At 51.5% G+C, this 57,671-nt stretch carries 48 protein-coding genes, 4 tRNA genes, 2 pseudogenes and 1 riboswitch (2 of these 55 only partly in view); of the genes and pseudogenes, 19 read left to right on the top strand and 35 right to left on the bottom strand.

Annotated features, from left to right (window positions below; genetic code table 11):
* Window positions 1-247 carry the final stretch of a DUF4124 domain-containing protein gene (locus ACH50O_RS14480; protein ID WP_446808483.1) on the top strand. Its footprint begins 320 nt before the window's first position, so 247 of the gene's 567 nt are visible here — the last part of the coding sequence; its start codon lies beyond the left edge, outside the window; the stop codon is at window positions 245-247.
* A gap of 351 nt (window positions 248-598) precedes the next feature.
* Here ACH50O_RS14480 and ACH50O_RS14475 read toward each other — a convergent pair.
* From ACH50O_RS14475 to parC, 4 genes are all read right to left on the bottom strand, one after another.
* A tRNA-His gene (locus ACH50O_RS14475) sits at window positions 599-674 on the bottom strand.
* Window positions 675-695: 21 nt separating this feature from the next.
* Window positions 696-772: transfer RNA gene (locus tag ACH50O_RS14470), tRNA-Arg, on the bottom strand.
* Between the two features lie 6 nt (window positions 773-778).
* Window positions 779-855 (bottom strand) — tRNA-Pro (locus ACH50O_RS14465).
* 197 nt (window positions 856-1,052) lie between these two features.
* Complete coding sequence (parC, locus tag ACH50O_RS14460; protein ID WP_446808482.1) at window positions 1,053-3,290, bottom strand: DNA topoisomerase IV subunit A; 2,238 nt, start codon at window positions 3,288-3,290, stop codon at window positions 1,053-1,055.
* Window positions 3,291-3,513: 223 nt separating this feature from the next.
* Between parC and fnr the strand changes: the two genes are divergently transcribed.
* From fnr to ACH50O_RS14445, 3 genes and pseudogenes are all read left to right on the top strand, one after another.
* Window positions 3,514-4,254: a fumarate/nitrate reduction transcriptional regulator Fnr gene (fnr, locus tag ACH50O_RS14455; protein WP_446808481.1), complete on the top strand. Its 741-nt coding sequence runs from the start codon at window positions 3,514-3,516 to the stop codon at window positions 4,252-4,254.
* Window positions 4,255-5,011: 757 nt separating this feature from the next.
* Window positions 5,012-5,182: pseudogene (locus ACH50O_RS14450) on the top strand (hypothetical protein); the annotation flags it as partial.
* Between the two features lie 84 nt (window positions 5,183-5,266).
* Window positions 5,267-5,389, top strand: a pseudogene (locus ACH50O_RS14445) (DDE-type integrase/transposase/recombinase); the annotation flags it as partial.
* A 105-nt stretch (window positions 5,390-5,494) separates the two neighbouring features.
* Here ACH50O_RS14445 and ACH50O_RS14440 read toward each other — a convergent pair.
* The 3 genes from ACH50O_RS14440 to metG all read right to left on the bottom strand — a co-directional run bounded on the left by ACH50O_RS14440 (window position 5,495) and on the right by metG (window position 8,317).
* Window positions 5,495-5,571: transfer RNA gene (locus ACH50O_RS14440), tRNA-Arg, on the bottom strand.
* 59 nt (window positions 5,572-5,630) lie between these two features.
* Window positions 5,631-6,203: an RnfABCDGE type electron transport complex subunit B gene (locus tag ACH50O_RS14435; RefSeq protein WP_446808480.1), complete on the bottom strand. Its 573-nt coding sequence runs from the start codon at window positions 6,201-6,203 to the stop codon at window positions 5,631-5,633.
* Between the two features lie 47 nt (window positions 6,204-6,250).
* Window positions 6,251-8,317 carry a methionine--tRNA ligase gene (gene metG, locus ACH50O_RS14430; protein ID WP_446808479.1) on the bottom strand — a complete coding sequence of 689 codons (2,067 nt, stop codon included), beginning with the start codon at window positions 8,315-8,317 and terminating at the stop codon, window positions 6,251-6,253.
* Between the two features lie 265 nt (window positions 8,318-8,582).
* Between metG and ACH50O_RS14425 the strand changes: the two genes are divergently transcribed.
* The 4 genes from ACH50O_RS14425 to ACH50O_RS14410 all read left to right on the top strand — a co-directional run bounded on the left by ACH50O_RS14425 (window position 8,583) and on the right by ACH50O_RS14410 (window position 12,564).
* Entirely contained in the window at window positions 8,583-8,984 is a 402-nt protein-coding gene (locus ACH50O_RS14425) for a hypothetical protein (protein WP_446808478.1), read from the top strand.
* Window positions 8,985-9,278: 294 nt separating this feature from the next.
* Window positions 9,279-9,527, top strand: coding sequence for a hypothetical protein (locus ACH50O_RS14420; RefSeq protein WP_446808477.1), 249 nt, complete (start codon window positions 9,279-9,281; stop codon window positions 9,525-9,527).
* A gap of 434 nt (window positions 9,528-9,961) precedes the next feature.
* Entirely contained in the window at window positions 9,962-10,300 is a 339-nt protein-coding gene (locus tag ACH50O_RS14415; protein WP_446808476.1) for a hypothetical protein, read from the top strand.
* Complete coding sequence (locus tag ACH50O_RS14410) at window positions 10,297-12,564, top strand: EAL domain-containing protein (protein ID WP_446808475.1); 2,268 nt, start codon at window positions 10,297-10,299, stop codon at window positions 12,562-12,564. Before ACH50O_RS14415 ends, ACH50O_RS14410 begins: the two co-directional genes overlap by 4 nt.
* A gap of 23 nt (window positions 12,565-12,587) precedes the next feature.
* Here the strand turns inward: ACH50O_RS14410 and ACH50O_RS14405 are convergent, their stop codons facing one another.
* Complete coding sequence (locus ACH50O_RS14405; protein WP_446808474.1) at window positions 12,588-13,931, bottom strand: L,D-transpeptidase family protein; 1,344 nt, start codon at window positions 13,929-13,931, stop codon at window positions 12,588-12,590.
* A 251-nt stretch (window positions 13,932-14,182) separates the two neighbouring features.
* On the opposite strand from ACH50O_RS14405, the gene apbC reads away from it, so the two are divergent.
* The gene (apbC, locus tag ACH50O_RS14400; RefSeq protein WP_446808473.1) at window positions 14,183-15,274 is read left to right on the top strand and encodes an iron-sulfur cluster carrier protein ApbC; all 1,092 of its coding nucleotides are present in this window, start codon (window positions 14,183-14,185) and stop codon (window positions 15,272-15,274) included.
* A 43-nt stretch (window positions 15,275-15,317) separates the two neighbouring features.
* Here apbC and proB read toward each other — a convergent pair whose 3' ends face one another.
* From proB to rplU, 4 genes are all read right to left on the bottom strand, one after another.
* Window positions 15,318-16,439 (bottom strand): glutamate 5-kinase, encoded by a 1,122-nt coding sequence (gene proB, locus ACH50O_RS14395; protein ID WP_446808472.1) that lies wholly within the window; start codon window positions 16,437-16,439, stop codon window positions 15,318-15,320.
* A complete protein-coding gene (gene cgtA, locus ACH50O_RS14390) occupies window positions 16,426-17,484 on the bottom strand; it encodes an Obg family GTPase CgtA (RefSeq protein ID WP_446808471.1) in 1,059 nt (352 codons plus the stop codon). The genes proB and cgtA overlap by 14 nt, the downstream gene beginning before the upstream one ends.
* A gap of 81 nt (window positions 17,485-17,565) precedes the next feature.
* On the bottom strand, window positions 17,566-17,823 hold the full coding sequence (gene rpmA / locus ACH50O_RS14385) for a 50S ribosomal protein L27 (protein WP_205452929.1): 258 nt from the start codon (window positions 17,821-17,823) through the stop codon (window positions 17,566-17,568).
* A gap of 17 nt (window positions 17,824-17,840) precedes the next feature.
* The gene (rplU, locus tag ACH50O_RS14380) at window positions 17,841-18,152 is read right to left on the bottom strand and encodes a 50S ribosomal protein L21 (RefSeq protein WP_446812154.1); all 312 of its coding nucleotides are present in this window, start codon (window positions 18,150-18,152) and stop codon (window positions 17,841-17,843) included.
* A 205-nt stretch (window positions 18,153-18,357) separates the two neighbouring features.
* On the opposite strand from rplU, the gene ACH50O_RS14375 reads away from it, so the two are divergent.
* A complete protein-coding gene (locus ACH50O_RS14375; RefSeq protein WP_446812153.1) occupies window positions 18,358-19,362 on the top strand; it encodes a polyprenyl synthetase family protein in 1,005 nt (334 codons plus the stop codon).
* Here the strand turns inward: ACH50O_RS14375 and ACH50O_RS14370 are convergent, their stop codons facing one another.
* On the bottom strand, window positions 19,363-19,767 hold the full coding sequence (locus ACH50O_RS14370) for a hypothetical protein (RefSeq protein ID WP_446808470.1): 405 nt from the start codon (window positions 19,765-19,767) through the stop codon (window positions 19,363-19,365). It abuts the gene before it with no gap.
* Between the two features lie 4 nt (window positions 19,768-19,771).
* Entirely contained in the window at window positions 19,772-21,406 is a 1,635-nt protein-coding gene (gene recD / locus ACH50O_RS14365) for an exodeoxyribonuclease V subunit alpha (RefSeq protein WP_446808469.1), read from the bottom strand.
* A 165-nt stretch (window positions 21,407-21,571) separates the two neighbouring features.
* Window positions 21,572-21,679, top strand: a riboswitch (TPP riboswitch).
* A 32-nt stretch (window positions 21,680-21,711) separates the two neighbouring features.
* Here recD and thiC point away from each other — a divergent pair.
* From thiC to yacG, 7 genes are all read left to right on the top strand, one after another.
* Entirely contained in the window at window positions 21,712-23,580 is a 1,869-nt protein-coding gene (thiC, locus tag ACH50O_RS14360) for a phosphomethylpyrimidine synthase ThiC (RefSeq protein WP_446808468.1), read from the top strand.
* Between the two features lie 202 nt (window positions 23,581-23,782).
* Window positions 23,783-25,498 (top strand): type IV-A pilus assembly ATPase PilB, encoded by a 1,716-nt coding sequence (gene pilB, locus ACH50O_RS14355; RefSeq protein WP_446808467.1) that lies wholly within the window; start codon window positions 23,783-23,785, stop codon window positions 25,496-25,498.
* A gap of 2 nt (window positions 25,499-25,500) precedes the next feature.
* Window positions 25,501-26,718: a type II secretion system F family protein gene (locus ACH50O_RS14350; protein WP_446808466.1), complete on the top strand. Its 1,218-nt coding sequence runs from the start codon at window positions 25,501-25,503 to the stop codon at window positions 26,716-26,718.
* A 74-nt stretch (window positions 26,719-26,792) separates the two neighbouring features.
* Window positions 26,793-27,659, top strand: coding sequence for a prepilin peptidase (locus ACH50O_RS14345; RefSeq protein WP_446808465.1), 867 nt, complete (start codon window positions 26,793-26,795; stop codon window positions 27,657-27,659).
* Window positions 27,660-27,662: 3 nt separating this feature from the next.
* Window positions 27,663-28,274: a dephospho-CoA kinase gene (gene coaE / locus ACH50O_RS14340; RefSeq protein WP_446808464.1), complete on the top strand. Its 612-nt coding sequence runs from the start codon at window positions 27,663-27,665 to the stop codon at window positions 28,272-28,274.
* Window positions 28,271-29,044 carry a cell division protein ZapD gene (gene zapD / locus ACH50O_RS14335; RefSeq protein ID WP_446808463.1) on the top strand — a complete coding sequence of 258 codons (774 nt, stop codon included), beginning with the start codon at window positions 28,271-28,273 and terminating at the stop codon, window positions 29,042-29,044. The genes coaE and zapD overlap by 4 nt, the downstream gene beginning before the upstream one ends.
* A complete protein-coding gene (yacG, locus tag ACH50O_RS14330) occupies window positions 29,044-29,247 on the top strand; it encodes a DNA gyrase inhibitor YacG (protein ID WP_446808462.1) in 204 nt (67 codons plus the stop codon). Before zapD ends, yacG begins: the two co-directional genes overlap by 1 nt.
* Before the next feature lie 12 nt (window positions 29,248-29,259).
* Here the strand turns inward: yacG and ACH50O_RS14325 are convergent, their stop codons facing one another.
* From ACH50O_RS14325 to ACH50O_RS14280, 10 genes are all read right to left on the bottom strand, one after another.
* Window positions 29,260-30,204, bottom strand: a complete 945-nt coding sequence (locus ACH50O_RS14325; protein WP_446808461.1) for a Nudix family hydrolase — start codon at window positions 30,202-30,204, stop codon at window positions 29,260-29,262.
* Window positions 30,205-30,213: 9 nt separating this feature from the next.
* Window positions 30,214-31,428 (bottom strand): bifunctional glutamate N-acetyltransferase/amino-acid acetyltransferase ArgJ, encoded by a 1,215-nt coding sequence (argJ, locus tag ACH50O_RS14320; protein ID WP_446808460.1) that lies wholly within the window; start codon window positions 31,426-31,428, stop codon window positions 30,214-30,216.
* 425 nt (window positions 31,429-31,853) lie between these two features.
* Window positions 31,854-32,681: a hypothetical protein gene (locus tag ACH50O_RS14315; RefSeq protein WP_446808459.1), complete on the bottom strand. Its 828-nt coding sequence runs from the start codon at window positions 32,679-32,681 to the stop codon at window positions 31,854-31,856.
* Between the two features lie 364 nt (window positions 32,682-33,045).
* Complete coding sequence (locus ACH50O_RS14310; protein ID WP_446808458.1) at window positions 33,046-33,270, bottom strand: sulfurtransferase TusA family protein; 225 nt, start codon at window positions 33,268-33,270, stop codon at window positions 33,046-33,048.
* Window positions 33,267-34,310, bottom strand: a complete 1,044-nt coding sequence (locus ACH50O_RS14305; RefSeq protein ID WP_446808457.1) for a tRNA (5-methylaminomethyl-2-thiouridylate)-methyltransferase — start codon at window positions 34,308-34,310, stop codon at window positions 33,267-33,269. Before ACH50O_RS14305 ends, ACH50O_RS14310 begins: the two co-directional genes overlap by 4 nt.
* A 180-nt stretch (window positions 34,311-34,490) precedes the next feature.
* Window positions 34,491-36,245 (bottom strand): methyl-accepting chemotaxis protein, encoded by a 1,755-nt coding sequence (locus ACH50O_RS14300; RefSeq protein WP_446808456.1) that lies wholly within the window; start codon window positions 36,243-36,245, stop codon window positions 34,491-34,493.
* Between the two features lie 119 nt (window positions 36,246-36,364).
* Window positions 36,365-38,911, bottom strand: a complete 2,547-nt coding sequence (locus ACH50O_RS14295) for an EAL domain-containing protein (RefSeq protein WP_446808455.1) — start codon at window positions 38,909-38,911, stop codon at window positions 36,365-36,367.
* 20 nt (window positions 38,912-38,931) lie between these two features.
* Window positions 38,932-39,246, bottom strand: a complete 315-nt coding sequence (locus ACH50O_RS14290) for a hypothetical protein (RefSeq protein WP_446808454.1) — start codon at window positions 39,244-39,246, stop codon at window positions 38,932-38,934.
* A 169-nt stretch (window positions 39,247-39,415) separates the two neighbouring features.
* Complete coding sequence (locus ACH50O_RS14285; RefSeq protein WP_446808453.1) at window positions 39,416-40,048, bottom strand: response regulator; 633 nt, start codon at window positions 40,046-40,048, stop codon at window positions 39,416-39,418.
* Complete coding sequence (locus ACH50O_RS14280; protein WP_446808452.1) at window positions 40,045-42,708, bottom strand: PAS domain S-box protein; 2,664 nt, start codon at window positions 42,706-42,708, stop codon at window positions 40,045-40,047. The genes ACH50O_RS14285 and ACH50O_RS14280 overlap by 4 nt, the downstream gene beginning before the upstream one ends.
* A 170-nt stretch (window positions 42,709-42,878) precedes the next feature.
* On the opposite strand from ACH50O_RS14280, the gene ACH50O_RS14275 reads away from it, so the two are divergent.
* Window positions 42,879-44,033: a PilT/PilU family type 4a pilus ATPase gene (locus tag ACH50O_RS14275; protein WP_446808451.1), complete on the top strand. Its 1,155-nt coding sequence runs from the start codon at window positions 42,879-42,881 to the stop codon at window positions 44,031-44,033.
* Between the two features lie 6 nt (window positions 44,034-44,039).
* Here the strand turns inward: ACH50O_RS14275 and ACH50O_RS14270 are convergent, their stop codons facing one another.
* From ACH50O_RS14270 to hisC, 9 genes are all read right to left on the bottom strand, one after another.
* On the bottom strand, window positions 44,040-44,363 hold the full coding sequence (locus ACH50O_RS14270) for an NGG1p interacting factor NIF3 (protein WP_446808450.1): 324 nt from the start codon (window positions 44,361-44,363) through the stop codon (window positions 44,040-44,042).
* Between the two features lie 48 nt (window positions 44,364-44,411).
* Complete coding sequence (locus tag ACH50O_RS14265; protein WP_157200643.1) at window positions 44,412-44,561, bottom strand: hypothetical protein; 150 nt, start codon at window positions 44,559-44,561, stop codon at window positions 44,412-44,414.
* A gap of 9 nt (window positions 44,562-44,570) precedes the next feature.
* On the bottom strand, window positions 44,571-45,200 hold the full coding sequence (gene lexA, locus ACH50O_RS14260) for a transcriptional repressor LexA (RefSeq protein ID WP_446808449.1): 630 nt from the start codon (window positions 45,198-45,200) through the stop codon (window positions 44,571-44,573).
* A gap of 318 nt (window positions 45,201-45,518) precedes the next feature.
* A complete protein-coding gene (locus ACH50O_RS14255) occupies window positions 45,519-45,908 on the bottom strand; it encodes a glycine zipper family protein (RefSeq protein ID WP_446808448.1) in 390 nt (129 codons plus the stop codon).
* Window positions 45,909-46,207: 299 nt separating this feature from the next.
* Window positions 46,208-46,426 (bottom strand): hypothetical protein, encoded by a 219-nt coding sequence (locus ACH50O_RS14250; RefSeq protein ID WP_446808447.1) that lies wholly within the window; start codon window positions 46,424-46,426, stop codon window positions 46,208-46,210.
* A gap of 200 nt (window positions 46,427-46,626) precedes the next feature.
* The gene (locus tag ACH50O_RS14245) at window positions 46,627-47,346 is read right to left on the bottom strand and encodes a cytochrome c1 (RefSeq protein ID WP_446808446.1); all 720 of its coding nucleotides are present in this window, start codon (window positions 47,344-47,346) and stop codon (window positions 46,627-46,629) included.
* A 3-nt stretch (window positions 47,347-47,349) separates the two neighbouring features.
* Window positions 47,350-48,747 (bottom strand): cytochrome b, encoded by a 1,398-nt coding sequence (locus tag ACH50O_RS14240; protein ID WP_446808445.1) that lies wholly within the window; start codon window positions 48,745-48,747, stop codon window positions 47,350-47,352.
* Complete coding sequence (gene petA / locus ACH50O_RS14235; RefSeq protein WP_446808444.1) at window positions 48,744-49,343, bottom strand: ubiquinol-cytochrome c reductase iron-sulfur subunit; 600 nt, start codon at window positions 49,341-49,343, stop codon at window positions 48,744-48,746. The genes ACH50O_RS14240 and petA overlap by 4 nt, the downstream gene beginning before the upstream one ends.
* Before the next feature lie 145 nt (window positions 49,344-49,488).
* Window positions 49,489-50,523, bottom strand: coding sequence for a histidinol-phosphate transaminase (gene hisC / locus ACH50O_RS14230; RefSeq protein WP_446808443.1), 1,035 nt, complete (start codon window positions 50,521-50,523; stop codon window positions 49,489-49,491).
* 555 nt (window positions 50,524-51,078) lie between these two features.
* Between hisC and ACH50O_RS14225 the strand changes: the two genes are divergently transcribed.
* Entirely contained in the window at window positions 51,079-53,253 is a 2,175-nt protein-coding gene (locus tag ACH50O_RS14225; protein ID WP_446808442.1) for a glutamine synthetase III family protein, read from the top strand.
* A 241-nt stretch (window positions 53,254-53,494) separates the two neighbouring features.
* Here the strand turns inward: ACH50O_RS14225 and mfd are convergent, their stop codons facing one another.
* Together mfd and ACH50O_RS14215 are read right to left on the bottom strand one after the other, a co-directional pair.
* A complete protein-coding gene (mfd, locus tag ACH50O_RS14220; protein ID WP_446808441.1) occupies window positions 53,495-56,989 on the bottom strand; it encodes a transcription-repair coupling factor in 3,495 nt (1,164 codons plus the stop codon).
* A 198-nt stretch (window positions 56,990-57,187) separates the two neighbouring features.
* Window positions 57,188-57,671 carry the 3' portion of a flagellar brake protein gene (locus tag ACH50O_RS14215; RefSeq protein ID WP_446808440.1) on the bottom strand. It continues 266 nt past the right edge of the window, so only the last 484 of its 750 coding nucleotides appear in the window; its start codon lies off the right edge, out of view; it ends in the stop codon at window positions 57,188-57,190.

Here is a 57,671-nt window from a genome sequence, read left to right as displayed (position 1 = left end):
AACTCCTAAGATACTTCAACTCCGGCAAGAGATGGATCTCGCTATTGGAAAGAATGTAAGTGCTACAAGCCATGACAGTTCTACATTGAATATCTTAGGGGCTAGGCTTCATGATGAAACTGTTGCAGAAGCAAAAAAAGCTGCTAAAGGCGATAGTGCTGGCTTACTCCAAATAGACACGCAGGAGCAAAGTAATAAAATTGAAAAACTTCAAAAAGACGTTGATACTCTTCGATTCCGGAATTGATGACCTTCTAGCATGGTTGAGTAAATGAAAAATCTTACTGTCCCAAAGAGCTAGTTACATTCTAAGCTAAATCCAAAGAGAGTCAGAGATAGATCATATACCCCCCCAGATCACCAAACGTCCCCATTTCTAACCACCCCCCCTAGGGCCTGGAAATTAGGGCTTGACCACGAGTCAGTTGGATTAACTGGAAGATAGGAAAAAAATGAAGTAGAGTAAATGTGGGCAAGGCGAAATCTTGTCCTTTTATTGTCCTTTTAAACCGGACAAATAGCTAGTTTGAATGCGTAGCAGAGATAGGTATTTTTGAGGATTTTTCTTATTATCAGATTGATAAATAAGATGAAATGGTGGGGTGAACGATGGGGCTCGAACCCACGACAACCGGAATCACAATCCGGGACTCTACCAACTGAGCTACGCTCACCATAATGATGATATTTTGCGATGGCACGCTTGGCAGGACTCGAACCTGCGACCCTCGGCTTAGAAGGCCGATGCTCTATCCAGCTGAGCTACAAGCGCAAATCTTGGTCGGGGTAGAGAGATTCGAACTCCCGACATTCTGCTCCCAAAGCAGACGCGCTACCAGACTGCGCTATACCCCGAATTGACCTTCTTATTATCCCGAAGAGAACAAGCACTCCAGAAAGATGACTATGATAGAGACATTGATTGATTACGTCAATACATTTTTTAAATTCCGGTAAAAAATTAATGTATGCATGCAGTCTGTTTGTACTGAAATGTCCAGTAAACAATTGAAATTGTTGCTAAAATAATTCAGTCTTGCATGGTCGCTATTTTAACTGGCGATGCACTCCAGTCCATCCACTTTTTGAAATCCGCGTGGCAATGCGGTGCCGCGATTGGCGCGATTACCAGTGTATTGAGCAATATCCATGGCTTTTAAAGTGACAAAGCGCTTGCCTGAGATGATTTTCAATTCGCTGTTTGCCGCCAATGCGCTTACCGCGACCACCGCATCCTTGCCGGAAATCAAGTCCCCGCCAGGAATCTGAATCAGCTTATTACCCTTGCCTTTCGCCAGCTCAGGCAGATCCAAGGCCGGAAATATCAGCAACCTTCCCTGCAAAGTCGCAACCGCCAGCAAATCGTGGCCAGTTGGTATCGGCGCCGGAGTTAAAACTTTTGCGCCGGTCGGCAAGCTCAATAATGCCTTACCGGCTTTATTTTTACTTTGCAATTCTTTTAGCTGCACCCGAAAACCGTAGCCGGCGTTACTGGCAATCAAGAGCCAATCGTCCTGTTGCCCGGTAAATACATCGGTAAACAAACTGCCGGGCGGCGGGTTTAGTCGGCCGGTCAAGGGTTCACCCTGGCTACGTGCAGAAGGCAAATCGTGGGTAGTAATCGTATAAACGCGGCCGGTGGAATCCAGCACATACGCCGGTTGGGTTGTTCGGCCTTTTGCAGATGACAGATACGCATCGCCGGCGCGATAGCTCAGGCTCTCCACTTCGATGTCATACCCTTTAGCCGCCCTGATCCAGCCTTTTTGCGACAGGATAATGGTGACCGGCTCGTTGGCAATTAGCTCGGTAGTGTCCAGTGCCTGTGCGGCATCGCGGGCAACGATTGGCGAACGACGATCATCGCCGTATTTTTCCGCGTCTCGTTCGATTTCCTTGCGTATCAGGCGATTCAGCAAACGTTCGGAACCCAAGGTTTTTTCCAGTGCCTGGCGCTCTTGCTCCAACTCGTCCTGTTCGCCGCGGATTTTCATTTCCTCAAGCTTGGCCAAGTGCCGTAGCTTTAGCTCCAGGATTGCTTCCGCTTGCAAATCGCTTAAGCCGAACCGTTCCATCAATACCGGCTTGGGATGATCTTCGCGACGGATAATCGCAATCACCTCATCGATATTCAGATAGGCGATCAGCAAACCTTCCAAAATATGCAAGCGTGCCAGCACCTTATCCAAACGGTATTGCAAACGGCGGCGCACGGTTTCGGTTCTAAAACTGATCCACTCGGTCAGAATCTGCCGCAGATTTTTCACCTGCGGCTTGCCGTTCAAGCCAATCATATTCAGATTGACCCGGTAGCTTTTCTCCAGGTCGGTGGTGGCAAATAAATGCGACATCACCGCATCGACATCGATGCGCTTGGTCTTGGGAATAATTAGCAAGCGGGTGGGATTTTCGTGGTCCGATTCGTCGCGCAAATCCTCGATCATCGGCAGTTTTTTCGACAGCATTTGCGCGGCGATCTGTTCCAATAACTTGGCGCCGGATACTTGATGCGGCAATGCGGTGATCACGATATTGCCGTCTTCCAGCTCGAATTTGGCGCGCATTTTTACCGAGCCGTTACCGCTCGTGTAGAGCTTTTGAATATCGGCGGCGGAGGTGATGATTTCGGCATCGGTCGGATAATCCGGGCCTTTGATATGGGTTAACAGGCCTTCCAGCGGCGTTTCCGGTTCGTCCAACAATTGTAAACAGGCATTCGCCACTTCGCGTAAATTATGCGGCGGAATATCGGTTGCCATACCCACCGCAATACCCATGGTGCCGTTCAGTAATACATTAGGCAAGCGGGCCGGCAACAAGCTGGGCTCTTTCAAAGTGCCGTCGAAATTATCCGTCCAATCCACCGTGCCCTGGCCCAACTCGCTGAGCAGGGTTTGCGCATAGGCGGTTAGCCGAGATTCGGTGTACCGCATCGCCGCGAAGGACTTGGGATCGTCCGGCGAACCCCAGTTGCCTTGACCGTCAATTAACGGATAGCGATAAGAAAAATCCTGCGCCATTAGCACCATGGCTTCGTAGCAAGCCGAGTCGCCGTGCGGATGATATTTACCCAACACGTCACCAACCGTACGTGCCGATTTTTTGTACTTGGCCAGCGCAGTCAAGCCTAGTTCCGACATCGCATAAACGATGCGCCGCTGTACCGGCTTTAGGCCGTCGCCAATATGCGGTAATGCGCGGTCCAAAATTACATACATGGAATAATCCAGGTAGGCTTTTTCGGTGAAATCTTTTAGCGGGAGCTGTTCGAAGTTTTCCTGTACACCCATTGTTTTGCGAATAATCCTGTGTTGTAAGCCGTCGAGTCTCGACGCGATAGAGGGCGGCTAAAATACCACAGACGCATACGGAAAGCGCATCGGAAATAGGATTGCGCCGAATTGGATACTCATCTGGCCCGCAAAAACCGGGACCCGCTCAGATAAGGCTCAAGGTGTATTTTAGTAAGCTCTGTTACTATGCAAGTCATCGCGACATTTTCCAAGGCTAGACGTGACTGAAACCAACTCGACCAAGGTCACTTGCCAAACCTGCAAGCTGTCCGAATTATGCTTGCCTTGTGGTTTACAGCAGTCGGAAGTTGTGGAGCTGGCAAGCATAGTCCGCGAACGGCGGCCACTGCGGATCGACGATTTACTCTACCGGCAAGGCGATACTTGCCGCAGTTTATATGCCATCAAATCCGGCTCGTTTAGAAGCTTTATCGCCAACGCCGAAGGCGAAGAACAAACCATGGGTTTTTATTTGCCCGGCGAGTTGATGGGACTGGATTCGCTACAACATGGGCGCTTCACCTGTTGCACCGTCGCATTGGAGACAGCCTCGGTTTGCGAACTGCCATTAAGTAATTTGAACGAGTTGTGCGGCAAGATCCCCGGTCTGCATAGTCAGCTGATGCGGATTTTGGGTAAGGAAATCGCGTCGGATCACGACAAGATCATTTTGCTCGGGCATCGCTCCGCGAAGGAACGGATGGCTACTTTCTTATTGATGCTCTCGCAACGCTATGCGGCATTGGGATTTTCCAGCACGGCGTTCAATTTAACTATGAGCCGGTTACATATCGCCAATTTTCTGGGTTTGACAATCGAGACGGTCAGCCGGCAATTAGCTTACTTGAGTCAGCAAGGCATTATTTCCGTCAAGCAACGCGAGATAAAAATCCACAATCTAGCCGCGCTGAAAACCGCGGTGAATTCATGTCAAGTGTATTGCACTACAGCCTCGGGCTAAGCAGATTGATATTGCCGCTCTCGTAAGAAATGCGGCAATATCGCGTTCCCGGCTAAAGTTTTTTATTTGGCTTCTTTAGAGGAGTCAGCTTTGGGTTTGCTCGGTCCGACGCCTTGTTCGCCGCACGCGGCAAGAGTGCTTACAGCGATAACTAACAATAATACTTGGCTGATCAATTTCATTGGTTTTCCCGTTGTGACATTATTTTTATGACTCGTCTTTACCGCTAAACAGCGCATTTCAAAAGACGATGCTTTCCAAGCCTTAAGGCTTGGAAAGCATCATGACACCGATCGGGCAAAGCCATTTGACATCGATCAAACGGGCCAAAGATGGTTTAATGATCGCGGACCCTTCTAAAGGCAGACTTTATACTGACGTCAGAGGTGACGATGACAAGCGAGAAAAAACACAAGAGGCCTAAATACAGTCTGGAATTTTAGCAAGATGTCGCCAATCTGGTTCTTGAAAAGGGCTACAGCCAGAGCGACAAGCTAGTACATCATTAAGTGCCCTGGTACGCTGGGTTCGAGCGGAGAGAAAGCCGATTATCCATGGCTCGGCGACGAAAAGCCAAACTTGAGTCTAGGGGGAGTCACGAGGAATTGATGCGCTTGCGGAGGGGAAGTGAACAGTTGCGAATGGAGCGCGAGATATTAAAAAAGGCCGCCGTCTTCTTTGCGAAAGAAGCCGAATAAAATACGGGTTTATTCAGGTGCAACAGCAGACGTATCCAGTGACCGTGCTCTGTCGAGTGATGCAGGTGAGTACCAGTGCTTATTATGAGTGGTTAAAAGCCCTGCGGCACTGTGACAAAGATGAACAATGTCAAAGCGTTGCCGAAAAAGCCAGGCAGATTTTCGTCGACAATAAACAGTGCTTTGGCTCGCGTCGATTAGCGGATCGGTTGCAAAAACAAGGCTTTACCGTTGGGCGCTTTAAAACGCGGCGCATCATGCGAGAATTAAAATTGCAGGTTTGCTATCCCAACCGATTAGATCGGCAATTCCAAGTCGCTAAGCCCAATCAGGTATGGACGACTGATATTACCTATGTGTAGACCCTGCATGGCTGGCTGTATGTCTCGGTGGTGATTGATCTGTTTTCCAGTCAAGTGGTAGGCTGGGCACTTGACGGTTTCATGTGGATTAGCATAGCTAGAATAACCCCTTGTGTCACCTTTGGGTCTAGTAATAAGCTATTGAAATATGAGAATATTCAGTGAGTTGCGCTGATTTAATGGCGCGCCCGAGAGGATTCGAACCTCTGGCCTCAGCCTCCGGAGGGCTGCGCTCTATCCAGCTGAGCTACGGGCGCTTTGAGAAGAGTGCGCCATTATAAGAGTAAACGGCGTTAAAGTCATTGCCAATCCGGGATTAATCGGCGGCTTTCGCCTTGTTTAGTTTTACTAACAGTAGTTTTTGGCGATTCAGGCGTTCGATTTTTTCCGCTTCGAGCTTGGCAATGCGGCGGTTTCTGGTTTGATAACGTGCTCTGGAGCGGTCGGCATCGCTTTGGGTCCAGGCAGATGTGGCGTTTTCCATGCGGATGCAATTTACCGGGCAAGGGGCAATGCACAATTCGCAACCGGTACAGAGTTCGGCGATGACGGTATGCATATGTTTGGAAGTGCCGAGGATTGCATCGGTCGGGCAGGGTGGTAGGCATTTGGTGCAGCCGATGCAAACGGCTTCATCAATCACCGCTAACAAACGCGAACGCTCGCTACCGAATGCCGGATTTAAAGGTTTGGCGGGTACATTTAGCAGTGCCGCCAGTTGCTGGATACCGTGCTCGCCACCCGGCGGACATTGGTTGATGTCCGCCAGACCTTCACTAATCGCTTCGGCATACGGCTTGCACCCCTGGTAACCGCATTTACGGCACTGGGTTTGCGGTAGTATCGCGTCGATTTGTTCGCTCAGAGGCCTGTCGTTGTCTGACGTCATTGTTCCGTCTGTCGTCTTGTCCCGTCGTTAGCAATTAGCAGTCGGCGCTATTTGACCCGCATGCCGGCTTGAGCCCCTTGGTCGGGCGATAATACCCATATGTCCTTGCCGCCCGGGCCGGCCGCCAATACCATGCCTTCCGAGGTGCCGAAGCGCATTTTGCGCGGCTTTAGATTGGCGACGACGACGGTCAGTTTGCCTTCCAAGTCTTCCGGGGCGTAGGCGGATTTGATGCCGGCGAAGATGTTGCGGGTTTCGCCGCCTAGATCCACCGTCAATTGTAGGAGTTTTTCCGCGCCTTCCACGGATTCGGCCTTGACGATACGGGCGATGCGTAAGTCTATTTTGGCGAAGTCTTCGATTTCGATAGCTTCGGCAATGGGCTCGGATACCGACTTTGCAATTAATTCCGGTTTGCTAGCTGTGGTGGCAGGCTTGGCTGTTTTAGCGGTTACAGGTGGCGTTTTCTCCAGGTTTTCCTTGGAGGCCTCCACAATCGCCGCAATTTTGTCCGGCTCAACCCTGGTCATCAGCGGTGTGAAGGTATTGATTTTATGATTCAGCAATGGCTCTGCCGCCTCCGGCCAACTTTGTGCGGGAATGTTCAGGAACCTCTCGGCATTGCTTGCCAAGGCTGGAATGACCGGGCGCAGATAAGCGACCAGCATCCGAAACAGATTCACGCCCATGCTGCACACCGCGTGCAACTCGGCGTCCTGGCCTTCTTCCTTGGCGATCAGCCAGGGTTTCTTCTCGTCGATATACTGATTGGCCTTGTCAGCCAGCGCCATGATTTCGCGCATGGCTTTGCCGAATTCGCGGTTTTCGTAAAGGTTGGCGATAGTCGAGTTGGCGTCCACGAATTGCTGGAATAGCGCCGGTTCGGCGCATTCGGCGGAAAGCATGCCGTCGAAACGTTTGGCAATAAAACCGCTGCAACGGCTGGCGATGTTGACTACCTTGCCGACTAGGTCGGAGTTGACCCGTTGGCTGAAATCATCGAAGTTTAAATCAATGTCGTCCACGCCGGCGCTGAGTTTGGCGGCGAAGTAATAGCGCAAATATTCCGGATTCAGATGGTCCAGATAGGTGCGAGCCTTGATGAAAGTGCCGCGCGATTTCGACATTTTCTCGCCGTTTACCGTCAGAAAGCCGTGAGCGAAGATCGCGCTGGGCGTGCGAAAATTCGCGCCATGCAGCATGGCCGGCCAGAACAAGGCGTGGAAATAGATGATATCCTTGCCGATGAAGTGGTACAGCTCGGCATTGCTGTCTTTTTGCCAGAAGCTGTCGAAGTCCAGGCTCTGGCGGTCGCAGAAATGCTTGAAGCTAGCCATGTAACCGATAGGCGCATCCAGCCAGACGTAAAAATACTTGCCCGGCGCATCGGGGATCTCAAAACCGAAATACGGCGCGTCGCGGGAGATGTCCCATTGTTGCAAGCCGTTTTCCAACCATTCCGCCATCTTGTTACTGACTTCAGGTTGCAAGTGGCCGGCGGTGGTCCATTCGCGCAGCATCTCGGCGAAATGGCCCAGTTCGAAAAAGTAATGCTCGGAGTCTTTTTCAATGGGCCGTTCGCCGGAAATAGCGGAAACGGCATTTTTCAGTTCGGTGGGCGAATAGGTGGCACCGCAGGCTTCACAGCTGTCGCCGTATTGGTCTGCTGCACCACATTTTGGGCATTCGCCCTTGATGAAACGGTCTGGCAGGAACATGTTTTTGATCGGATCGTAAGCCTGGGTGATGCTGCGTTGGCTGATATGGCCGCCGTCGCGCAGGCGTTTGTAGATCAGCGCGGAGAATTCCTTGTTTTCCGGGGAATGGGTGCTGTGGTACTGATCGAAGGCTACGCCGAATTCCTCGAAATCGGCGCGATGCTGTTTTTCCACATCAGCAATCAGTTGTTCCGGGGTAATACCTTCCTTGTCGGCGCGCAGCATGATCGGAGTGCCGTGGGTGTCGTCGGCGCAGACGTAATAGCAATTGTGCCCGCGTTGTTTCTGGAACCGCACCCAGATGTCGGTTTGAATGTATTCGACGAGGTGGCCTAAATGAATAGGGCCGTTGGCATACGGTAAGGCGCTGGTAACAAGGATTTTTCGGTTAGACATGGGGTTAAAACAGCCTGGGAAAATGAGGGCGGATTATGGCATAAATCGCCTGGGGTTTCATGGTTTGGGCGACGGCTTGCCGATTGCTTGCCACGAGAGATGTATGGCGGCGAGGGGTGTTTCGTATCTTTGGTAATAGAGAGCAGTAAGGTACAATCCCGACGAAGCCTCCAGCTTAAGTGCTACGCCTTCCGGCAAGGCATACTAAGTCAGCTTGGCCTTACCCATTTTTGAACCACTTAAACTTATAAGAAGAGGTAACATCATGAGAAAAACGTTGTTTCTGGTCATCGCGATGCTGGCTTCCGGTACTGCCGTGGCCGCTACCGACCATTATTTGTTGCGCGACGGCAATCATGTGCAGCATTTGAAGGTCACGACCTTAGGTAAAGAAATAAACGCCACGGTGGATGTGGATTTCGAACCTAATCCTGACGAAGCCGGCAAGCATGCCTGTTCCGCCACGGTATCCGATGAAGCTAAAAGCGTCGGCGAGAACGAATTAGTATTGAAAAAACACATTGAGGGTGAAGCGCGCTCGTGTTTGGTCAAAATCAAATTGACGCCGAATGGCGCCAAATTAGAGCAATCGGAAGAATGTAATTACTTCGCGGCCGGTATCTGCAGTTTCTCCAGCAATGGTAAGGAACTGGTGAAAATCAAGTAAATCCCTTGGCGCAATAGCTTCGGCTTATTGCGCCGTTTTCATCCTGCTTTTTCATAAGGATTTGTCGATTTACCGCTTCTTTGTTTGAGTCAATGGAGGCTAGCGTATTTAATCAGTCTTTTTCTTGGTTGAAACACTAAAATTGTGTGATATGACGCACTGTAGAGACATATTGCCGCGCGGCAATCGGCCACATTTTAAACGTTAGCTTTCTTTGCTAGATTATCGCCAGCTCATGCGGATGTCATGAGTTTTAATCGCCCCCTCGATAATCTATAAACCAAGGAGTTTTCCATGAAAAAAGCACATATTATTATAGTTTCCGCTGCGCTTGCCGCGTTAGGTTCAACCGCTGCGTTGAACGTTACGAATGCCAATGAAACCGCTGGCGAGGAAGTGAAGACCGTCGCCTGGTATGTCGCGAATATCCCGGATGCTCGCGCCCAAAACCAAGCTTGCCACGATAATCCCAGCATTCAGGCTAGCGCCAATTGCGCAAATTCCTTGCACGCGTTGGAAATCACCTTTAAAGGCGGTAATTAACAAGCACTGAGGTCGGGCATTTACGTAACGAATCTATCTGCTGGGAAAACTTGCCTGCTTAGGCTTGGTGGTTGTAAGCAGATGTTTTTCACAAGTTTTTGCCCAGTCAAGCTGTTTGTTTTGGCGGATAATCTCGCTTGTTCAGCGAGTGGATAATCTCCCCCCCTCGATTATCCGAACAGCGTTTAGCGCTTATCCAGCTACTTGGATATTGCCCGAATACGCCGGCAAATCTAATACGAATCCCGTCGTTCCGGACTTTACAGTCGCTGAAGCGTAAAGCTTTAGCGACTATTCTCGAGTCACGGCATTTGACAGCCGCGGCATATAGCGAATGTTGCTTTTTGCACTTTCGTTTCTACTGAAATAATTCCGAAAATTGAAAATCTGCTAAATTAACCCCTTTATTTGTCAGAAAATTCGATTGCGAAACCATGTACAAAGCCAGCCAGAATCAAATTCACATTTCTGCCAATTTAGGCGAATACGCGATTCCTCCGTTAAAAGATATGCTGGTATTGGGTAAGGAGTCGCCGATCGGTTGTATAGCGATGCGACGAGCCATCGAGTTGCTGGTAAAGGCGCCTTTCGAGCATATTGAATTCGACGATGATGTGATCAGCGATATTTTGGTTAGGCAAAGCCTGCTGAAACGCATTAGTAAAGAAGCGTTGATCGACTTTGTGTTGATTCAGGTAAAACCGTTGATGAGTGCGGATGAGATACTGCATGCGGAAATGGATATATCCGTTCAGTTGAATACCAAGTTATGAAGCAGTTGACGGTTGGCGATTGTTTATGGCCGCATATCAAGCGGGTCAAGGAAGAAGATCGCCCACATAACGTTGAATGCAATATCGTTTTTGCCGTTTTTCGGGAGTCACCGGCGGCGGATTTTTGCGGCTTGGTTACTGATCACGACATATCCAAGCATCCGAATTGGATTTTTGCCGATTTAGTGGGGCATCGGCCATTGTTTAGTATTTCGCCGGGATTCGGCGTCCGCAAGGCGTTAAGCCTGATGGATCAAAATTGCTTGGAAGCCTTGGCGGTACTCAGCCGAGGGCAGTTAATCGGCGTGGTTACCCGGCAGAGTATTTTGGAAGCGCTGCTCAACCGGGAGCGGCAACTACTGAAGGAGACGTTGCGATTAAAAAACGCTGCGGAAACGAATCACGAACAAACCGTAGTATGGGTCGGACGTTTGGCGGCTTTGAACGATGCGGCGCGCAGTTTATTGGGTGTTTTGGCACATACATCGATCGAAACCGAGTTGTTGCAAGCGGGTATCGATGCGCTTTGTAATCTATTGGGAGCCCGTTTCGGCGCTATCGGTATCGTCGACAATACGGGGGCGCTGTCGGAATTCATTTACGCCGGCATTAGCGAAGAACAGGCGCAGCTGATAGGCCGATTACCGGACGGACACGGTTTGTTGGGCGTTGTGATTGAGGAAAACGTCTCTTTACGGCTCGCTGATATGAGCAAGGACCCGCGTAGTGCCGGTTTTCCGGTGCACCATCCGGTGATGCGGACCTTATTGGCCGTGCCCATTTCCCATCAAGGCCGCGTGTACGGACGCATTTATCTCAGCGATAAGCACAGTGGCGAACCGTTTACGAAGAATGACGAAGAGTTGGCATTGAGTTTTGCGCATTCGTTATCTCTGGTAATCGACAACGCCCGCGAGATCGAGGAGGTGAAGCGTGCGAGACAACGTCTGGATTATATTGCCCATTTCGATGCGCTCACCGAGTTGCCGAATCGCACCTTACTGACCGATAGAGCCTTGCAGTTCATTACGCAAGCTCAGCGCAAGAACGAAAGCATCGCGTTTCTATTTCTCGATCTGGATAATTTCAAGGCGATCAACGATACCTTTGGGCACGCTGTCGGCGACGAATTGTTAAGAGTTGTCGCCAAGCGAATATCCTCCTGCTTGCGGGAGGGCGACACGCCGTCCAGGATGGGGGGAGACGAGTTTATCGTGATGCTGCCCAATATCGGCGATAGCCTGGATGCTGCCAAAGTCGCCATCAAAATTTTACGCGCCTTGAACGAACCATTGCAGGTCCAGCAGCAGCTGATTTATTCCCGCGCCAGTATCGGCATCAGCATCTACCCGGATAATTCGCTTTCGTTCGATGAATTACTGGCTCAGGCCGATTCCGCTTTGTATCACGCCAAAAAGCTCGGCAAAAACAACTATCAGTTTTTCACGCCGGAAATGAATAGTGCCGCGCAGAGTTACTTGATGTTGGAACATCATTTACGGCAGGCATTGGAGTTGGATGAACTGGTATTGCATTACCAGCCTCAGGTGCGAATCGATAGCGGCTGTATCATCGGTATGGAAGCTTTGGTGCGTTGGCACAACCACGCCTTGGGCTTGGTCATGCCGGACCAATTTATCGGTTTGGCGGAAGAAACCGGGCTGATCGTACCTATCGGCGCCTGGGTGTTACGGACCGCTTGTGAACAAGCGCGAATTTGGCAATTAGCCGGTATGCCGGTCCGGGTAGCGGTTAATCTGTCGGGTCGGCAATTTCACCGCTTCCAGGATCAGCGCCAATTGTTGGATGTGGTGTTGGATGTGCTGAAAGAAACCGGGCTTTCTCCGGAATTGTTGGAATTGGAAATCACGGAAAGTATCATGATGCATAAGCTCGATACGACGCTGGACACGCTCAATCAAATAAAGCAGCTGGGTGTGCGGATTTCGGTGGACGATTTTGGTACCGGTTATTCTTCGCTGAGTTATCTAAAGCGTTTTCCGCTGGATACTTTGAAAATTGATAAATCCTTTGTGAAGGATATCTGCACCGATGCCAACGACAGGGCCATTGTTTCCGCGATTTCGGCGATGGCTGGACAGCTTAAATTAGAGCTGGTGGCGGAAGGTGTCGAGGATCAGAACCAGCTCGATTTCTTAGGTGGGCAGCAGTGTAATTACGGGCAAGGATATTATTTCAGCAAACCGGTGCCGGCCGAACAGGCGTCCGTCCTGCTGAAACAATCGGTATTGCAGAATCAGTAAGCTCAGGCTTGGCCGGGCGGCACTCAGTTTCTCGACGCCTGTTTCGGATCAATGGCTTTAACGTCCATGTCGAAATTCAACTTGATGCGTTGCGCTACGGTTTTTGCCTCTTTTTTGTTTTTAAACGGACCGGCCACTACTTGGAAGCTGCCGCCTTTGGCAATTTTACGGGCCGGAATAGGCGGACCTTGGTGATTAAGCATTGCGGCAAGCTTTTGCGCATCGTTTTCGTTTTCGAAACTGGCCGCCAAAACCGACCAGTCGCTGTCGCTTAATTCGTTGATGACAGGTTGGCCGTAGAAGCGTTCCGGGTGGGCAAGCGGTATTGCATTGGCAATCAATTCCGGTAAATCGGGGCTTTCTTTCGATACCGGCGTCGGCACGCCGTCGGCGCGTTGCAGGATGCGTTCGACTTTATCCCAGTCCACCGTGGCCTGTTTCTCGGTGGCAAGCTGCTGCAGTTTTTTGCGAATGTCTTTTTGTAATTGTTTTTGCTGCTTTTCCCATTTTTCCAGTGGCTGATGCGCTTCTAAATAGAGCGTGTCTGCCTGCCATGCTGCCATATAGGGTTGGTGGATGATGCGGACCGGCGTGCCGACGTCGACTTTGTTAAACAGGACTTCTATATCTTCCGGATATAACTGCACGCAACCGTGGCTAACTTGCAAGCCAATGCCGTAGGGTTTATTGGTGCCGTGAATCAGGTACCCGCTAAAGCCGAGCGGCATTGCGTAGCTGCCCAGCGGATTATCGGGGCCGGCATGAATGACTTTAGGTAACGGATCGCCGAGAGCTTGGTGTTCGCGATGAATCGATTCCGGCACCGTCCAGTCCGGATTGGCCTTTTTCGCCACGATCTGAGTTTGCCCTAGCGGCGTGTTCCAGCCTTGGCGGCCGATGCCGACCGGATAGGTGAGCAAGGTGTTGGCTTGGTTTTTCGGGTAATAAAACATCCGCATATTGGCCAGATTCAACACGATGCCTTTGCGCGGCGCGTCCGGCAATACAAAGCTGAGTGGCAGTAATACGGTTTGGTCGGCGGGCAGTATCCAAGGATCGAGATTGGCGTTGGCAAGAGTGATGTCGTTGTAACCCAGGCCGTAATGCCGGGCAATGTCGGACAAGGTATCGTTTTCGCGACTGGTGATGCTTGCCAGTTCTCCGACCATGCCTTGCTCGCCGTCTAGATTAAATTCGTGGCTGGCTATATGTTCGGCTTTGGAGTTCCAGACGATTTGTTCAGGTTGAGGGTTAGAAAAAATTGGCAGGCTCTGACAGCCGCTTAGTAAGATGCTAAGCATGGCGACAAGCAACACGAGAGGTGTTGGCGAAACGGCGCGATTTTGGATGACGGCTGAGATGAGCATGATGGGCGCGGACGGTGACTGAGCTGAATGGTTGACGTTAAGCGATCCAAATTAAAATCAGATTAAGTCTGGATTAAGTCTGAATTAAGAATTATATATTGATACGGCTTATTAAGTTATTACGATAAAGCATTATTATGAAAGAGAAAACTATTTTTTGAGCGTTGCGCTGTTTTAATGGCATCCTGTTAAGGTGCTATCATATTCACACTATTTTACTTGGTTATTATTTCCCTATTTCGGAGTTCCGCATGGCGAGCATTGACAAAACGGTTGTCGAAAATTTACTCAAACACTTTATCGATCCGAATGTAGAAACCGATTTGGTTTCGGCAAAATCCGTCAAAAAAATCAATGTGGATGGCAACGATGTTAGCGTCGTTATCGAGTTGGGTTATCCGGCAAAAAGCTATGTCGAGGAATTGGAGGCGGCAGTTAAAGAGCGTTTGCAAACTTTGCCCGGTGTTGGCAAGTTGGAAGTGGCGGTAAGCTTCAATATCGTTTCGCATTCGGTACAAAAGGCATTGAAGCCGTTGCCGAATGTGAAAAACATCATTGCGGTAGCCTCCGGCAAGGGCGGGGTAGGCAAATCCACGACTTCGGTGAATTTAGCTTTGGCGTTGGCGGCGGAAGGGGCCAATGTCGGTATTCTGGACGCAGATATTTACGGACCTAGCATACCGACCATGCTTGGACTGTCAGGCAAGCCCGACAGCCCGGACGGCAAAAGCATGTTGCCGAAAATCTCGTTTGGCGTGCAGACCATTTCGATCGGTTATTTGATCGACCCGGATCAACCGATGATCTGGCGTGGACCAATGGTCACAGGTGCGTTGCAGCAGTTGCTTAATCAAACTCAATGGCATGACGTGGATTACCTGATCATCGACCTGCCGCCCGGCACCGGCGATATTCAGCTGACGCTGGCGCAACAGATTCCGGTCAGCGGCGCTGTGATCGTTACCACGCCGCAGGATATTGCGCTGATCGATGCGCAACGTGGCTTGGGAATGTTCGAAAAAGTCAATGTGCCGATATTGGGGCTAGTGGAAAACATGAGTATCCATATTTGCAGCAATTGCGGACACGAAGAGGCGATATTTGGTCAAGGCGGTGGCGTGGCGATGGCGAGCAAAAATAAGCTGGATTTGTTAGGCTCTTTGCCGTTGGATATTAAGATCCGCGAGTATGCCGATAGCGGCAGGCCTACAGTGGTGGCCGATCCGGACGGTCGGCCGGCGCAAATCTACAAGGCGATTGCACGGAAGATGGCGGCCAAGTTGGCGATGCGTGCCAGGGATTATAGCGGTCGCTTTCCAAATATTGTTATCCAGAATACCTGAGCCTGATAGCAGCCGACTTGGCTGATCGCCAAGTCGGTAGACCTTAGACTAGCACTAGGTTATCGCGATGAATAAGTTCGTCTTCGTCGGCATATCCCAGCAAAGCTTCGAACTCGCTGCTGGGTTTTCCGGCAATTTTGCCGGCGTCTTCGGAGCCGTAATTAATTAAACCTCGGGCGATTTCGTTACCTTGCAAATCCAGGCAAGACACCAAATCGCCGCGTTTAAACGGGCCTTGCACGGCCTTTACGCCGACTGCCAGCAGGCTTTTGCCGGCGTCTTTCAGAATTTTAACTGCGCCATCGTCCAATACCACACTGCCTTTCAGCTGTAATTGCCCGGCCAACCATTGTTTGCGGGCGACCAGTGGTGCGATGTTCGGAATCAAATAAGTGCCTAAGTCATTGCCGTCGAATACTGCCGGGATGACGTTGTCGATTTTGCCGGATACGATCACTGTGGCGGCTCCCGAACGCGCGGCAAGGCGAGCGGCGCGGACTTTGGTGTACATGCCGCCACGCCCCAAGCCGCTGATGCTGCCGCCCGCCACTTCGTCAAGCAGGCTTTCGTTGACGCTGATCTCGGATATCAGCTTGGCATTGGGATTGAGGCTGGGATTGGCGTCGAACAAGCCGGTTTGGTCGGTAAGAATGATCAGCAAATCGGCTTCCACCAGGTTGGCGACCAAAGCGCCGAGAGTGTCGTTGTCGCCGAAGCGGATTTCTTCAGTGGCGACCGCATCGTTCTCATTAATCACCGGCACGACACCGAAATCGAGCAGTGTCAGCAAAGTGCTGCGGGCGTTCAGGTAACGCTGGCGATCGGAAAGATCGTCATGAGTTAGTAGAACTTGCGCGGCCAGCAGGTCGTGCAGTTGGAATTCATCTTCAAATCGTCTGACCAGGCCCATTTGTCCGACCGAGGCGGCGGCTTGCAATTCATGCAGAGTTTTGGGGCGGGTTTTTAGCTTTAAACGGGACATGCCTTCCGCGACGGATCCGGATGATACCAATACGACATCGACACCTTGGCGTTTGAGGGCGGCCATTTGTGTCACCCAGCCGGCAATCGCTTGTTTGTTAAGGCCGCGTCCGCCGTCGGTCAACAGTGAGCTGCCGATTTTGACGACAACACGCTGGGCTTGAGAAAACTCAGAACGGCTCACTGGATGGCTCCTGCGTTTGTAGCTCCCGTTGGGTTTTTTGCTGGTCGAGGAAATCCATGATGGCGTACATCAAAGCCTGGGTACCTTGATTTTTTAATGCGGAAATCAGGAATACCGGGCCGGTCCAGCCGAGTTCGTCGACGATGGCTTGGCAGTGTTGTTCGACTTCATCGTCGGGTACGTTGTCGATCTTATTCAGTACTAACCAGCGTGGCTTGCCAGACAGGTCGTCGCTCCATTTCTCCACTTCGTGGATGATTTTACGGGCCGCGCTGACTGGGGTTTCGTCACTTTCGTAGGGGGCGATGTCGACGATATGCAGCAACAAGCCGGTTCTGGACAGATGTTTTAAAAACTGCAAGCCAAGCCCCGCGCCTTCTGCCGCGCCTTCGATGACGCCCGGAATATCGGCAATTACAAAGCTGCGCAGATCGTCAACTCTAACGACGCCCAAGTTGGGGTGTAAGGTGGTGAAAGGGTAATCCGCAACTTTCGGACGCGCGGACGAGACGGTGCGAATCAGGCTGGATTTGCCGGCGTTGGGCATGCCCAGTAAGCCAACATCGGCGATAACCATTAATTCCAGGCGTAACATGCGGTGTTCGCCGGCGGAGCCTTTGCTTGTTTGTTGCGGTGCGCGATTGACGCTGCTCTTGAAGCGGGTGTTACCGAGGCCGTGGAAGCCGCCCTTGGCAACCAATAATTGTTGGCCGGGTTTGGTCAGATCGCCGATTTTTTCGCCGGTGTCGGCTTCGTAAACGATGGTGCCGGGTGGCACCGGTACGAAACAATCGTCGCCTTTTTTGCCGGTGCAGTCGCGACTGCCGCCGTTTTGTCCGCGTTGGGCGCGATGTACCGAGTGATAGCGAAAATCCACCAGCGTGTTGACGTTTTCGGTGGCTACCAGATAAACGCTGCCGCCGTCGCCGCCGTCGCCGCCGTCCGGGCCGCCCAAGGGGATATATTTTTCGCGGCGAAATGAGGCCTTGCCATTGCCGCCGTCGCCTGCTTCTACGCGGATTTCCGCTTCGTCAACAAATCTCATAATCTACCGGTATAAACAAAAAAGCCCCGCTAAAAACGAGGCTTTTCTTTTCAGTTGTGCCAGTCAGCACAGCCAAGAAATTTACGCTGCTGCGATGCTGACGTATTTACGGTTTTTAGGGCCTTTTTCTTCGAAAACCACTTTGCCGTCGATTGTCGCGAACAGGGTATGGTCTTTGCCGATGCCGACATTGGTGCCGGGGTGAAACTGGGTGCCGCGTTGGCGAACCAGAATGTTGCCCGCTTTAACCACTTGACCGCCGAAACGTTTTACGCCCAGGCGCTGTGCTTGAGAATCGCGACCGTTACGAGTACTACCGCCTGCCTTCTTATGAGCCATTTTCTATCCTCGTTATATTATGCAGAAATGCCAGTGATTTGGACTTCTGTGTAGTATTGACGATGCCCCTGTTGTTTCATGTGGTGCTTACGTCTTCTGAATTTGATGATTCTGATTTTTTTGTGTCTGCCTTGAGAAACTACGGTTGCAGTCACTTTGCCGCCTTCGACAAACGGCTGACCTACTTTTACAGAGTCACCTGATTGAACCATCAGCACTTTGTCGAACTCTACGCTGTCGCCTGCGCCCAACTCAAGTTTTTCTATTTTTAAGGTAGTACCCTCTGCGACCCGATACTGTTTACCACCTGTTTGAATTACCGCATACATCAGCGTAAGCTCCATCAAGCATAATCTGTTAAAAGTGAACAGAGGATTATATTTTTAAAATTGAATGTAGTCAATCTTAAATTCGGATTGGAAACAATCGACCAATAAGCGATTGCAGGAAGTACTCTTGACACTATCCGGTATTATTCATAGCATGATCGGTTATTTACGTTATACGCTACCGGGCGACAAGTTCACAACATTCATGATAGCTAAAGTTTTAACGCCAGCTTCAGTCACTATAGACTTTGATTCGATCAAAAATTTAACCAGCGCGGAAACTCAAGCTGTTGATCGGTTAATTCTTGACGAACTCAGTTCCGATGTTGTGCTGATTAACCAAATTGGTCATTACATTATTGGCAATGGCGGTAAAAGGCTGCGGCCGATGTTGCTGTTGTTGGCTGCAAAAGCCCTTGGCAAAGTTGATGATCATCATCTTATTTTGGCTGCTGTAATTGAATTTATTCATACAGCAACATTGCTGCACGACGATGTGGTAGACGAATCCGCTTTACGGCGCGGTAAGGAATCCGCGAATGCGGTCTGGGGCAATGCCGCCAGTGTGTTGGTCGGTGATTACCTGTATTCCAGTGCTTTTGAAATGATGGTACGGACCGACAATATGCGGGTAATGGCAATTATGTCCAAAACCACGACGGCAATCGCCGAAGGCGAGGTACTGCAGTTATTGAATTGCAATAATCCGGAAACCAGCGAGGATAAGTATTTGGAGGTGATTGCCCGTAAAACCGCAATACTATTCAGTACGGCTACCCGCTTGGCGGCGGTCATTTCCGCAACCGATGCGGCGACGGAAGAGGCTTTGGCTGTTTATGGGCAGCAGCTAGGTGTGGCATTTCAATTAATCGATGATGCTCTGGATTACAAAGCCAATAGCGCAGAACTCGGTAAAAACCTTGGCGACGATTTGGCGGAAGGTAAGCCGACCCTGCCGTTGATTTACGCCATTCAGCACGGTAGCGAGCAGCAAGCCAAAATTGTCGTCGATGCGATTAGGCAGGGTTCGCGCGAGGCTTTTAACGAGGTATATGAGGTGGTAAAAGCCACCAATGCCATTGAATATACCGAACAATGCGCAGACCGTGCAGCGGCCCAGGCAATAGCCGCCTTACAGTGTCTGCCCGACTCGGAATACAAACAGGCGCTTGAAGAACTGGCGCGTTTCTCGGTGCAGCGCAGTCATTAATTATTCTTCATCCGGCAAAGCAGTCAATTGCTGTAAAGATTCCAGTAGCGGCGTGTAAAGTTTTTCGATTTTTTCCAGTATCTGCTGTAAAAAATCGCCTGTTTCGCTATTTTCCTGGTCGGGTTGGACGGCAAATAGACGTTGTTCCAGCGCGCTAATGGCGTCATTGTCGATTAATTCGTCCAAAGCGGCCAAGGCTTTCGAATCTGCCAGTCCGGCGCTATATTCCGCTTTCTTTAAATCCGTCAGTTCGTTGTTCAATGAAGCTATGTTTTCTTGTACGCTTCGAGCCAAATCGTAAATGTTTTTCAGCAAGCTCAGGTCGCTGGTCAGTATGGCCAGTTGATTTGCCGATTTTTCTATATCGGCTATTAGCTGTTTGCCGCGTTTCTTTATGGAAGCCATTCTGTTACTCCTTGCTCGATGCTATCAATTTGCCGGCTAAGCCGCTGTCGCGCGATACCTTTTGATTAACGGTTGCGGTAAATACCGCTTGATTGGCAGCTATGGCGATTGTTGTTCTGGCGCGGGTGATGCCGGTGTAAATTAGTTCTTTGCTAAGTACCGGATTAACTTTATCGGGCAGCATAAGCAGCACATTTTCGAATTCCGATCCTTGGCTTTTGTGGATAGTCATTGCGAATACTGTTTCACAGGCAGGTAGCCTGCCCGGCCGCAGTTTTTTGACGCCGTCGGCGCCGCGCGAAAAAAATACCCGTAATTGGCCGTCGCTTTCCGCATCGCCCAGGCACAGGCCTATATCGCCGTTGTAGAGTTGTAGGCCGCTATGGTTGGCGCTAATCATGACGGGGCGGCCTTCGTACCAAGCGTTGCCGGATTTGATCTTGTTGCGTTTTATCAACGTTTGCTCGACGCGGTGGTTGATGTCGGCCACCGAATGCGGGCCGCGTTGATTGGCGCACAGTACTTGGAAGCGGTTAAAGGCGGTGAATATGCTCGAAAAATCGGCGCCACCGGCTACCAAGCCTAAATACGCCAAATAGTTTTCGACGATAAATTCGATCGGCTCCTCCGTAAGCAGATGAGCTGGTCGGCTGCGATCTTGTAATAATTGCCAAGCTCGTTCGGCTTGCTGCTGGTTGACGGCGTCGGCCAATGTTTTAATTTGCCCGTGAAACCGATGTGACTTTTGCAGTTCGATAGTCTGTTCCGGTAAGCCGCCGCACAAATCCGCTAATACCGACCCTGATTCGACCGATGCCAGCTGGTCTTTGTCTCCTAGCAAAATTAGCCGCGAGCCGGGCTTTAGTGCATCTACCAGCTTGCTCATCAAGGCCAGATCGACCATTGAGGTTTCGTCGATGACCGTTACGTCATAGGGCAATGGGCTGTCGGCATTATGTTTGAAATACGGTGAAGGCGGCATGGCGCCGAGCAAGCGGTGTAGTGTGGCGGCCTTTTCCGGTATTTGGGCTTTCAACTTCGCAGAGCAGGGTAAGTGCATTTTGTTGCCGGCTATCGATTCCTGTAGACGCATTGCGGCTTTGCCGGTGGGAGCCGTCAGAGCGATGTGTAAGGGTTGCTCTGTTGTTTCCAGCAGTAAGGCAAGTATCTTCAGAACTGTAGTCGTTTTGCCCGTGCCGGGACCGCCGCTAATAATGGTTAATGCTTGGCTGGCCGCGCATTTTGCGGCCTGTCTCTGCCAATCGATTTCGTCGTCTTCGCTTGGGAAATAGTGGTTTAGCGTGTTTTCCAAATTCGCAACGCAAAAACTTCTCCGAGACAAGGCTTTGAGTTGTTCGGACAGGCGTTGTTCGTACTGCCAATAACGGTGTAAATACAGGCGCCCGGCCTCGACGATGAGTGGCGTGACTTGGTTGTGGGAAGCAAAACCCGATGCCATTAACAGGTCTTGGTCGTCGTTCGAAACCGAAATACAGCTGTGACCCGAGGCTTGCCGAGAGGATAATTGCCGCAACAATTCTTCGAAGCGGTTTTTTTGTAGGCCGCGAAGAGGGCTGCGATCGCTCAGGAAATGGGCAAATCCTAGATCCAACTGGCTGAATTGCAGTGGTTCGTTCATTGGCAAGCGGTGTGTTCGAAGTGGAGATAGTTGCCTAATGATAACAATAGCCGGAGCAATAGGCGGCAAGCTTATAAAACCTATTGTTTTATAAGCTTTTTATGGGCAAAGGTCTAGGCGCCGCGCTTGCAATTGGCTCGATTATCATTTAACTTAGCAAGTCACCTGAAAGGCTAGGGGTGCTTTCCGCTGTATGCAAGCCCGGAAAGCTGAGAAAAACCCTTCGAACCTGAACCGGTTAACACCGGCGTAGGAAAGCCCTATCTTCCCTGCGCTTGCGATTTATTGAGATTTTGGAGATAAGCATGAGCGCTGTCCGCAACGAAATTACTACCGATACCGGTAGTAGCGTAAGAATAGATTCCTATCCCGCTTCCGAGAAAATTTATATCCAGGGCAGTCGCGTGGATATTCAAGTGCCGATGCGTAAAATCAGCATGTCCGATACCCCGGCCCACTTTGGCACCGAAAAAAACCCGCCTATTTTTGTTTACGATACCTCCGGCGTTTACACCGATCCGAATGTGGATGTGAACTTGCACAAAGGTTTGGGCTCGATACGCGGCAACTGGATAGCGGAGCGCGGCGACACCGAGTTATTGAGTGGCCCGACTTCAAAATATGGTCACGAGCGCTTGCACGATCCAAAAACCGCGCACTTGCGTTTCGAACTGACGCGCAATCCGCGCCGTGCCAAATCCGGCCATAACGTCAGCCAGATGCACTATGCTCGTAAAGGCATTATTACTCCGGAAATGGAATATATCGCCATCCGCGAAAACCAAAACCTGGAGGCCATGCGCGACCGTTACCAAGGTCAGCATCCCGGCTTTTCCTATGGTGCCAATATTCAATCCTTCATTACCCCGGAATTTGTCCGTTCCGAAGTCGCCCGTGGCCGCGCGATTATTCCCGCCAACATTAACCATCCCGAGTTGGAGCCGATGATCATCGGCCGCAATTTCCTGGTTAAAATCAACGGTAACCTGGGTAATTCTGCAGTGACTTCTTCCATCGAAGAAGAAGTCGAAAAAATGCTGTGGGGCATCCGCTGGGGGGCCGACACCATCATGGACTTGTCCACCGGCAAAAACATCCATGAAACCCGCGAATGGATCTTGCGGAACTCGCCGGTACCGATCGGCACCGTGCCGATTTACCAAGCGTTGGAAAAAGTGGACGGTAAAGCCGAAGAGTTGACCTGGGAAATTTTCCGCGACACGTTGATCGAGCAAGCCGAGCAGGGCGTGGATTACTTCACCATCCATGCCGGCGTGCGCTTACATCACGTGCCATTAACCGCCAAACGCCTGACCGGTATCGTCTCGCGCGGCGGATCAATCATGGCCAAATGGTGTTTGGCTCATCACACCGAAAGTTTCCTCTACACCAACTTTGAGGAAATCTGCGAAATCATGAAGGCCTATGATGTGTCGTTCTCGCTGGGCGACGGTTTACGTCCGGGTTCGATTTACGATGCCAACGACGCCGCGCAATTCGGTGAATTGGAAACCTTGGGTGAGTTGACTCAAGTCGCCTGGAAACACGATGTACAAACCATGATCGAAGGCCCCGGCCACGTGCCGCTGCAAATGATCAAGGTCAACATGGATAAGCAATTGGAAGATTGCTTCGAAGCGCCGTTCTACACCTTGGGGCCTCTGACCACCGATATCGCGCCCGGTTACGACCATATTACCTCGGCGATTGGTGCTGCCAACATCGGTTGGTACGGTTGCGCGATGCTCTGCTACGTCACCCAAAAAGAACATTTGGGCCTGCCGAACAAGCAAGATGTGCGCGAAGGCATTGTGACTTACAAGATCGCCGCGCATGCTGCTGATCTAGCTAAAGGTCATCCCGGCGCGCAGATTCGCGACAACGCCATGTCCAAGGCCCGTTTCGAGTTTCGTTGGGAAGATCAATTCAACATCGCGCTGGACCCCGAGAAAGCCCGTTCCTTCCACGATGAAACCTTGCCGAAAGATTCGGCAAAAGTCGCGCATTTTTGCTCGATGTGCGGCCCGCATTTCTGCTCGATGAAAATCACCCAGGATGTGCGTAACTATGCCGAGCAAAAAGGTCTGGAAGAAGCGGAAGCCTTGAAAATCGGCATGGAAGAAAAATCCAAGCAGTTCCTGGAAGAAGGCGCTGCGATTTATCACGAAGTCTGATTCCTCTAATCTCTTTCTACATCGGCGCGGTCCTCGCGCCGATGGTCGTCCAGTGTCCGTCCGGTTCAAGCAAGTTGGCCGACGGCATGTCTATTCCTTCATGTTAAGGTCTTGTGCATGGGGCGATGAGTTTGGATAAAATCCTTACTTCATCTATAGTTGCAGAACATAGTTGCAGTAAAACCAATCCAGACTTTTTTTCATGGCGACAGCACCTTCTAACATCCATTTCAGCGGCTTGGTCAAATGCCTGATTCAAAAAGGTTTGTTGACCGAAGAATCGGCGGTAACCTGTTTGCAGGAGGCACAAAAACGTAAGCAGGCTTTCATTAGTTATCTGGTAGAGCATAAATACGCCGACAGCAAAACCGTCGCTACACTGGCTTCGGCAGAGTTTGGCGTGCCTTTTTTCGATCTGGATGCGATCGACCCCTCGTTTTTGCCGATCAAATTGGTCAGCGAAAAATTAATACGGCAGCATCACGCTTTGCCCTTGTTCAAACGCGGTAACCGCTTGTTCGTGGCGACAGCGGATCCCACTAATTTTCAGGCGCTGGACGAGATCAAATTCCATACTCGTCACAATACCGAAAATATCCTGGTTGAAGAAGACAAGCTGATCAAAATGATAGACACGGCGCTGGAAGCCGCCGATACGTCGATGAAGGATTTGCTGGACGACGATCTGGATAACATCGATATCTCCGCCGGCGACGACAGCAAGCCTGCTGACGAAGTCGTCGGCTCGGATGTTGACGATGCGCCTATCGTCCGTTTTGTAAATAAAATACTACTGGATTCGATCAAACGCGGGGTGTCGGACATACATTTGGAACCCTTCGAGAAGAAATTCCGTATCCGTTTTCGAGCCGACGGTATCTTGTCGGAGGTAGCCAGCCCGCCGGTAGGTATTGCGAACCGGATTATTTCCCGGTTGAAGGTTATGTCGAAGATGGATATTGCCGAGCGGCGGGTGCCGCAGGACGGCCGGATCAAGATGCAAATATCCAAGAACCGGGCTATCGATTTTCGGGTTAACACCTGCCCGACGCTGTTCGGCGAAAAAGTGGTGATGCGGATTCTCGATCCGACCAGCGCCCAGATCGGTATCGAGAAACTCGGCTTTGAACCCGAACAGCAAAAAAACTTTTTGGAGGCGATTCATAAGCCTTACGGTATGGTGCTGGTCACCGGGCCGACCGGTAGCGGTAAAACCGTGTCGCTTTACACCGGCTTGAATATTCTCAATAGCATCGAGACCAATATTTCCACCGCCGAAGATCCGGTGGAGATCACCGTGGAAGGCATCAATCAGGTCAACGTTAATCCCAAGGCTGGTCTGACCTTTGCCGAGGCACTACGGGCGTTTTTGCGGCAAGATCCGGACATCATCATGGTCGGCGAGATTCGCGACCTAGAGACCGCCAGTATTGCGGTTAAGGCTGCGCAAACCGGACACATGGTGTTATCCACACTGCACACCAACGATGCGCCGCAAACCATTAACCGTCTGGTGCAGATGGGTATCGAACCGTTCAATATTGTTTCGGCGGTAGTTTTGATTATGGCGCAGCGGCTAGCGCGGCGTCTGTGTGAGCATTGCAAGCAGGAAGTCGATTATCCGGAAAGTGCCTTGTTGTCGGCCGGGTTTAAGCAGGAAGAAATCGGTACATTTAAAGTCTACGGCCCTGTCGGTTGCGAACATTGCAACAACGGTTATAAGGGACGGGTCGGCATTTATCAGGTGATGCCGATTACCGAAAAAATGCGGGCGCTGATTTTGAACGGCGGCAACTCGATGCAAATGGCGGAATTGTCCAAGAGCGAAGGGATCAACGATTTAAGAATGTCGGGGCTGTTAAAGATCAAGCAAGGCATTACCTCGCTGCAAGAAATTGACCGGGTGACCAAGGAATAAATATGGCAAAGCAAGAAGAGCAAATCGAGTTCAATTGGGATGGTTTCGATAGGCAAAACAAAAAAACCAAAGGCACCATCAGTGCCAAGAGCGAGGTGATTGCCCGTGCCGAATTGCGGCGGATGGGGATTCGGGTAATCGGTATCAAGGCCAAGTCCAAGCCGCTGTTCAGTCCGCGGGTACAGAAAATTACCCCGGGCGATATCGCTGTGTTTGCCAGGCAGCTGGCAACGATGTTGGCTGCCGGCGTACCCTTGGTGCAATCTTTCGACATTATCGGCAAGGGACATGACAATGCCAGTATGTCGGAGTTATTGCTGTCGATTAAGTCCGACGTTGAAGGCGGCGATACCCTGGCGCAAGCTTTAAATAGAAAACCGCTGTATTTCGATGCCTTGTTCTGCAATCTGGTCGAGGCAGGTGAACATGCCGGTGTATTGGAAACTTTGCTGGACAAGATTGCTACTTATAAAGAAAAAACCGAGTCGATTAAAAAGAAAGTTAAAAAAGCCTTGACCTACCCGATTGCTGTGTTGGTCGTGGCCTTTATCGTGACTGCGATTTTGCTGATTTTCGTGGTGCCGGTGTTCGAGGACTTGTTCAAAGGCTTCGGTGCCGATTTGCCCGCGTTTACTCAGTTTGTCATAGAGCTGTCCGCGTGGGTGCAGGAATGGTGGTGGGCGGTTATCGGCGTGATCGTTGTGGTCGCTTATGTATTTACGTATTTTAAAAAACGCTCCAAGGCATTTAATCATTTTCTGGACAAGACTTTGCTGAAAATCCCGGTAGTGGGGATGATTCTGGAGAAGTCGGCCATTGCCCGTTTTGCCCGGACCCTTTCCACCATGTCGGCAGCCGGTGTGCCCTTGGTCGAGGCTTTGGTGTCGGTAGCCGGTGCCTGCGGCAATATTTTGTTCTACGAAGCGGTGATGAAGGTGCGGGACGACGTCTCCACCGGTCAGCAATTGAAGTTTGCGTTGGAGACTACCGGCATGTTTCCGAATATGGTGGTACAGATGGTGGCGATCGGCGAGGAGTCTGGTTCTATAGACGCGATGCTGGATAAAGTCGCCGATTTTTACGAAGAAGAGGTCGATAACCTGGTCGATAACTTGAGCAGTTTGATGGAGCCTATCATCATGGTGATCTTGGGTATCCTGGTTGGCGGTTTGATCGTCGCCATGTATCTGCCAATCTTCAAGCTGGGCGCGGCTATTTAGTTTTTGCTATTCCACCTTGCTCGATATCGCTGATACGAGCAAGGTGGCCAGATTACAAACATCCTCTCTCCCTCATGGTTTTTGCCACTCTACAACAATATCCGCTCTTCCTGATCGGCGTCGTTTGCATACTGGGCCTGTTGGTCGGCAGCTTTCTAAACGTGGTAATTTATCGTTTGCCGGTGATGATGCAGGCCGATTGGCGTCGAGAATGCCAAGAATATCTGCAGCTGCCGCTGGACGAAGCTGTTGCGGAACTTAACCTGATGTTACCGGCCTCGCATTGCCCGTCTTGCAAAACCGAAATCAAAGCCTATCAAAATATTCCGGTAATCAGTTATCTACTGTTGGGCGGCAAATGCGGACATTGCGGTGTGAGAATCGCCGTCCGTTACCCGCTTATCGAAGCGTTTACCGGGCTGTGTTCCGCTGTCGTCGCTTGGCATTTCGGTTACGGTTGGGCTTTGGCGTTTGCGTTGCCGCTGACTTGGAGTTTGATCGCGCTGAGCTTTATCGACATTGACCAGCAGTTGTTGCCGGATTCGATCACTCTGCCGATGTTGTGGCTGGGTCTGTTACTGAGTCTGTTCGATATTTACACTAATAGTCATGACGCCATTATTGGTGCGATTGCCGGCTATTTGAGCCTGTGGAGCGTTTACCAGTTGTTCAAATTGCTGACCGGCAAGGAAGGTATGGGTTATGGCGATTTCAAGCTCCTTGCGCTGTTCGGCGCCTGGTTGGGCTGGCAATGTTTGCCGCTGATTATTCTATTGTCATCGCTGGTGGGAGCAGTCGTCGGTATTGCGATGATCGTGTTCGGCAAGCGCGATGCTGGCAAACCGATACCATTCGGGCCGTATCTGGCCATGGCCGGCTGGCTGGCTATGTTGTTCGGAACGGAGCTGAATGCCTTATATCTGCACACTGCCGGCCTGTAGGCGATGCTGAAGATAGGTCTGACGGGCGGCATAGGCAGCGGTAAATCCACGGTCTGCCGGTTGTTTGCCGAATTTGGCGTGCCCATCGTCGATGCGGATCTGATTGCCAGGCAGTTAGTCGAGCCGGGGCAGCCGGCCTTATCGCTGATCGTAGCGTCGTTCGGCCAGCAGATGCTTAATCAGGACGGTAGCTTGAATCGAGCCAGGCTGCGCGACGCGGTATTTGCCGATGCGGATAAAAAGCGCGACTTGGACGGCATCATGCATCCTTTGGTCTACGCTCGAATCGCGGCGGATGTTAGCGCTCTATCTGCCGACTATTGCATTATTGCCGTGCCGTTGTTGCTGGAGTCGAAAAATGCCTACGCGGTGGACCGGGTTTTGTTGATCGATTGCCCGGTGGACGCGCAAATAGAGCGGGTCATCGCTCGCGACAAGCTGACTGGCCAGCAAGTACAAGCCATCATCGACAGTCAGATGTCCAGGCAAGAGCGGTTAAGCAAAGCGGACGATGTCATCGACAATATCGCCGGCCCCGAGCAACTTGCAGAACAGGTTAAAAGACTGCACAATTCCTACATTTTATTAGCCACCGTCAGGACACAATCGGCTTGAATACACAAACTATCTACGAATTCCCTCTCAATGAACGAATTCGGGTGTTTATGCGCTTGGAGCAACTCTTTCAACAGCTCAGTCACTTCATGTTGGGCGCTTCGGTTTTCGATAAACGCGCCGCCATTTCGGTTTTACTCGACATCCTGATGATCTTCAGTCGCAGCGACTTGAAATCCGAGTTGATCAAGGAGCTGGACAGGCATACCAAAGTACTGAATCAGCTGGCGCATACACATGGCGTCGACGACGAAAAGCTACAAGAAATTCTCGCCGAACTGAATCAGGCCAGCCGCAGTCTGTATAGCGCCAACGGCAAAATCGGCATCAGCGTGATGGAAAGCGACTTGTTTCAAAGTATTTCGCAGCGTAATTCCATCCCTGGCGGCAGCTGTTCCTTCGATTTGCCGGCTTTTCATTACTGGCTGGAGCAAAACGAAGCCGAGCAGCAAAAAGATCTGGAACGCTGGACTCAGCCATTCGTGGATATACGGGTAGCGATCGATTTGATCTTGGGCTTTATTCGGCAAAGCAGCATGCCGACGCAAGAAATCGCCAAGGCCGGGTTTTTTCAATTAGCGCTGGACAATAAAAATCATCCGGTGCAATTGCTAAGGGTCGGGCTGGCTGCCGACATGGCGTGCTTTGCCGAGATTAGCGGCGGCAAACACAGATTCAGCATTCGTTTTATGAACCCGTCTGTCGATGAAAACCGGCCCAGCCAGACGCTCGACGATGTGGAGTTTTCCTTAACCCGCTGCATGTTCTGATGACCGCGAACACCCCGCCTATGGTGGCATGCCCCACTTGTCGCAAGCCGGTAGCCTGGATAGCCGCCGAAGCATTCAAGCCGTTCTGTTCCGAACGCTGCAAACTGATCGATTTAGGCGATTGGGCGACCGAAGCCCATAAAATCCCTGGTCCGCCGCTGCTTGACGAAGACGAGGAAAGTTCGGATTTTGAATCCTACTAAGTCATTTTTTGGCTAATCTGCCACTAAAAACGTGCTGATGCCGGCTATGCCTTGCGCGCCGGCGGCAAGTGCTCTATCCAGGTCGTGCCTGCCTAAACCGCCTAGGGCGAACACCGGTAAATTGATTTGCTCGAGCAATTCGGCGAAGGTTCGCCAGCCTAGTGGCGTAGCGTCCAGATGCGATGCGGTCGGTTGAACGGGGGCTAAAACCGCAAAGTCCAGGCCTAGCGTTTCCGCTTGTTTTAGTTCATCAAGGTTATGACAAGACGCCGCCACCCAACTATAGCCGTTTGGCCTTTCATTACACGTGAGTAAGGCGCAGCTGCTGAGGTGCAGGCCTTGCGCATTAGCGGTGTCGACAGGCAAATCGGCGTTGACCAGCAAACTAACCTGTTGCTGCCGGCAAAGTTGAGAAACTTGCTCGAATAGGTTTTGCAAATCGGCAATCGGTAAAGACTTGACGCGAAATTGCACTAGTTTGATGTCGGCCGCTAAAATTCGTCGGCAATTGTCCAATGCTTCGGCAACGCTGCGGCCTTCCAGGATAGCGTAATAATGCGGGAGTTGCGCGGCGGCGATGATGGGTACATTGGCAACCGGGAAACTGAATTCCCGCAGTTGCTCAACCTTAACCCAGCGCATCTCCTGGCCTTCGCAGCCCCTGGCCTGACCGGTAAATGCCGTGACATTCCAGACATCCAGTAACACATGCCTGTCGCCGTAATCGTGGTTGATTTTGATTAGCGGTGTCGCGGTTTGTACCTGAATGCCGACTTCTTCCGCCAATTCGCGGGCCAGAGCCTGCTGCACCGGTTCGCCGGCTTCCAGTTTGCCTCCGGGAAACTCCCATAAGCCGCCTTGATGCGCGTGTTTGGCGCGTTGGGTAATCAAAATCCTACCGTCGCCGTCGCGAATAACGCCGACTGCGACATGCAGCGGCAGGCTGTTGTTTGTCATGCTTAGGTTTTAAGTGCGGTATTCGGCGTTGATTTTCACATAATCGTAGGAAAAATCGCAAGTCAGCACTTCCTCGCTGGCTGCGCCGCGTCCCAGTCTGACCGTGACAACGATTTCCTCCTGATTCATCACGCGCTGACCATCCTGTTCGGTGTACGAGCGAGCGCGGCCGCCGTTTTCGACTATGCACACCGTACCCAGATAAATTTCGATTTTATCCAGATCCATGTTTTCAACCCCGGCCCGGCCGACAGCAGCCAGAATCCGGCCCCAGTTGGGGTCGCTGGCGAAGAATGCGGTTTTCACCAAGGGCGAATGGGCAATGGTTTTGGCGATTTGTACCGCCTCGGCGCTATCGCGCGCCTGTTCGACGATGATGCGCATCAGCTTGGTAGCGCCTTCGCCGTCACGAATAATCAGTTCCGCCAGGCGTTTGCAGACCGCCATAACAGCAGAAGAGAAGGCCGCATACTCCGCACTGCCGGCCAAAATTTCCGGAGCCGAGCTACTGCCGCTGGCCAACAACACGCAGGCGTCGTTAGTCGAGGTATCGCCATCCACGGTGATGCGGTTAAACGATTTCTCCGCCGCCGCGGATAGGCATTCTTGTAACAGAGATTGTTCGATTGTGGCGTCGGTGGCGACAAAGCCCAGCATCGTGGCCATATTGGGCTGGATCATGCCGGCGCCCTTGGAAATGCCGGTAATCGCCACCGGATGGCCGGCGATGTCGATGACCACGGAAGCGCCCTTGGGGAAGGTATCGGTGGTCATAATCGCGCGGGCGGCTTGGTCCCAATGGCTCTCCGCCAAGTTAGAGACTGCTGCGGGGAGTGCCGCCGAAAGCTTTTCCACGGGCAGAGGTTCGCCGATGACGCCGGTCGAGAACGGCAAAACCTGTTGCGCCAAGGCTTCGACTTCGCCGGCCAAATTGGCGCAGCAGGCAAATGCGTCTTGCAGGCCTTGCTTGCCGGTGCCGGCATTGGCGTTACCGGAATTGACCAGCAACCAACGCGGATTTTGCGATAAATGCGCTTTGGCGATATGCACCGGCGCCGCGCAAAACGCATTTTGGGTAAACACTGCCGCGCAACTGCCGCCGTCCGCCATTTCGATCACTAAAATATCGTCGCGGACGGTTTGCTTGATGCCGGCGTTACAGGTGCCGAGTTTGATGCCGTTTACGGCATGCATGGTGGGGAAGTCGATTTGTCCTACTGCCATTGTTGTAACCTGTTAATTTGTGTCGCTACCGCGACGGCTTATTTTAATGTCGGGTCTCGGCCCGACAGCCGAGATACTTTTCTTTGCTTGTCCAAAGAAAAGTATCCAAAAGAAAAGACACCCGGATACCGCTTATTCCCTGCGCTCCTCGCTTTTGAACAGGGTTGCCGAAAGGGGCTTCCTGCCCCTTCGGCAACGCGCCGCATCCCTGCGGCGCCCCTTACGGGCTATTCCGTTCAAAAGCTCCGGTGCTTGGCGTGGCATACGGGACAAAACCATCCCGTAATTTTGCAAGTAATTCACGCCCCAAAGCCTTTTATTTAACCTTCGTAGGGTGCATTAGCGATAGCGTAATGCACCGAATCATCGAAGGCCAACATGCGGCGCAATACGGCTTCGCCTATTGACGCCCTTCGGATTGCACCTTACCGCGTTGAGTGATCACAATCTGCACCGTGTGGACTATTATTTGAGCCGGGTCGGCGTAGACGGCACATGTCCGCATGGAGTGCAGAAAAATCTTCGTTCTGTCCAAGCGCATATTGCACAAAAGCAAAAATCGCTTTTCCTTCTCTATCTGCCATTTCTTCGGCTGTCTCACCATTTTGCCCGTATCGCCAGACCATCCATAGAGCCCCAAGATCGCCATCGATTCGGATAACTGCACTATGATATTGATCGTCGTCTCCGCCGTACACCATAGCTTCGCAGACCATTACTGCCTCGCCCGGTTTTTGTGGCAAAGGTAGGCGCGGTTTGCCATCGTCGCGGCAATTAATCGTGCCACGTGTATTTCCGACCTGCAAACGGCGCAGATTTACTAACTGGAATCGATTGGCGGGAAGAGCCTGTTGTGTGGCTGCCCAAGGATTGTCACACACAGACCTCGCCCATTCGCGGGTTAACAGCGGACATACTCGTTTATAGTCAGTATCACCGTCATTCCATCCATATGTTTTCACAACCACCGAGAGACTATCAAGTTCCAATGGTTTATTTGGGGCAGCCGAATCATGCAGAAAGTGGCCTAACGCTTCTTGAGTTCGTTCGCTGTCGCCCTTCCGGTTCAAAGAAAATGATAGCTTTTGGTAGGGGTAATCATCTGAGGCAACGAATGGAAGAACCAGGGCGTGCTGCGCCACAGAGACGTGAATGTCAGTTGAAAGCAATTCCGTATCGATCGACGAATAATTATCCTCTCCGCATGAGGCGAGGATAACTGCAAAACTGGATAAGAGAAGTGCTCGGGTCATGCCGCCCAACAAGTTATTAAATGGTTTCTGTATATCATCTCATTTTCGAAAGTGAACCGTTTCCTGTTGTCAGGATGGTTTCCCTCCCGCATGCCGCGCCGAGCACCGGAGCTTTTGGCGGGAATAGCCCGCAGGGGTGCGGCATGGATGCCGCACATCGACAGAGGGGCAGGAAGCCCCTTCTGTCGATCCCCGTCGAAAGCTTCGGAGCGCAGGATCAAAGCGGCATCCGGGTGACGTTTCTTTTGGTGACTTTTCTTTGGCCAAACAAAGAAAAGTCACTCGGCTGTCGGTCCGAGAACCGACATCTAAAAACCGTCGCGACAGCGACTCAAATACTCAACCAATCGAAACAGCAAACAACTTACCCCACTTCCAAAACAATCACATATTCGCCATTCTCGGACCGAGTCTCCAACACCTGATGCCCATTAATCCGACACCAAGCCGGAATATCCTGCATCACCCCCGGATCGGTGCATTCCACCGTCAACACGTCACCGCTTTGCAGAGTTTTGACTTTATCCTGAGTGCGGATTACTGGCAATGGGCAGAGCAAGCGGCGGGCGTTCAAAGCATGCGCACTCATACGAACCACTCCTCCGGAATTTCGTCGGCGAGCAAAGGCTTCACAAACACATTGCGTTCTGCGCCGTCTCGGTCGCGGATAGTGACTTCCACTTGATCGGCTTCGCGGCCTTGGCCGTAGCGCGCGGTAATCTGCGCGGCCTGAATCAGGTCGTCTTCGCTGGGCGTGCCGTCGATCAAGGCCAGTGGGCCGCGATGGCTGGCGCAATTCATGCTCACAAACTCTTTTTTGTAGCCGCTCATGAAGCGGGCTTCGCCGTCTTCGCGGGCCACGATGACTTTAAAATGCGCTTTCGGGCGAATGTGTCTGCCCACTTTCAGTAGCATGACATCGTCCAGATCGTAATCGCGTTCGCCGCGCGCTTTCCATAAATCCACTAGCTTTAATGAATAGGCTTCATCAGTGAGAAAGCAGCAGCCGCCCGCCGGTTGGGCGTAATCGGCAAAACCGTATTCCTTAGCCAGTGTCATTTGCGGTTTGCGGGAACGGCCGCTGAAACCGAACAGTTTTTCACGGTTGATCCAGCCTTCGCGTTCCGGCAGGGTGGCTGGCAGGTTTTGCGCGGATAAAGGGCGTACCAATAAATCGTCGGCACCTGATTCGGCGGCGACAATGGGCATGGTTTGCTTGCGTTGCGACATGGGCCTTTGGCCGACCACTTCGCCGGTGATGATGAAATCGAAACCGTTTTCCGCCATCCACTGCTTGGCCTTGTTGACCATGAAAATCTTGCAGTCCAGGCAGGGGTTGAGGTTGGCGCCGTAACCGTGCTTGGGATTGAGCAGCACGTTCTTATATTCCTCAATAACGTCGATAATGTGCAGTTTGATGCCTAATTGTTCGGCAACCCATAACGAATTATTGCGTTTGACCTTATCGGCGTCTTGCTTGCGTATTGCGTGGGTGTGGCCTTCCACGCAAAAGCCGGTGAAAAAATTGATGCCCTCGACGTGGATCCCTTGTTCCAAGATGGCTTTGCTGGCCAGCATGGAATCCAGGCCGCCGGAAATCAGCGCCACGGCTTTTCTTTGTTGACTCATAAAACGATGTCTGTCAGGAAAAACCGAGCATTATACTGCGGATTGCGTTGAGATGCGGTAACCAGTCTGGTCGGCCGCCGAAAAAATCGGCTAGAAACAGTGGCTTGATAACCTTTGGGTTTCCAAGCACCGTGTTTTTAGGTGCTTGGAAACCGCCGCTTTTAGCTTAACGAAAGTGTCTTAAGTTTTAAAATGGCCGACCGTCGAACGCAGTTCGTTGGCGAGATCGAGTAACTCGCGGCAGGCGTCGGCGGTATTTTTGGCTCCGATGGCGGTTTCTTCGGAAACACGACTGATATTGCTGACATTGCGGTTAATCTCGTCCGCTACCGCCGTTTGTTCTTCCGCCGCGGTGGCGATCTGATTATTCATATCGCTGATGGTATAAATCCTCTCGCTGATCGCATTGATCGAACCACCGGCCGAAGCGGCTTGCTCTACGCTGGATGCGGCCCGTTTTCTGCCGTTTTCCATCACCGACACAGCTTGTTTGGCACGGCCTTGCAGTCTTTCTATGGTTTGCCTGATTTCCAGCGTCGAGTTTTGCGTGCGGCTGGCCAGAGTTCTGACTTCATCCGCCACCACCGCAAAGCCGCGGCCTTGTTCGCCGGCGCGTGCCGCTTCGATCGCCGCGTTTAAGGCCAGTAAATTGGTTTGTTCGGCGATACTTTGAATCACGCTTAAGACTTCGCCGATACTGTTGCTGTCGTTTTCCAGGTCGTGAATGACATTGGCGGCGTTTTCCACTTCCAAAGCCAGTTCGTTGATTCCGCCGACCGCTTGCGTGACGATATTTTTCCCTAATGCGGCTTCCCGATCCGCCGTTTCCGCCGCCTCCGAGGCCTTGACCGCGTTTTTCGCTACCTCTTGCACCGTTGAGGTCATTTGTTTCATCGCATTGGCCACCAGTGTGGTTTCCTGTTGCTGGCGTTCCACGCCATGCTGGGTGGATTGGGTGATGGTTGCCAGTTTATCGGATGCCTGCGCCAGTCTGCCGCTGGTGATGCTGATTTCTTCAACTGTTTTGGCGATCTTTTTGACGAAGGCGTTAAAGCTGGAAGCTACCCAGGCAAATTCGGACTTGCCGGATGCACTGAGCCTGGCGCGCAAATTGCCGTCGCCGCTGCAAATGGCTTGCAGGTTTAGTGCTAAAGCGGTTAATGGGCCGATGATGATTTTACTCATGACCATATAACCGGTGACGCCGATGATGATTAATGTCAGACCCAGAAATCCAATGGCGTAGAACAGGGTTTGTTTTAGTTCGCTAAACGCGGTACTAAAGGGGGTGATAATCTCGAAGGCGCCGTGCAGGTCACCGGCACGGCGATTTTCCATGGGATAACCGAGCAGATCCTGGCCTTTGCTGTTACCCCATAGTGCTTGGGAGGTGCTAGGGTCGCCGTGGCAAAGTTCGCATTGCTTAACCATTTTTACCGGTCTGAAATAACGAATTTCCTGTTTTTCTTCGTCGACAACGCTGTATTCGCTTAGAGAGGGGTCTTTTTTGAAGTTGTCCAGTACCTGCTGTTCCAGTTGGTCCGGCATGTTTCTGGGCGGGTTGCGTGGGTTTAACGAAGGTGCTTTAAAACGAAAACCGCCTTCTTTGGCTTTGGCTTCGATCACGTCCCAGGCGTTTGCGGTGGGGACGGTCGCGATAATCAGGGCACGGCTGTTGGCTGGATCTTTATCGTGTACCAGTTGCCTGAGTTGGTCGGGAGAGTAAAGACCGCTTTCCCATTTTTTGGTTACATTGTCGCGGATCGATTCGGAAAGCAGCAGCAATTGTCGGGAAGACTCTATCTTGCGATCGACTAGTTTTTGTTTTTCGGCGTTGGCAAAAATCAATAATAAAGCCAAGCCCAGGAATGTGAGTATACCCATGGTAATGGCTACCACTTTTACCCCAACCGAATGCCAGTTCATCAAAAGCATAAAAATCTCCCCCTGTTATAGTTATAAGTATTATTAAACTGGCGGGCGGACAATTGTTCATGCGCGCGTCGCTACCAGCCAGGCACTGAAAAATCGGCTGTTATTTGAGGCTCGTCCGGCTATGCGTCGGTATGAGCGCCATGTAGCGCTATCCCTTTGCGCTTGGCGGCGATATGTCTTTCGAATTCCGGTGCGGGCATGGGTCTACCAAATAGGTAACCTTGAAAGGCGTCGCAACCTATACGTTCCAGACAAATGCGTTGGTCTTGAGTTTCCACACCCTCCGCGATCACATTCAATCCCAGATTGTGGCCCATGCCGATAATGGTTTGGGCAATGACCGCATCGTTCGGGTCGACGATAATGTCGCGCACAAAACTTTGGTCGATTTTTAACTGGCTCAGCGGTAGTTTTTTCAGGTAATTCAACGACGAATAGCCGGTGCCGAAATCGTCCATCGAAAAGCGTACGCCGTACATTTTTAAGGTCTGCATTTTTTCGATGGCGTCGGCAACATTGTGCAGCACCATGCTTTCGGTCAGTTCCAGCTTGAGTTTTGCCGGGTTGATGCCTGTGTTTTTTACAATCCGGCAAATCTGCTCGACAAAGTCGGGTTGGCGAAATTGTCTGGCGCTGACATTGACGGCAATTTGTAGGTTTTGAGCGAGCCGGTGGTTTTCCCAGGCCTTGAGTTGCTCGCATGCAGTTTGCAGCACCCATTCGCCGATAGGGAGAATCAATCCGGATTCCTCGGCCAGCGGGATAAACTCAGCCGGCGAAATCATGCCTCTTTGCGGATGCTGCCAACGTAGTAAGGCTTCCGCGCCGAATATATTGCCGTTTTTATCCACCTGCGCCTGATAATGCAGGCTCAACTGATCTTGAGATTGCGCATGGCGCAAATCGAATTCCAGAAGTACCCGCGATTCCAGCAAGGCCTGCATCTGCGGATCGAAGAAGCGCAGGGTGTTGCGGCCGGCATCCTTGGCTTGATATAAAGCCGCATCGGCCCGGCGGAGTGTGTCGTCGAAGGAGTTGTTGTGCTCGTCGAATATGCCGATACCGATACTGATGGAGCCGATATGTTCCTTGCCGTTCAGCGGAATGCTGGTGTTGACGGTGTCTAGAATTTTTTGCGCGACTTCTTCGGCATTATTCGTGGCCATGTTCAGCGTCGCGCCGAGGTTTTCCAGCAGCACGATAAATTCATCGCCGCCCAGCCGCGCCACGGTATCGCCCTGGCGGACGCAGGCCTTCAGGCGTAGGGCGATCTCGATCAGCAGCTGGTCGCCGACTTGATGGCCCTGAGTATCGTTAATGGTTTTGAAATTGTCGACGTCGATCATCAGCACCGCACCGTATAGGTGATCGCAACGGCTGTTATTCAAGGCTTGGTGCAGCCGGTCTTGCAACAGACGGCGATTGGGCAGATCGGTCAACGGGTCGTAGTAAGCGAGACGATGAATAGCCGCTTGCGCTTCTTTATGCTTGCTGATGTCGGTAAAGGCTGCGACATAATTGCTGGTGCGGCCGTCCGCGCCGGTCACCACGCTGATGGTCAGCCATTTCGGGTAGATGTCGCCGTTTTTACGTCTATCCCATACTTCGCCTTGCCAGAATTTTTCTCTTAGTAGCGTCGCCCACATCTCTCGATAAAATCCAGGGCCATGGCGGCCCGATTTTAAAATCGAGGGAGGTTTACCGATCACTTCCTCCGGGAGGTAGCCTGTCAGCCGGGTAAAGGCATTGTTGACGCGCAGGATGAGATTGTTCTCATCGGTAATCATAATGCCTTCCTGCGATTCGATAGCCTTCTCCGCTATGCGTAATTGGCTTTCCGCCCAACGAATATTACTGATGTCCCGGCTAATAATCACCATGCCTTTACGTTGGCCGTTTTCCCGGTAAATCGGCGTCTTGCGTACTTCGATTTCGATCAGATGTCCCTCGTCGTTTAGGACGCGGTCTTCAATCATCATCAAATGTCCCGCCTGCCACACCGTTTCTTCGTCCGAGAACAATTGCATATGCTTATCCAACTGCTCGGGTTGTTGGTTGGCTAATTCCAGGAACGTTTTGCCCTGCCAGTCCAAATTGTTAATTCTAAAAAGGTGTTGCGCATGTTCGTTGGCAAACAGCAGCCGGCCGTCGCCATCCTTGAACAGTATCGCATCGGGGATGGCCTCGATCAGACTGATCAGTTGTTGACTAAGCGCTTTGAGTTTGCTTTCGCTGGCTTGTAAATCCTGCTGTACCCGATTGCGGACGTCGATCTCGGCTTGCAATTGTCGGTTGCTGGGCAGTTTCAGCGCGTGCGGCAACATTCTGACCAGTAAGGCCGCGGCCGCAACGGAGATTACCGCGGTTAAGGCTTTAATGCCGGCATCCAGCCAATACAGCGGTTGCCAGATCAGGAGGATGGAGGTGAGATGGGTAGTTCCGCACGCCAGGATAAAAGCGCTGAACATCAGGTAAATGTGGCGGAACTTCAAGTCTTTGCGCTGTACCACGAAATAAGCCAGGATGATGGCAATGGCGGAATAGGCGAGGGTAATTAATGCTTCGGAAATGACATACGACCAGAGTAGGCCGGGCGTCCATTTCAGACAGAAGCCATGCGGCATCAAGCCGCCGCTACTGAAAAAATCGAAGAAGGGTATCTTCATGCCAATTTTTCCGGTAACGCTTATGCGGTATTTAACGGCGGGCGATTTTTGCGATCCCGACAATCCTTGGTCAAGATAGGGCTATTTTGTATTAAACAATCCGCGTTAGCGTCTCCGTGTAAATGCGATTTTAAGCCTGCCGTTAGCCTGCCGTGGATCGCGGACAGCGTCGTTTCGTAGCCAGCAAATCCGGCGATGCGTTCGAGATTACTATTGGCGTGGGCGTTTCCTTCTGCACGGGTGGTGTATGACAGCGGCAATTCGCGACATTTGGCGATATCCAGTGTGCCGCGAACGTTCGCGGTAAACAATTCGCCTTTAATTAAAGCCTGCATAGCTGAACACCCAATACATTCGAATTTCGATTTCCGCATCTTATGCAAATGCGGAGAGCCTGCATATCAGACTATCCGAAATAAAAAGTAGGAACGCTCACAGTTTTAGTGAAAAGTAAGATTATTTATGGTTTTATGTAAGTAAATGCTTATGTGTGAAAGCCGGCATCTACATATTCAAGTTGTGCGCGTCATAGTAACGTATCAATTCGGCGTTATTGCTAATTTGCAATTTTTCGAATAGCCGGGATTTGTAAGTGCTGACGGTCTTGTTACTAATCGATAGTTCGCGGCCGATGTCGTTAAGGCTCTTGCCTTTGGCAAGCAGTTGTAATATTTGAAATTCTCGCTCGGAAAGTTTTTCGTGCGGCTTGATTTGCACCGAGCCCTCAAATTCGAACACTATTTTTTCGGCAAGTCTGGGGTCTATGAAGCGTCCGCCGTCGGCAACTTTGCGAATGGCCACCAGTAAGGTTTCGGGATCGTTGTCCTTTGTAAGATAGCCGTTTGCACCGGCTTTCAGCGCGCGCGAAACTATTTGTAGCTCGTTATGCATACTCAAAACCAGAATGGGTAATTCCGGGTATTGCGCCCGGATATACGTAATCATCTCCACTCCGCCGAGATCGGGCATCGTCAAATCCAGCAATACCAAATCCGCGCTATTTTCACGCAGAAAATCGATTAATTGCTGGCTGCTATCGGCTTCGCCCGCCACCGCGATGTCTTGCGAGAGAGTGAATAGCTGTTTGAGCCCGCCACGTACAATGGCGTGGTCGTCGGCTATGAGTAGTCGGATCATAGTACTTGTCTTGTGGGGTTAACGGGGATTCGCACCTGAATTGAAGTACCGTTGCCCGGTGCGCTGGAAATATTTGTCTCTCCGCCCAACATCAGGGAACGTTCTCTTATGCCTATTAGGCCAAATGATTTAGTCTTTTTTGCCGCCGAAGTGTCAAAGCCTCGGCCATTATCGTAAATTTCCAAGCAATATTGATCTTTATCCAAGGTTATCGAAATTCTTACCTTACTGGCGTCGGCATGCCGAAGCACGTTGGTCAGCGATTCTTGGGCTATACGAAATATAACGATCGCAGATTCTTCGTCCATATTGAAATCTTCCTCGGGGTAGTGAAGATTGCATTCAATACCGGATTGTTCCGAAAATTTTCTTACTAACCATTCTAAGGCTGGTACCACGCCCATTTCTATTGCCGAAGGGCGCAATGAGGTCGCGACATCGCGAGTAACCTGAATAGTTTGATCGAGTAACTCCATGATGTCGCGTATTGTTTCCGACAACTCTTGGTTATTGACCGCGAATTTAATGCGCAATAGCGAAATCTCCATGCGTAGCGCGGTCAGCATCTGTCCGAGTTCGTCATGCACTTCGCGGGCCATGCGTTTACGTTCTTCTTCCCGGGCTTGTTCTCGGCGGGCCGCCAATTGCCGCAACTGTAGGCGGGAGGATTCTAGATCTTTTTCAATCTCCTTAAGTTCGGTAATGTCTTGAGAAGTACCTATGCCGCGCACACAGCTGCCGTCTGCGGCAAATTCCAGTTCGGCCCGCTCCCGTAACCATTTCACTTTGCCGTTTGCGATAATCCGATGTTGAATGTCGTAGGGTTTGCCATGCATGGCCGCTTGCCAAGCATTTTCGACGAATATTCGGTCGGCTGGATGAACGCAGTTCATAAAATGTTCGTAACTTATTGCCGTACCTAAGGGTATGCCGAAAATCCGATAATTCTCATCCGACCATTTCAGAATATTCTCTTCAATGTTCAACGACCAACTGCCTAAATGTGCTTGCGCTTGGGCGTGAGCTAGATGGGCTTCACTTTCGCGCAGCGCGTTTTCGATCAACTTGAAATTAGTGACGTCGATATTGACGCCGACGATTTTTTTGGGGCCGCCGAGAGAGGTGCCGGCAATAATCGCCGATGCCTGAATGAAGCGCAAGGCGCCGTCGTTTTGGCGGCGGATTCTAAATTCCCAGTGCTCTTCCTGCTGGTCTCGAAGCAATTTGCGGAGTGTGGCTTCGGCGCGGGGCAAGTCTTCGGGAAGGACCAATTCCGCCCAGATGCGGTAACTGATAGGCGTCCCGGGCGGTATGCCGAAAATCTGGTACATCCGCTCGTCCCAATCGACTTGATCGGTATCAACGTCCCATTCACCCACGCCTATTGCCGAGGCTTTGGTGGCAAGACGCAAGCGTTCGCTGTAGTTACGCAATTGTTCTTCAGCTGCACGCTGTTCGGTTATATCTCTAGCCAAGCCGGTGGTGCCCAGTACTTCGCCGTTATCACCGATTACCGGTGACTTTATGGTTTCGGTCCAGATTTCCCGCCCGCCATCAAATGCGCGCTCGGTCAGAGAGAGTTGTTTTCGGCTCTGCATCACCTCTTGGTCGACGGCCCGGTAGTGTGCCGCCAATTCTTTGGGCCAGATTTCGAAATCGGTGATGCCGCTTAAATCGTACAGATCGGCAATGCCGACGGCTTGCAACCAATGTTTGTTAGCTTGCAAATAGCGGCCGTCCCGGTCTTTCATCCAGGCCAGGAAGGGTAGGTTATTGTATATGGCTCGCAGGCTTGCTTCCGATTCGCTGATGCGTTTTTGTGCGCATTTCAATTCGCTGATATCGGTAACCAACACAAAGAAACCTTTTACTTGCCCTTCGGCGGTATCAGGTAAATAACAGGCCTGTGTATAGCGTTCTTTACCTGAAAAATCGATGATGGTGCGCTCGAAATATTGAGGCTGCCCTTTCAGTACTGCCTGTATATAGGGCAAGTTAAGCGCATAGAGATCTTCGCCAATGACTTCCCGAATATGTTTGCCGAACAGTTGCTCCGAAGTAAACCCGAACCATTCTTCGTAGGCTCGGTTGCCAAATTTATTGATAAGATTTTTGTCCCAATAGCCAATCATCGCAGGCATATGGTTAATTACCGAACGCAGATTCTGTTGACTTTCGATAATTGCCGCTTCTTTTTCCTGTAGCAGATTTTCCGAAATTTGCTCACTACGGCACTGCAGTTCGTTCTCCAGATTTTTTTGCCCGGAAATATCGGAAAATACGGCAAGCCATGCCGGAATTTTGTCGTGCCGGTTAGATAAGGGGCGGCCAGACACCTTTACCGGAATGCCTGTGCCGTCGGGACGTTTGACATACAATTCGATTGCAGGGCGAGGTTCAGGTAATGTCGATTTAAAAAACGGCAATTCGCTGAGCGAACAAGCACTTATCCGATCAGCGAAAAACAGGCTGCATGATTCATCCGATAAAATGGTCGCCGGTCGTTCGACGCCATACATCGATAGCACGGCTGGATTGGCGTAAAGCACAGTGCATTCTGCGTCGAAAGCCACGACAGCATCGTCGATGCTGTCGAGAATCTCATACAGCAGGGCTGCTTCATGTTCAAGATTGGTTAAATTGAGTCGGTTGTTGGTCATCTAGCAGCTTTGGAAGCTCGGTCGAAGCGGGCAAGGATAAACGAGCGCCGGCTTTTCCGGGTAAAGAAAGTTGCTGAAATTGGATGCCGATCTCGCGAATTGTGTTTTGTCTTCACTTGTCGGCGGATTGACCTACACTTTTGGCATCTATCAATTCGAGATTTACCGGTATGGAATTTAAAGATTATTTGAAAATCCTGGTTCAACACGATGGTTCGGACCTCTATCTGACGGTAGGTGCGCCGCCTGCCGCCAAGTTTCAAGGCACATTAAAACCGCTGGAAAACGTTAAGCTCAGCCGCGAACGTATCAAGGACATCGCCGACGGCATCATGGATGCCGAACAACGTGCCGCGTTTGAACATATTCCGGAAATGAACCTGGCGATCACCGAAGAAGGGATAGGGAGATTTCGGGTAAACATTTTTAAACAGCGCAATTGTTACGCGCTGGTGATACGCAATATCAAGGTGGATATTCCCAGTGCCGACGCATTGGGCCTGCCGCAGATCCTGAAAGATAAAATCATGGAAAAGCGGGGGCTGATTTTATTTGTCGGCGGCACCGGTTCCGGAAAATCGACTTCTCTGGCGGCCTTGATAGACTACCGTAACAGTAACTCGTCCGGTCATATCATCACCATTGAGGACCCGATAGAATTCGTGCATCCGCATAAAAAATCACTGGTCAATCAACGCGAAGTCGGAGTAGATACCCTCAGCTATGAAGATGCGTTGAAGAACACGCTACGTCAGGCGCCGGATGTGATTTTGATCGGTGAAATCCGCAGTCAGGAGACGATGGAGCATGCCTTGGCTTTCGCCGAAACCGGACACTTGTGCCTGTCAACGCTGCATGCGAATAACGCCAATCAGGCTTTGGATCGCATTATCAATTTCTTCCCGGAAGAGCGCCGGCCGCAACTATTGATGGATTTGTCGTTAAACCTGCAAGCGTTCATATCGCAGCGCCTGGTGCCGACCGTCGAAGGCAAGCGGGTCGCAGCAATCGAAATTTTGCTTGGCACAAAATTGGTGAGTGATTTGATCCATAAAGGCGATATTCACGCGATTAAGGAAGCGATGGAAAAATCCGAGAATATCGGCATGCAGACTTTCGACAGCCATTTGTTAAGGCTATACAAAGGCGGCGTCATTTCCTTGGACGAGGCTTTGCGCAATTCCGATTCGCCGAACAATCTTAAATTGAAAATCAATTTAAGTGAAGGTTTGGGATCGGCAACCAAACAGTCCAGTTCGCTTACCGGTAGTCTTGCCTTGGAAGAAATCAGCAAGAAAGAAGGCGAAGGCGATGAGGGACACTAACCGGTTTTAGGGTAACTCGGCAGCGGTGAGTATTTTATAGACCTCGTAAGCAGGCTGCTGGTAAGGATGGCAGGCCAATAGAGTTTGCACCACGGGTTTAATTAAATCATCCGCGCAGATCATTTCTATCTTGTATTCCGCGACTTGCTGCGTGTCGCCAATAGTACCCAGATAAGGCTCGCTACCGGCGAGTGGGCGGAATTGCCCTTCTCCCAGCACTTGCCAGGCGCAATTGTCGTAATGGCCGAACCGTCCCGCGCCTTGCTCAAACAAGGCTTGCTTTACCTGTTCCGCATGGCTGGCCGGCACATAAAAACTCAATTTATACATCGAGTTATGTGCCGGTCGTGCATGCACAAACAATGTCCGATGCTAGCATCAGCCGGTAGCCAATAAAAACACTCCCCACAACACCACGACCAGCGTAATTTCCTCGATCATGTTGATGGCGGCTTGTCGGTCCGCTCTGCTCAGCATGGCTGTTTGGTTGGCTTTTTGATCGCGCATATGAACGGATTGATGAAGCATAATCTCCTCCTAATGGTGGTTGGTATAGCTACGCATTTGCCCGACTAATACGCCTTGAATTTCCACTTGTTCGGGCCGGTAACGCATGGCCTGCATCGAGGAATTGGCGGGAATCAGTAAGGTTTCGTGTGGGTACTGCTCAATAAATTTTAATGTGGCTTCGGCTTTATCGACCAAGGCGACGACGATTTCACCGTTACGGGCATGACTACGTTGTTCTATGATCACCCAGTCGCCGTCGAAAATGCCTTCCTCCTGCATGGATTCGCCTTTTACCTTCAACACATAACAGGGGTTGTCGGTTTTCAATTCTTCAGGCACTGTCATATAGGAAATATTTTCGATCGCTTCGATCGGGCGGCCTGCCGCAATGTAACCGACAAAAGGCAACACGCTGGATACCTGGGCTTTGTTGATTAGAGATTTAGCATGTTCGGTCAGACGAATACCGCGCTGCTTGCGTTCCGGCGCTTCGATCAAATTGGCTTCGATCAGAGCCTTGATCTGGCTGTGCAATGAACCGCGCGATTTCAATCCCATTGCGGCGCATAATTCTTCCAGCGTCGGCGGATGGCTGAAATGATCCTGATTCTGCAGCAGGAAGTCGAAAATTTCTTGTTGTTTACGGGTAAGCGTCATGTTTGTTCTGTGTTTGTTTTTAAAAATAATACAATGAAAACAAATTAAGAACAAATGTTTTTTTGGTGTTTGGTGAAAATTGTAGCGGCTAAAATTGTGGGAAATTTACGTTGTAATTGATGCTCGCGGCGCTGGCGCTGTTGTTTCAGATACGCAGTCTTGACGGCCGCTTAAAGGCGGAAAGCGCGGGGGATTTGCTGTCTGGCGTTTCGTAGGCATTGGGCGCGTGGATCAGTGCTGATCGCACGCGCCTTGGAAGTTTCGATTATTTCGGGAAAAGCCGATAAGCCAAAAATGGCGGCGTTTTAAAGGGGCGCTTTAGTTGACCAGCGTGTGGCCGCGCTGACGCATGCATGTTTTGAAAGCGCGTTTAAAGTCCTCGTTGGCTTGATAGCCTTCCCACAATCCGGCAGGAATCGCCAAAATAGCGCCGCCCGCAGCACCTGTTGCAGCGCTGCCGGCTATCGCGCCAACAGCGGCACCGCCGGCGGCACCGGTTACAGCGCCAACGCCCGCACCCATGCCGATTTCCTTGGTGATGTCCGATGCTTGCTCGGCCAGTGCCTTACACTCCACCATATCGCGCTGAGTGGTATCCGGATGTTCGTCCAAACGAGGATCGACTATCGGACGCCAGCCGCTCATGGATGCGCACCCAGTGGTTAATGCGAAAAGTATCAGCATCGTTGATAAATATGTTTTTTTCATGTTTTCTCCAAAAAGAAGCTTATTTAAAAAGCGAAATAAAATTTATTGTCGCCCCTGAAAGCCCTATCTATTGATTTCTCCGCTGGCGGGAGCCGAGGAAAATCAAAAGACTGCGCCTGGATTTCGCCGGGGTGTTTGAGTTGCTCTTATGTTAGGTAAGGTGTTTAAAAGTTCCCGGCGGTTGTACAATTTTTATCGCCAACACTACCGAAAGTGTCATGCGGATAATAATGGTTACCCGCTTTAAATATTTGCTTTCAGTTTGCTTTCGTTGGGAGCTTTTATCAGCCAGGGCATGATCAATCAGTTTGCGGTCGGGCATTTTGAAAAGAACCAGCTTTAATAAGGTTGGGGGTGTTGCTGCGTTGCGGTTTGTACCATTCCTTAAAATCTATCGGCAATTCAAGTAGAGGGGCCGTTATGCAAAACCTCAGAATGCCATCCAGCGCGACATAAGTACTGCCGCCGAATCCCCTGGCATTGAAGTCTTGATCCATCGCAGTATTCGAGTCGTTCATAATTACTCCACAGTTATTCACGTGCGGAAAATTCTATATAGAGTCACTTAAAATCTACTTAAGCTTTGATTAGGATCGGGTTAAAAGCGGCTGTTTCGGAGCTTGCTTTAAAAGAGGGTAGATTCAAATAACTTCAGACATAAAAAAAACCGGTATCGCTCCTGGCGATACCGGTTTTGCTTTACTAGTTTTAGTCAAGCTTAGTGCACGTCTTTCCAGTACTCTTTTTTCAACAGATAGGCAAGTGCGATAAACATCAGGATAAAAAACAACACGTATTTACCCATTTGCTGTCTTTCCAGTTGCACCGGTTCGCCGACGTAGACCAGAAAGTTGACCAGGTCGTTGACCATTTTGTCGAACTCTTTCGGTGACATTTGGCCCGGTTGGTCCAGTTTCAGATCGGTGATGACATCGTGGCCTTCGACTTTCTGCACGACTGCCGACTGACTACCTTGCAGTTGCCAGAACACATTCGGCATGCCCACATCCGGAAATACGGAATTGTTCACGCCCAGCGGTTTGCTTGGGTCGGTGTAGAAGCTTCTTAGGTAGCTATACAGCCAGTCGGCGCCGCGCGAACGGGCAATCAGCGACAAATCGGGTGGCGTGGTGCCAAACCATTTTTCCGCGTCGTGCGCATTCATTGCCGAATGCATCTGATCGTAAATGCCGGCGCCCAACGGCGCCACATTTTTCAAAATTTCGGCTTCGTCCAGTTTCAAATCCAGTGCGATGCGTTTATAGCGTATATGTTTGGCGGAGTGGCAACCCAGGCAGTAGGTAACGTAGTACTTAGCGCCACGCTCCATGGAGATGGTATCGGTCAGGTCGATGTCAGCGCTATCCAGTTTCACGCCGGAACTGGCCAGTACGTTAAAAGGCAGCAAAAATAAAAGAGTGTAGAGTATTTTTTTCATGGCTTAATCCAGGCTCTTTTTCAGGTTTTTTGCGAAACGAAACAACACGGCTACGATGCCGGACCAGTTCGGCCTTTTTTTGGCGATGGTGCCGCCTAGGTTATCGGGGACTTGATGCACTTCGACGACTTCATCAGCCAAGGCCAACAAGCCGGGAATCCGGTCTTCCAGCGTGGGCTGATCCGTCAAACGATCAGGCAAGGGTTTAGTTTTTTCCCAACGGGTATACAGCGGCATCAATAGGAAAAAGCCGAAGTAAACCGCGGTTAAAATCCGGGCAACGGTGGTTGCTCCCGGCGTGGCGGGTTGCGTACCCAGATAGCCCAAGCCAATGAAGCTGATTACGAACAGCAACAGCGCTTTTTTAAACATGCCGCCGCGATAGCGGATGGATTTCACCGGGCTGCGGTCCAGCCAAGGCAGCATAAACAGCACGACAATTGCGCCGCCCATGGCGATGACACCGGCGAATTTATCCGGCACCGCGCGCAAAATCGCGTAGAACGGGGTGAAATACCAGACCGGGGCAATATGTTCCGGGGTTTTCAAGGGGTCAGCCGGAATGAAATTGGCGTGCTCCAGGAAATAGCCGCCCAATTCCGGCATGTAAAAGATTACCGTAGCGAAGAAGAACATGAATACGCCAACGCCGACGATGTCTTTAACGGTGTAGTAAGGATGGAAAGGGATGCCGTCCAGCGGGTGACCTTTCCAATTCAGGTTTTCCTTGATTTCGATGCCGTCCGGGTTGTTGGAACCGACTTCGTGCAACGCGACGATGTGCAGGAATACCAGAATCAACAGTACCAAAGGCACGGCAATAACGTGAAACGCAAAGAAGCGGTTCAGTGTGGCGTCGGAGACGACGTAGTCGCCGCGTACCCACAGGGATAATTCGTCGCCGACCACGGGAATCGCGCTGAACAGCGAGATGATCACCTGCGCGCCCCAGTAAGACATTTGGCCCCAAGGCAGCAAATAACCCATAAAGGCTTCCGCCATCAGGCAGACGAAGATCAGCATGCCGAAGATCCAGATCAGTTCGCGCGGTTGCTTGAAGGAGCCGTACATCAAACCGCGGAACATGTGCAGATATACCACGATGAAAAAAGCCGAGGCGCCGGTGGAGTGCATGTAACGCACTAGCCAGCCCCAGTTCACGTCGCGCATGATGTATTCGACCGAGTCGAAAGCCAGTTTGGCATCGGGTTTGTAGTTCATGGTCAGCAGAATGCCGGTGATGAACTGATTAACCAGCACGAATAAGGCTAATGAGCCGAAAAAGTACCAGATGTTGAAGTTTTTAGGCGCGTAGTAATGCGCCATGTGTTCATTCCACAAATCGGAGAGTGGAAAGCGCTCCAGCAGCCAGTCGCTGCATTGATTCATTTTTTGCTTCATGCTTTGTTTGCCTCGCTGTCTTCACCGACGACAATTAAATTGTCTGTTACATACCGGTAAGGCGGAATTTCAAGATTGGTGGGGGCGGGAACGCCACGATACACACGACCGGCCAGATCGAACCAGGAGCCGTGGCATGGGCAAAAGAAACCGCCTTTCCAGTCCGGGCCCAAATCGTTAGGGGCAATTTCCGGGCGAAACGTGGGCGAGCAGCCCAAATGCGTACACAAACCGACCGCGACAAAAATCTCAGGTTTGATCGAGCGCAAAGGATTTTTACTGCTGTCGGGTTGCAGGGATTCGTTGGAGACCGGGTCCGCCAGCTTGCTGTCCAGCGTAACCAACGTCGATAAGACTTCCGGCGTTCGATTCAATACCCAGACAGGTTTGCCGCGCCAAGCGACCCTGATCAACTGGCCGGGCTCCATCTTGCTGATATCGACATCGACGGGCGCGCCCGCTGCCATGGCTTTGGCGCTGGGCTGCATTTGGGAGAGAAAGGGCACGGCTAAATAACCCGCACCCACTGCACCAACCACCGACAGTGCCGAGGTCAGAAACTGGCGTTTGGAATGATCGACGCCTTCGTGGTTCATAAGTAACACTCCTGATGATGTGATGTATTTCGCGATACACCAATTATTATAATTTCAGGCAAATATACCCTACTGTCCTTGATAATTGAAATTGTTCTTGCGACAGCGCAACACAAGGCTTGCAGGCATTTGCCGATACTGCGGTTTAGCACTTTAATGCATGTGTCAGCGCTTTCAGAAAGGCTTGATTTTCTTCCGGTTTGCCTATCGTCACGCGCAGACAATTGACCAGCAAGCCAGCTTGCGGCGATAAATTCTTGATCAACACCCCTTGCGACTTTAGCGAGGCAAATACCTCGTTGGCCGGTGTATTCAAGGTGCGGAATAAAATGAAGTTGGCGGCGCTGGGATAGGCCAGAATCTCCGGCATCGTCTGTAAGGCTTGTAGTACCTTGCCGCGTTCTTCCCTTAGCGTCCGGGTTTGTTGCCATAAAAAATCGCCGTGATCCAGCGCAAAGCCGACCGTAAGTTGGGTCAGGCTATTGATATTGTAGGGCAAGCGGACTTTGTGCAGCTGATCCAGCACAGCCGCTGCGCCGGCCAAAAAACCCAGGCGTAAGCCAGCCAGGCCCAGCTTGGACACTGTGCGCATTACCAGCAGGTTTGGATAATGTTCCAGTTGCTCGATAAAGCTGGCGTCGGCGAATGGGGCATAGGCTTCGTCGACCACTACCAATCCCGGTGCGATGGCGAGTATTTCCTTGATGGCTTCGGCATCGAACAAGTTACCGGTTGGGTTGTTCGGATAGGCCAGGAAAATCAATGCCGGCTGTGTTTGCGCTATCGCCAGACGCATCGCCGGCATATCCAATTCAAAATTGTCGGCCAGCAGGCTGACTCCTCGATACGCTAAGCCCAAACTCAGTGCGACTTGCTTATACATCACAAACCCCGGTTCTGGCGCCAGCACAGTGGAACCGGAGGTTAAGGCCATCATCAGAATTTGGATGATTTCGTCGGAACCGTTGCCTAACAATAAGGACGCTGTATCCGGAATAGCGTTAGCGCGGCGCAAACTGGCAGCCAATTCCTTTGCTTCCGGATCCGGGTAGCGATTGATCGGGCAGCTTTTTAGACTTTCCAGCCAGTCTTGCTGAATCTCTTCCGGCCAGTTATAGGGGTTTTCCATGGCGTCGAGTTTAATCAAATTGGCGGCGTCGGCCACGTGGTAAGCCGACATGGCAAGTACTTCTGGCCGGAAAAGGGTTTCGAGCGGTTGGGTTGGCATGTAGTCAAACTCTGCGGAATTGGAACAAGCGGCATGTGTTGCAATGCCCTAGTAAACTCGGGCGGCCGCGAGGACAAAAATTCGGCGGATTTTAACAAAGCGGAGGACGAACGCATAACCTTGAAAACCAGCCATCTTGCGTCCCCGTTGACGCGAATCGCACGCGGCGGTGCGGACGATACGGCGCGGGGATAATAACACCGCTTGCTGAGGGAGGCAAAGAGATTAGCGGGTAGGGCTTGTTGACTAATGGAGTTTGAATATTTGCCTGCCGCCGCCCTCTCCAAGACATTAACTTTCGCGCACTAAATTTGTGCCGCATTTTCATCGTAGTGCACTAATAAAATCCACGATCCTTTTCTTCGTTCCGTGCCGACTGTTTAGCAAACTTCCGCTACATCCCATAATCCCTGGATTTTAGCCAATGTCGAGATTAATCAAGCTTACTGGATTGATTATTGCTGACGAATGATGGAATGACATTCATCCTCAAACCAAGGCTAAGCTATGACTGGAAATACCGCGCGCGTGCAAGCTGTTCAAACCATCACCAATCGCCAACCGATGCCCGCTAAAATGCCGGCATCGTTGGCCAGTTTATGGGCTAGCGATGTCTTTACTCTGAGTAAGATGAAGGAATGCTTACCGAAAGAAGTTTTTAAATCCTTAAAGAAAACCATCGAAGCCAGCGCTGAGTTGGACGTTTCTATCGCCGATGTTGTTGCGTTGGCGATGAAAGACTGGGCGCTCTCAAAAGGGGCTTTGTATTACGCCCACGTTTTTTATCCGTTGACAAATGCCACCGCCGAAAAGCACGACGGTTTTATTTCCGTGCAAAGCGATGGCTCTGTCATCTCCGAGTTCAGCGGCAAAGTGCTGGTACAAGGTGAACCGGACGGCTCGTCGTTCCCGAATGGCGGCATTCGCTCCACCTTCGAAGCCCGCGGCTACACCGCCTGGGATGTGACCAGCCCGGCCTATATTATGACGACGGACAACGGCGCAACGCTGTGCATTCCTACCGTGTTTATTTCCTGGACCGGCGAAGCGCTGGATAAGAAAACGCCTTTATTGCGCGCGAATGCCGCAATGAATAAGGCGGCTCAGCGCTTGTTATCGCTGCTCGGTCACACCGAGATCGCCCCGGTGAATTCCAGTTGCGGAGCCGAGCAAGAATATTTTTTGGTCGATGCCAATTTCGTCAGCAATCGCCCTGATTTGTTGCTGGCGGGGCGTACGCTTTTCGGTGCCGCGGCGGCTAAAGGGCAGCAGTTTGACGATCACTATTTCGGCGCGATACCGGAACGTGTCCAGGTTTACATGCAGGATGTGGAAGAGCAGCTGTATCGTTTAGGTATACCGGCCAAGACCCGTCATAACGAAGTGGCTCCCGGACAATTTGAGATCGCGCCGTTTTTTGAATCAGCCAACGTTGCCACCGACCATCAACAGTTATTGATGACCGTGTTGAGAAACACCGCCAAAAAACATGGTTTGGTTTGTCTGCTGCACGAAAAGCCTTTTAAAGGCATTAACGGCTCCGGTAAACATGTGAACTGGTCTGTCGGCAATGCCACCCAAGGCAATTTGCTTGATCCAGGCCATACGCCGCATTCAAATACCCAGTTCCTGCTGTTTTGCGGTGCCGTGATTCGCGGCGTGCATAAATACGGTCCGTTGCTACGTGCGGCGATCGCTACCGCCAGTAACGATCACAGATTGGGAGCGAATGAAGCCCCTCCGGCGATTATGTCGGTGTATTTGGGGACGCAACTGGATAACGTGTTCGAACAAATTAGTAATGGCGAGATCACTGGTTCCTTAAACGCCGGCGTGATGGATTTGGGCATCAATACCTTGCCGGTGTTCAATAAAGATGCTGGCGATAGAAATAGGACCTCGCCGTTTGCCTTTACCGGCAACCGCTTTGAATTCCGCGCCGTAGGCTCTGGCCAATCGGTCGCCGGCCCGCTAGTCACTATGAACACCATGTTGGCGGATTCGCTAGACTGGGTTGCGGATAGCCTGGAAAGCCAGTTGGCCAAGGGCCTTGATCTGGATGCGGCCATTCTGAAAACGCTGAAGGAATTAATCGACGCCCACGGTGCGGTGGTATTCGGCGGCAACGGTTATTCAGCGGAATGGCACAAAATGGCGGTTGAGGAACGCGGCCTGCGCAATTTAAAAACCGCCGCGGATGCGTTGCCGGTGTTGAAGGAGCCGGAGGTGCAAGCTTTGTTTGAAAAACTCGGGGTATTGTCGCCCGTCGAACTTGCCAGCCGATTTGAAATTTACTCGGAGCAGTATGTGCTCGCCATTGAGGTGGAAGCCAAATTAGTAATCAGCATGGCAAAAACCGGTATTTATCCGGCTGCCGTGAAATACTTGTCGGATCTTTCCTCCTCTTTAAGCTCGCTTAAAAGCAATGGTGTGGAACTGGGAAATGAGCGCCTGGTTTTAATTGCCGGGCTATTATCTTCTATGACCATGACCACCGATAAACTCAGTGCCGCGCTTGCCAAACATGATTTTGCAACGGTGGAAGAACACATGCAGTTCTGCGCAAATACTATCCGGCCACTGATGGATGAGGTTCGGCAGTATGCCGACGGGCTGGAAGGGGAAATTGCCGACGAATTGTGGCCGTATCCGACTTATCAGGAGATGTTGTTTATTAAATAACACTCGTCTGTCGTCGCAGAAAAGTTGAATTGATGTTTGTGGAGGGATTGAAGTAGCACAAATGCTTTTGTGCTACTTCGAGCTGTTGGTGTTTGCAGTAATGTGATTTATTTGGTCCGTGCGGAGGAGGGAAGCATTTTCGCTTCACTAATAGCTTTTTATCGGCATAGGCGCATAAATTGGATATAACATCTTGCAATGGTTTATCCGGGAATCGCCCGGGATATTGATATGCCAATCGTCATTTTTTGGACCCCAAGCGCCCCAACAACTTCTCCAAAAACACCACCTTATCCTCCATATCCTGAAATGTCTGGGTAAAGCGTAATTTATCCGCGCCGTCGAATTTATACACCTGCGACTGGCTTTGGACCATCAGGATCAACTCGCCGGTATCGATTTGCGGGGTGGCGGTAAAGACGATGCGGCCGCCGGTGGCGTGGGCTTCGATTTTGCGGATGCCCAGATGCGCGGCTTGTTGTTTCAGTTCAGTGATCGCGAACAAGGCTTTGACTTGATCCGGCAATAAGCCGAAGCGGTCGATCATTTCGATCTTTAACTTGCGCAAATCGTCTTCGGTTTCGGCGCTGGCGATGCGTTTGTAAAGCACCAGACGGGCGTGGATGTCCGGCAAGTAGTCTTCCGGAATCAACGCGGCGATTTGTAAATCCACTTCCGGGCCGGTATCCAGCGGTGCGTCCAGTTCCGGTTGTTTGCCGGATTTCAAGGCCTTGACTGCGCGTTCCAGTAACTCGGTGTACAAGGTGAAGCCGATTTCTTGAATCTGACCGCTTTGTTCGTCGCCCAGCAACTCGCCGGCGCCGCGGATTTCCATGTCGTGCGAGGACAGCATGAAGCCGGCGCCCAATTCGCCTGAGGTCTCGAAGGCTTCCAGGCGTTTGATCGCGTCCTTGGTCATCAAGGATTTCGGCGGCACGATGCAGTAGGCATAAGCGCGGTGATGCGAACGCCCGACCCGGCCGCGCAATTGGTGCAGCTGGGCCAGACCCAACTTGTCGGCGCGGTTGATGACGATGGTATTGGCGCTGGGAATGTCGATGCCGCTTTCGATAATGGTGGTGGCAATCAGCACGTTGAAACGCTGGTGATAAAAATCCAGCATGATTTGCTCTAGCTCGCGCTCGGCCATTTGGCCGTGGGCGATCTGAATCCGCGCTTCCGGCACCAATTCGCCCAGTTCGCGCATCATTTTCTCCATGCTTTTCACGTCGTTGTGCAGGAAAAACACCTGGCCGCCGCGTTTGATCTCGCGCTGGCAGGCTTCCTGCACTTGCGAGTCTATCCATTCGGTGACGAAGGTTTTGATGGCGTGGCGGTTCGGCGGCGGGGTGGCGATGATGGAAATATCGCGAAGGCCGGCCATAGCCATGTTCAAGGTGCGCGGAATCGGCGTCGCGGTCAGCGTCAGCAAATCCAGCTCGTGGCGCAGCTTTTTGAAATGCTCTTTTTGCGTGACGCCAAAGCGGTGTTCCTCGTCGATGATCACCAGGCCCAAGGCTTTGTATTTCATCTCCTTGGACAATAATTTGTGAGTGCCGATGACGATGTCGACCTTGCCGTCGGCCAAGTCGTCGGCGATGGCTTTTTGCTGTTTGGGGGTGACGAAGCGCGAGGTGACTTCGATACGCACCGGCCAGTCGGCGAAGCGGTCGCGGAAGTTTTGATAATGCTGCTGAGCCAGTAGGGTGGTCGGCACCAGCACCGCGACCTGTTTGCCGCTTTGCACTGCGACAAAGGCCGCGCGCATCGCCACTTCAGTTTTGCCGAAACCGACGTCGCCGCAGACCACCCGATCCATGGGCTGGGTGGCGGCCATGTCTTGCAGGATGGCGTCGATGGCGCTGAGCTGATCCGGGGTTTCCTCGAACGGGAAGGCGGCGGCAAAGGCGTTGTAATCGCTGTTATCGATGTTAAAGGCAAAGCCTTCGCGGGCGGCACGTTTGGCGTGGATGTCCAGCAGTTCGGCGGCCACGTCGCGGGCGCGCTCCATGGCTTTTTTCTTGGCTTTGCTCCATTGGTCGGTGCCTAAACGATGCAGCGGAGCATTTTCGGCGCTGACGCCGCTGTAACGGCCGATCATGTGCAAGGACGATACAGGCACATAAATCTTGTCGTTATTGGCGTATTCCAGCATCAAAAACTCGGCGTCGATGCCGCCGACGTTGAGAATCTGCAAACCCAGATAGCGGCCGACACCGTGTTCCTGATGAACTACGGGCGAGCCAATGCTCAGCTCGTCGAGATTGTTGAAAATGTTTTCCAGCGCCCGCGCCGCCGACTTTTGCCGACGCCGTCGTTGCTGGGCTTTTTCGCCGCTGAGCTGGCTTTCGGTGATGATGGCCAGAGGCGACAATCGTTCCAGACGATTTGCCGCACTTCCACCATCCATGGCGGTCATTGTTCTTTCCAACCAAAGCCCATGATCCATCGGCGCGACGACGATGCACGGCGAGTGATCGGTTTGTAAAAACTCCGGCCAGCTTTGCACTTGTTTAGCGGCGAGTTTGACGCTTTTTAGTTTGTCGATCAGGCCTTCGCGATGGCCGGCGGTTTCGGCGACGAACAGGATCTTGCCGGCAAAGCCTTCGATGAATTGGCGCAACCGTTGGGCGGGTTCTTTTAAACGGCTATCGATAGCGACATCAGGCAGCAGTTTGCAGTCAAACGCGTGGGCGGTTTCTGCTTGGTTGTCCAGTACTACGCGGCTGAAACTATCGGTGTGCTGTTGAATTTCCTCAGCCGATAAAAATAGGCGGGTTGGCGGCAATAAGGGCCGGTCGGTATCGTATTTGCGTTGTTGATAGCGTTCATCCGCTTCGCTGTAAAAACGCTGGGCGTTTGCGGCAAATTGTGCCGGCAGCACAAACAAGGCAGTTTTCGGCAAATAGGCAAACAGCGATTCGGTGCGTTCGACGAATAGCGGTAAATAGTATTCGATGCCGGCCGGGGCGATTTGCTTGGAAACATCCAGATACAGATTGTTCTTGGGGGAGGCGTCCGGGAATTGCTCGCGGAAGGCCTGGCGGAAGCGTTTGATGGCTTCGTCGGTAAACGGGAATTCGCGGGCCGGGAAAAGCTCGACTTTCTGCATCTTGTCTTGCGACATTTGCGTATCGGGGTCAAAGCTGCGGATCGATTCCACATCGTCGTCGAACAATTCGATGCGGTAGGGCTGTTTGGAACCCATGGGGAATAGGTCCAGGATGGAGCCGCGCACCGCGAATTCGCCGTGCAGATAAACTTGCGACACGCATTGATAACCCACGGCTTCCAATTTGGCGCGGGTGACTTCCAGGCTAAGCGTGCCGCCGACTTCGATGGCAAAGCTGTGGGCCAGAATATGCTCGCGCGGCGCTAGGCGGTGCATCAAGGTTGCGACCGACAAAATCAGCGCGCCGCGTTTGGTGTCGGGTAGCAGCGCCAGGGTGCGCAAGCGTTCGGAGATGATTTCCGGCAACGGCGAGAAGACGTCGTAGGCCAGGGTTTCCCAATCCGGAAAATGCAGAATCGGCAGGCTGTTGTCTAAGAAAAATGCCAGTTCATGTTCCAGGCGCAATGCGGTTTGCGTGTCCGGCGTGACGATGACCAGTAGGCGCTTTTCCTGGGTAATTGCTTGGGCCAGCGTCAGCGAGTCGCCGCAGCCGCTCAGGCCGCTCCAGAATACCGTGGAGGGGTGCTGCGGCAATGCTGCCGCGGGTATTGGCGGTAAGGACATGTTGATGGCGTTGGATTTCAGAAGGCGGACATTATACGCGCGAAGTTTGGGCTTGCAGCGAGCCTTGGCGAGCTATCTACCGGCACCGCGCAAGAATCTTCGCTCAGTTTTTGGTGTGCAACTTGGTTGTTGCGGTTTCGCCGGTTAGCGCGCTAGCCTCCGACTCATGCCTTGAGTAAGGAGGTCGGCGCGGGGCGGTTAGACATTGAGGTTTTTCTGTTGCAGTTCTATCTCTTGCATGTAACGCTGAATATTGTTTTCGAATACCTGCGGCACGTGGGTGAACCTGCAACCGATACGTTGTTGGTAGGTGGTGGCGCTGGCTCTGATGTTGCTGATGCCTTTAACCATGAAGCCGATGCTGGCGCGGCTGCCGTCATTAAGATACAAGGCGCATTCGTTGATAACGGTATCGGGCTGTAGCGAGTCGGTTAATTTTGGATAAGGATTCAAGAACGAGAAACCGGAAAGACTGATGTCTGCCAAGGTAAACGTTTTAGCTTGAATCTCGGCGATACCTTCTTCATTTTCGATAGTGAAATTGATTTCGCATGTGCTGTTTTTATGCGATAGCGGCACTTTAACCCGATAAAATTGCCGGCGCTGCATCCAGAATATTGCGTCCGGGATTGGCATCGCGAAAACCGGATGCCCATCACTTTGTGACTTTTTGATGGCTTTG

The organism is Methylomonas sp. 2BW1-5-20, from assembly GCF_052474515.1.
This window is presented reverse-complemented; position numbering and strand designations above follow the sequence as displayed.

Coding starts and splice junctions, on each gene's coding strand:
- apbC (WP_446808473.1), top strand. CDS start 14,183: ATGGCGAGCATTGACAAAACGGTTGTCGAAAATTTACTCAAACACTTT.
- ACH50O_RS14350 (WP_446808466.1), top strand. CDS start 25,501: ATGGCAAAGCAAGAAGAGCAAATCGAGTTCAATTGGGATGGTTTCGAT.
- petA (WP_446808444.1), bottom strand. CDS start 49,343: ATGAACCACGAAGGCGTCGATCATTCCAAACGCCAGTTTCTGACCTCG.
- pilB (WP_446808467.1), top strand. CDS start 23,783: ATGGCGACAGCACCTTCTAACATCCATTTCAGCGGCTTGGTCAAATGC.
- ACH50O_RS14325 (WP_446808461.1), bottom strand. CDS start 30,204: ATGACAAACAACAGCCTGCCGCTGCATGTCGCAGTCGGCGTTATTCGC.
- hisC (WP_446808443.1), bottom strand. CDS start 50,523: ATGTCGGCTTACCACGTGGCCGACGCCGCCAATTTGATTAAACTCGAC.
- ACH50O_RS14420 (WP_446808477.1), top strand. CDS start 9,279: ATGAAAAAAGCACATATTATTATAGTTTCCGCTGCGCTTGCCGCGTTA.
- ACH50O_RS14250 (WP_446808447.1), bottom strand. CDS start 46,426: ATGAACGACTCGAATACTGCGATGGATCAAGACTTCAATGCCAGGGGA.
- mfd (WP_446808441.1), bottom strand. CDS start 56,989: ATGTCCTTACCGCCAATACCCGCGGCAGCATTGCCGCAGCACCCCTCC.
- ACH50O_RS14405 (WP_446808474.1), bottom strand. CDS start 13,931: ATGCTCATCTCAGCCGTCATCCAAAATCGCGCCGTTTCGCCAACACCT.
- ACH50O_RS14280 (WP_446808452.1), bottom strand. CDS start 42,708: ATGACCAACAACCGACTCAATTTAACCAATCTTGAACATGAAGCAGCC.
- ACH50O_RS14415 (WP_446808476.1), top strand. CDS start 9,962: ATGTACAAAGCCAGCCAGAATCAAATTCACATTTCTGCCAATTTAGGC.
- ACH50O_RS14295 (WP_446808455.1), bottom strand. CDS start 38,911: ATGAAGATACCCTTCTTCGATTTTTTCAGTAGCGGCGGCTTGATGCCG.
- ACH50O_RS14225 (WP_446808442.1), top strand. CDS start 51,079: ATGACTGGAAATACCGCGCGCGTGCAAGCTGTTCAAACCATCACCAAT.
- ACH50O_RS14375 (WP_446812153.1), top strand. CDS start 18,358: ATGATAGCTAAAGTTTTAACGCCAGCTTCAGTCACTATAGACTTTGAT.
- ACH50O_RS14265 (WP_157200643.1), bottom strand. CDS start 44,561: ATGCTTCATCAATCCGTTCATATGCGCGATCAAAAAGCCAACCAAACA.
- ACH50O_RS14285 (WP_446808453.1), bottom strand. CDS start 40,048: ATGATCCGACTACTCATAGCCGACGACCACGCCATTGTACGTGGCGGG.
- yacG (WP_446808462.1), top strand. CDS start 29,044: ATGACCGCGAACACCCCGCCTATGGTGGCATGCCCCACTTGTCGCAAG.
- ACH50O_RS14275 (WP_446808451.1), top strand. CDS start 42,879: ATGGAATTTAAAGATTATTTGAAAATCCTGGTTCAACACGATGGTTCG.
- ACH50O_RS14255 (WP_446808448.1), bottom strand. CDS start 45,908: ATGAAAAAAACATATTTATCAACGATGCTGATACTTTTCGCATTAACC.
- ACH50O_RS14345 (WP_446808465.1), top strand. CDS start 26,793: ATGGTTTTTGCCACTCTACAACAATATCCGCTCTTCCTGATCGGCGTC.
- ACH50O_RS14435 (WP_446808480.1), bottom strand. CDS start 6,203: ATGACGTCAGACAACGACAGGCCTCTGAGCGAACAAATCGACGCGATA.
- ACH50O_RS14410 (WP_446808475.1), top strand. CDS start 10,297: ATGAAGCAGTTGACGGTTGGCGATTGTTTATGGCCGCATATCAAGCGG.
- rpmA (WP_205452929.1), bottom strand. CDS start 17,823: ATGGCTCATAAGAAGGCAGGCGGTAGTACTCGTAACGGTCGCGATTCT.
- ACH50O_RS14270 (WP_446808450.1), bottom strand. CDS start 44,363: ATGTATAAATTGAGTTTTTATGTGCCGGCCAGCCATGCGGAACAGGTA.
- argJ (WP_446808460.1), bottom strand. CDS start 31,428: ATGGCAGTAGGACAAATCGACTTCCCCACCATGCATGCCGTAAACGGC.
- ACH50O_RS14305 (WP_446808457.1), bottom strand. CDS start 34,310: ATGAGTCAACAAAGAAAAGCCGTGGCGCTGATTTCCGGCGGCCTGGAT.
- ACH50O_RS14315 (WP_446808459.1), bottom strand. CDS start 32,681: ATGACCCGAGCACTTCTCTTATCCAGTTTTGCAGTTATCCTCGCCTCA.
- ACH50O_RS14310 (WP_446808458.1), bottom strand. CDS start 33,270: ATGAGTGCGCATGCTTTGAACGCCCGCCGCTTGCTCTGCCCATTGCCA.
- cgtA (WP_446808471.1), bottom strand. CDS start 17,484: ATGAGATTTGTTGACGAAGCGGAAATCCGCGTAGAAGCAGGCGACGGC.
- coaE (WP_446808464.1), top strand. CDS start 27,663: ATGCTGAAGATAGGTCTGACGGGCGGCATAGGCAGCGGTAAATCCACG.
- ACH50O_RS14290 (WP_446808454.1), bottom strand. CDS start 39,246: ATGCAGGCTTTAATTAAAGGCGAATTGTTTACCGCGAACGTTCGCGGC.
- rplU (WP_446812154.1), bottom strand. CDS start 18,152: ATGTATGCGGTAATTCAAACAGGTGGTAAACAGTATCGGGTCGCAGAG.
- lexA (WP_446808449.1), bottom strand. CDS start 45,200: ATGACGCTTACCCGTAAACAACAAGAAATTTTCGACTTCCTGCTGCAG.
- thiC (WP_446808468.1), top strand. CDS start 21,712: ATGAGCGCTGTCCGCAACGAAATTACTACCGATACCGGTAGTAGCGTA.
- ACH50O_RS14425 (WP_446808478.1), top strand. CDS start 8,583: ATGAGAAAAACGTTGTTTCTGGTCATCGCGATGCTGGCTTCCGGTACT.
- parC (WP_446808482.1), bottom strand. CDS start 3,290: ATGGGTGTACAGGAAAACTTCGAACAGCTCCCGCTAAAAGATTTCACC.
- ACH50O_RS14300 (WP_446808456.1), bottom strand. CDS start 36,245: ATGCTTTTGATGAACTGGCATTCGGTTGGGGTAAAAGTGGTAGCCATT.
- ACH50O_RS14240 (WP_446808445.1), bottom strand. CDS start 48,747: ATGAAGCAAAAAATGAATCAATGCAGCGACTGGCTGCTGGAGCGCTTT.
- recD (WP_446808469.1), bottom strand. CDS start 21,406: ATGAACGAACCACTGCAATTCAGCCAGTTGGATCTAGGATTTGCCCAT.
- ACH50O_RS14245 (WP_446808446.1), bottom strand. CDS start 47,346: ATGAAAAAAATACTCTACACTCTTTTATTTTTGCTGCCTTTTAACGTA.
- metG (WP_446808479.1), bottom strand. CDS start 8,317: ATGTCTAACCGAAAAATCCTTGTTACCAGCGCCTTACCGTATGCCAAC.
- ACH50O_RS14370 (WP_446808470.1), bottom strand. CDS start 19,767: ATGGCTTCCATAAAGAAACGCGGCAAACAGCTAATAGCCGATATAGAA.